The sequence below is a fragment of the Brevundimonas sp. FV1ye4L genome, assembly GCF_058681255.1.
Genome location: NZ_CM178734.1, coordinates 2,136,057 through 2,191,574 on the forward strand (window position 1 = coordinate 2,136,057; position 55,518 = coordinate 2,191,574).

General features: G+C 67.8%; 56 protein-coding genes (2 of these 56 running past the window's edge). 35 read left to right on the top strand and 21 right to left on the bottom strand.

All coding sequences use genetic code 11. From position 1 onward, the window contains the following. The 3 genes from ACW17X_RS10335 to ACW17X_RS10345 all read right to left on the bottom strand — a co-directional run. On the bottom strand, positions 1-270 hold the 5' end (the start) of the coding sequence (locus ACW17X_RS10335; protein ID WP_492097129.1) for a HesA/MoeB/ThiF family protein. Its footprint begins 468 nt before the window's first position; the window shows 270 of its 738 coding nt (coding positions 1-270); the start codon lies at positions 268-270; the stop codon falls past the left edge of the window. Between the two features lie 54 nt (positions 271-324). Next, a complete protein-coding gene (locus ACW17X_RS10340) occupies positions 325-735 on the bottom strand; it encodes a BLUF domain-containing protein (protein WP_492097131.1) in 411 nt (136 codons plus the stop codon). Between the two features lie 81 nt (positions 736-816). Continuing rightward, positions 817-1,227, bottom strand: a complete 411-nt coding sequence (locus ACW17X_RS10345) for a BLUF domain-containing protein (protein ID WP_492097133.1) — start codon at positions 1,225-1,227, stop codon at positions 817-819. Between the two features lie 134 nt (positions 1,228-1,361). Between ACW17X_RS10345 and hslV the strand changes: the two genes are divergently transcribed. From hslV to hisS, 3 genes are all read left to right on the top strand, one after another. Continuing rightward, on the top strand, positions 1,362-1,916 hold the full coding sequence (gene hslV / locus ACW17X_RS10350) for an ATP-dependent protease subunit HslV (RefSeq protein ID WP_492097134.1): 555 nt from the start codon (positions 1,362-1,364) through the stop codon (positions 1,914-1,916). A gap of 126 nt (positions 1,917-2,042) precedes the next feature. Then, positions 2,043-2,387 carry a hypothetical protein gene (locus tag ACW17X_RS10355; RefSeq protein WP_492097136.1) on the top strand — a complete coding sequence of 115 codons (345 nt, stop codon included), beginning with the start codon at positions 2,043-2,045 and terminating at the stop codon, positions 2,385-2,387. A 73-nt stretch (positions 2,388-2,460) separates the two neighbouring features. Then, positions 2,461-3,951 carry a histidine--tRNA ligase gene (hisS, locus tag ACW17X_RS10360; protein ID WP_492097138.1) on the top strand — a complete coding sequence of 497 codons (1,491 nt, stop codon included), beginning with the start codon at positions 2,461-2,463 and terminating at the stop codon, positions 3,949-3,951. 373 nt (positions 3,952-4,324) lie between these two features. Here hisS and ACW17X_RS10365 read toward each other — a convergent pair whose 3' ends face one another. Continuing rightward, positions 4,325-6,448 carry a M13 family metallopeptidase gene (locus tag ACW17X_RS10365; RefSeq protein ID WP_492097139.1) on the bottom strand — a complete coding sequence of 708 codons (2,124 nt, stop codon included), beginning with the start codon at positions 6,446-6,448 and terminating at the stop codon, positions 4,325-4,327. A gap of 153 nt (positions 6,449-6,601) precedes the next feature. Here ACW17X_RS10365 and ACW17X_RS10370 point away from each other — a divergent pair, with 153 nt between their 5' ends. Continuing rightward, complete coding sequence (locus ACW17X_RS10370; RefSeq protein ID WP_492097141.1) at positions 6,602-8,437, top strand: cation:proton antiporter domain-containing protein; 1,836 nt, start codon at positions 6,602-6,604, stop codon at positions 8,435-8,437. 202 nt (positions 8,438-8,639) lie between these two features. Further along, complete coding sequence (locus ACW17X_RS10375) at positions 8,640-9,281, top strand: TetR/AcrR family transcriptional regulator (RefSeq protein ID WP_492088678.1); 642 nt, start codon at positions 8,640-8,642, stop codon at positions 9,279-9,281. An 88-nt stretch (positions 9,282-9,369) separates the two neighbouring features. Here ACW17X_RS10375 and ACW17X_RS10380 read toward each other — a convergent pair whose 3' ends face one another. The 3 genes from ACW17X_RS10380 to ACW17X_RS10390 are packed head-to-tail and all read right to left on the bottom strand — an operon-like array spanning position 9,370 to position 10,858. Further along, complete coding sequence (locus ACW17X_RS10380) at positions 9,370-9,954, bottom strand: Smr/MutS family protein (protein WP_492097143.1); 585 nt, start codon at positions 9,952-9,954, stop codon at positions 9,370-9,372. Next, positions 9,951-10,190, bottom strand: coding sequence for a helix-turn-helix domain-containing protein (locus ACW17X_RS10385; RefSeq protein ID WP_492088676.1), 240 nt, complete (start codon positions 10,188-10,190; stop codon positions 9,951-9,953). The genes ACW17X_RS10380 and ACW17X_RS10385 overlap by 4 nt, the downstream gene beginning before the upstream one ends. 23 nt (positions 10,191-10,213) lie before the next feature. Further along, positions 10,214-10,858, bottom strand: a complete 645-nt coding sequence (locus ACW17X_RS10390) for a DUF2975 domain-containing protein (RefSeq protein ID WP_492088675.1) — start codon at positions 10,856-10,858, stop codon at positions 10,214-10,216. Positions 10,859-11,323: 465 nt separating this feature from the next. Here ACW17X_RS10390 and rdgB point away from each other — a divergent pair, with 465 nt between their 5' ends. Both rdgB and hemW read left to right on the top strand, forming a co-directional pair. Beyond that, complete coding sequence (gene rdgB / locus ACW17X_RS10395; RefSeq protein WP_492088674.1) at positions 11,324-11,926, top strand: RdgB/HAM1 family non-canonical purine NTP pyrophosphatase; 603 nt, start codon at positions 11,324-11,326, stop codon at positions 11,924-11,926. Next, positions 11,919-13,079 carry a radical SAM family heme chaperone HemW gene (gene hemW / locus ACW17X_RS10400; RefSeq protein WP_492097145.1) on the top strand — a complete coding sequence of 387 codons (1,161 nt, stop codon included), beginning with the start codon at positions 11,919-11,921 and terminating at the stop codon, positions 13,077-13,079. The genes rdgB and hemW overlap by 8 nt, the downstream gene beginning before the upstream one ends. Before the next feature lie 93 nt (positions 13,080-13,172). Here hemW and secA read toward each other — a convergent pair whose 3' ends face one another. Then, complete coding sequence (gene secA / locus ACW17X_RS10405) at positions 13,173-16,022, bottom strand: preprotein translocase subunit SecA (protein WP_492097146.1); 2,850 nt, start codon at positions 16,020-16,022, stop codon at positions 13,173-13,175. Positions 16,023-16,303: 281 nt separating this feature from the next. On the opposite strand from secA, the gene ACW17X_RS10410 reads away from it, so the two are divergent. Genes ACW17X_RS10410 through ACW17X_RS10425 form a run of 4 tightly spaced genes read left to right on the top strand, consistent with a single transcriptional unit; the run spans position 16,304 to position 19,223 of the window. Further along, the gene (locus tag ACW17X_RS10410) at positions 16,304-17,212 is read left to right on the top strand and encodes a foldase protein PrsA (protein WP_492100462.1); all 909 of its coding nucleotides are present in this window, start codon (positions 16,304-16,306) and stop codon (positions 17,210-17,212) included. Position 17,213: 1 nt separating this feature from the next. Next, a complete protein-coding gene (gene argJ / locus ACW17X_RS10415; protein WP_492097148.1) occupies positions 17,214-18,608 on the top strand; it encodes a bifunctional glutamate N-acetyltransferase/amino-acid acetyltransferase ArgJ in 1,395 nt (464 codons plus the stop codon). After that, complete coding sequence (locus ACW17X_RS10420; RefSeq protein WP_492097150.1) at positions 18,605-19,018, top strand: (deoxy)nucleoside triphosphate pyrophosphohydrolase; 414 nt, start codon at positions 18,605-18,607, stop codon at positions 19,016-19,018. Before argJ ends, ACW17X_RS10420 begins: the two co-directional genes overlap by 4 nt. Before the next feature lie 25 nt (positions 19,019-19,043). Further along, positions 19,044-19,223, top strand: coding sequence for a Flp family type IVb pilin (locus ACW17X_RS10425; RefSeq protein WP_492088667.1), 180 nt, complete (start codon positions 19,044-19,046; stop codon positions 19,221-19,223). Positions 19,224-19,817: 594 nt separating this feature from the next. Here ACW17X_RS10425 and ACW17X_RS10430 read toward each other — a convergent pair. Beyond that, entirely contained in the window at positions 19,818-20,711 is an 894-nt protein-coding gene (locus tag ACW17X_RS10430) for a methyltransferase domain-containing protein (protein WP_492097152.1), read from the bottom strand. Between ACW17X_RS10430 and ACW17X_RS10435 the strand changes: the two genes are divergently transcribed. Genes ACW17X_RS10435 through ACW17X_RS10465 form a run of 7 tightly spaced genes read left to right on the top strand, consistent with a single transcriptional unit; the run spans position 20,710 to position 24,915 of the window. Next, on the top strand, positions 20,710-21,504 hold the full coding sequence (locus tag ACW17X_RS10435) for a ComFC family protein (RefSeq protein WP_492097153.1): 795 nt from the start codon (positions 20,710-20,712) through the stop codon (positions 21,502-21,504). The two genes, ACW17X_RS10430 and ACW17X_RS10435, sit on opposite strands and share 2 nt — an antisense overlap. 50 nt (positions 21,505-21,554) lie before the next feature. After that, complete coding sequence (grxC, locus tag ACW17X_RS10440) at positions 21,555-21,812, top strand: glutaredoxin 3 (RefSeq protein ID WP_492097155.1); 258 nt, start codon at positions 21,555-21,557, stop codon at positions 21,810-21,812. 3 nt (positions 21,813-21,815) lie between these two features. Next, complete coding sequence (locus ACW17X_RS10445) at positions 21,816-22,655, top strand: carbon-nitrogen hydrolase family protein (protein WP_492097157.1); 840 nt, start codon at positions 21,816-21,818, stop codon at positions 22,653-22,655. A gap of 7 nt (positions 22,656-22,662) precedes the next feature. Beyond that, positions 22,663-23,097: a DUF1178 family protein gene (locus ACW17X_RS10450; protein WP_492097158.1), complete on the top strand. Its 435-nt coding sequence runs from the start codon at positions 22,663-22,665 to the stop codon at positions 23,095-23,097. 1 nt (position 23,098) lies between these two features. After that, entirely contained in the window at positions 23,099-23,923 is an 825-nt protein-coding gene (locus ACW17X_RS10455) for an AraC family transcriptional regulator (protein ID WP_492097160.1), read from the top strand. Positions 23,924-23,956: 33 nt separating this feature from the next. Next, positions 23,957-24,427 carry a DUF6265 family protein gene (locus ACW17X_RS10460; protein WP_492097162.1) on the top strand — a complete coding sequence of 157 codons (471 nt, stop codon included), beginning with the start codon at positions 23,957-23,959 and terminating at the stop codon, positions 24,425-24,427. Positions 24,428-24,438: 11 nt separating this feature from the next. After that, a complete protein-coding gene (locus ACW17X_RS10465) occupies positions 24,439-24,915 on the top strand; it encodes a GNAT family N-acetyltransferase (protein WP_492097164.1) in 477 nt (158 codons plus the stop codon). On the opposite strand, the gene ACW17X_RS10470 is transcribed toward ACW17X_RS10465, so the two are convergent. Beyond that, positions 24,912-25,217: a UrcA family protein gene (locus ACW17X_RS10470; RefSeq protein WP_492097166.1), complete on the bottom strand. Its 306-nt coding sequence runs from the start codon at positions 25,215-25,217 to the stop codon at positions 24,912-24,914. The two genes, ACW17X_RS10465 and ACW17X_RS10470, sit on opposite strands and share 4 nt — an antisense overlap. 225 nt (positions 25,218-25,442) lie before the next feature. On the opposite strand from ACW17X_RS10470, the gene typA reads away from it, so the two are divergent. The 6 genes from typA to ACW17X_RS10500 all read left to right on the top strand — a co-directional run bounded on the left by typA (position 25,443) and on the right by ACW17X_RS10500 (position 34,091). After that, positions 25,443-27,275, top strand: a complete 1,833-nt coding sequence (gene typA, locus ACW17X_RS10475; protein WP_271165616.1) for a translational GTPase TypA — start codon at positions 25,443-25,445, stop codon at positions 27,273-27,275. 52 nt (positions 27,276-27,327) lie between these two features. Continuing rightward, positions 27,328-30,030, top strand: coding sequence for a [protein-PII] uridylyltransferase (gene glnD, locus ACW17X_RS10480; protein ID WP_492097168.1), 2,703 nt, complete (start codon positions 27,328-27,330; stop codon positions 30,028-30,030). 37 nt (positions 30,031-30,067) lie between these two features. Continuing rightward, positions 30,068-31,663 carry a murein biosynthesis integral membrane protein MurJ gene (gene murJ, locus ACW17X_RS10485; RefSeq protein WP_492097170.1) on the top strand — a complete coding sequence of 532 codons (1,596 nt, stop codon included), beginning with the start codon at positions 30,068-30,070 and terminating at the stop codon, positions 31,661-31,663. Positions 31,664-31,788: 125 nt separating this feature from the next. Then, positions 31,789-32,829, top strand: coding sequence for a tryptophan--tRNA ligase (gene trpS / locus ACW17X_RS10490; protein WP_492097172.1), 1,041 nt, complete (start codon positions 31,789-31,791; stop codon positions 32,827-32,829). Positions 32,830-32,904: 75 nt separating this feature from the next. Continuing rightward, positions 32,905-33,612 (top strand): GNAT family N-acetyltransferase, encoded by a 708-nt coding sequence (locus ACW17X_RS10495; RefSeq protein ID WP_492097174.1) that lies wholly within the window; start codon positions 32,905-32,907, stop codon positions 33,610-33,612. A gap of 14 nt (positions 33,613-33,626) precedes the next feature. Beyond that, entirely contained in the window at positions 33,627-34,091 is a 465-nt protein-coding gene (locus ACW17X_RS10500; RefSeq protein WP_492097176.1) for an OsmC family protein, read from the top strand. Between the two features lie 6 nt (positions 34,092-34,097). Here ACW17X_RS10500 and ACW17X_RS10505 read toward each other — a convergent pair whose 3' ends face one another. Then, positions 34,098-34,901, bottom strand: a complete 804-nt coding sequence (locus ACW17X_RS10505; RefSeq protein WP_492097178.1) for a dienelactone hydrolase family protein — start codon at positions 34,899-34,901, stop codon at positions 34,098-34,100. Positions 34,902-34,954: 53 nt separating this feature from the next. Here ACW17X_RS10505 and ACW17X_RS10510 point away from each other — a divergent pair, with 53 nt between their 5' ends. Then, a complete protein-coding gene (locus ACW17X_RS10510; RefSeq protein ID WP_492097180.1) occupies positions 34,955-35,587 on the top strand; it encodes a PadR family transcriptional regulator in 633 nt (210 codons plus the stop codon). Further along, entirely contained in the window at positions 35,584-36,393 is an 810-nt protein-coding gene (locus ACW17X_RS10515; RefSeq protein ID WP_492097182.1) for a siderophore-interacting protein, read from the top strand. Before ACW17X_RS10510 ends, ACW17X_RS10515 begins: the two co-directional genes overlap by 4 nt. A 183-nt stretch (positions 36,394-36,576) precedes the next feature. Here ACW17X_RS10515 and ACW17X_RS10520 read toward each other — a convergent pair whose 3' ends face one another. Continuing rightward, a complete protein-coding gene (locus ACW17X_RS10520; protein ID WP_492097184.1) occupies positions 36,577-37,194 on the bottom strand; it encodes an alpha-ketoglutarate-dependent dioxygenase AlkB in 618 nt (205 codons plus the stop codon). A gap of 219 nt (positions 37,195-37,413) precedes the next feature. Between ACW17X_RS10520 and dnaK the strand changes: the two genes are divergently transcribed. From dnaK to dapB, 3 genes are all read left to right on the top strand, one after another. Further along, complete coding sequence (dnaK, locus tag ACW17X_RS10525) at positions 37,414-39,321, top strand: molecular chaperone DnaK (protein ID WP_492097186.1); 1,908 nt, start codon at positions 37,414-37,416, stop codon at positions 39,319-39,321. Between the two features lie 173 nt (positions 39,322-39,494). Further along, positions 39,495-40,697 (top strand): molecular chaperone DnaJ, encoded by a 1,203-nt coding sequence (gene dnaJ, locus ACW17X_RS10530; RefSeq protein WP_492097188.1) that lies wholly within the window; start codon positions 39,495-39,497, stop codon positions 40,695-40,697. After that, positions 40,694-41,443 carry a 4-hydroxy-tetrahydrodipicolinate reductase gene (gene dapB, locus ACW17X_RS10535; protein ID WP_492097190.1) on the top strand — a complete coding sequence of 250 codons (750 nt, stop codon included), beginning with the start codon at positions 40,694-40,696 and terminating at the stop codon, positions 41,441-41,443. The genes dnaJ and dapB overlap by 4 nt, the downstream gene beginning before the upstream one ends. Positions 41,444-41,670: 227 nt before the next feature. Here the strand turns inward: dapB and ACW17X_RS10540 are convergent, their stop codons facing one another. Beyond that, positions 41,671-42,036: a hypothetical protein gene (locus ACW17X_RS10540; protein WP_492041829.1), complete on the bottom strand. Its 366-nt coding sequence runs from the start codon at positions 42,034-42,036 to the stop codon at positions 41,671-41,673. Between the two features lie 143 nt (positions 42,037-42,179). Here ACW17X_RS10540 and ACW17X_RS10545 point away from each other — a divergent pair, with 143 nt between their 5' ends. Beyond that, positions 42,180-43,118: a DMT family transporter gene (locus tag ACW17X_RS10545; protein WP_492097192.1), complete on the top strand. Its 939-nt coding sequence runs from the start codon at positions 42,180-42,182 to the stop codon at positions 43,116-43,118. A gap of 41 nt (positions 43,119-43,159) precedes the next feature. On the opposite strand, the gene ACW17X_RS10550 is transcribed toward ACW17X_RS10545, so the two are convergent. From ACW17X_RS10550 to coaBC, 3 genes are read right to left on the bottom strand one after another with little or no spacing between them, the layout of a single operon-like run. Then, positions 43,160-43,330 (bottom strand): hypothetical protein, encoded by a 171-nt coding sequence (locus ACW17X_RS10550; RefSeq protein ID WP_492097194.1) that lies wholly within the window; start codon positions 43,328-43,330, stop codon positions 43,160-43,162. Between the two features lie 18 nt (positions 43,331-43,348). Continuing rightward, on the bottom strand, positions 43,349-43,807 hold the full coding sequence (gene dut, locus ACW17X_RS10555) for a dUTP diphosphatase (protein WP_492097196.1): 459 nt from the start codon (positions 43,805-43,807) through the stop codon (positions 43,349-43,351). After that, positions 43,804-45,033, bottom strand: a complete 1,230-nt coding sequence (coaBC, locus tag ACW17X_RS10560; RefSeq protein ID WP_492097198.1) for a bifunctional phosphopantothenoylcysteine decarboxylase/phosphopantothenate--cysteine ligase CoaBC — start codon at positions 45,031-45,033, stop codon at positions 43,804-43,806. The genes dut and coaBC overlap by 4 nt, the downstream gene beginning before the upstream one ends. A gap of 114 nt (positions 45,034-45,147) precedes the next feature. Here coaBC and ACW17X_RS10565 point away from each other — a divergent pair, with 114 nt between their 5' ends. Together ACW17X_RS10565 and ACW17X_RS10570 are read left to right on the top strand one after the other, a co-directional pair. Next, positions 45,148-45,675 (top strand): S-type pyocin family protein, encoded by a 528-nt coding sequence (locus ACW17X_RS10565; RefSeq protein ID WP_492097200.1) that lies wholly within the window; start codon positions 45,148-45,150, stop codon positions 45,673-45,675. A gap of 40 nt (positions 45,676-45,715) precedes the next feature. Further along, entirely contained in the window at positions 45,716-46,579 is an 864-nt protein-coding gene (locus tag ACW17X_RS10570) for a haloacid dehalogenase-like hydrolase (protein WP_492097202.1), read from the top strand. Positions 46,580-46,581: 2 nt separating this feature from the next. Here ACW17X_RS10570 and ACW17X_RS10575 read toward each other — a convergent pair whose 3' ends face one another. The 3 genes from ACW17X_RS10575 to ACW17X_RS10585 form a co-directional block, all read right to left on the bottom strand. Then, the gene (locus ACW17X_RS10575) at positions 46,582-46,923 is read right to left on the bottom strand and encodes a PilZ domain-containing protein (protein ID WP_492088636.1); all 342 of its coding nucleotides are present in this window, start codon (positions 46,921-46,923) and stop codon (positions 46,582-46,584) included. Positions 46,924-47,092: 169 nt separating this feature from the next. Beyond that, positions 47,093-48,364 carry a hypothetical protein gene (locus ACW17X_RS10580; RefSeq protein WP_492097203.1) on the bottom strand — a complete coding sequence of 424 codons (1,272 nt, stop codon included), beginning with the start codon at positions 48,362-48,364 and terminating at the stop codon, positions 47,093-47,095. A gap of 62 nt (positions 48,365-48,426) precedes the next feature. Then, complete coding sequence (locus ACW17X_RS10585) at positions 48,427-48,783, bottom strand: hypothetical protein (RefSeq protein ID WP_492097205.1); 357 nt, start codon at positions 48,781-48,783, stop codon at positions 48,427-48,429. Positions 48,784-48,967: 184 nt separating this feature from the next. Here ACW17X_RS10585 and ACW17X_RS10590 point away from each other — a divergent pair, with 184 nt between their 5' ends. Together ACW17X_RS10590 and ACW17X_RS10595 are read left to right on the top strand one after the other, a co-directional pair. Continuing rightward, complete coding sequence (locus ACW17X_RS10590) at positions 48,968-50,248, top strand: polyhydroxyalkanoate depolymerase (RefSeq protein ID WP_492097206.1); 1,281 nt, start codon at positions 48,968-48,970, stop codon at positions 50,246-50,248. Between the two features lie 73 nt (positions 50,249-50,321). Further along, positions 50,322-50,942: a M48 family metallopeptidase gene (locus tag ACW17X_RS10595; RefSeq protein ID WP_492097208.1), complete on the top strand. Its 621-nt coding sequence runs from the start codon at positions 50,322-50,324 to the stop codon at positions 50,940-50,942. Between the two features lie 188 nt (positions 50,943-51,130). On the opposite strand, the gene ACW17X_RS10600 is transcribed toward ACW17X_RS10595, so the two are convergent. Both ACW17X_RS10600 and ACW17X_RS10605 read right to left on the bottom strand, forming a co-directional pair. Next, on the bottom strand, positions 51,131-53,215 hold the full coding sequence (locus tag ACW17X_RS10600) for a transglycosylase domain-containing protein (protein ID WP_492097210.1): 2,085 nt from the start codon (positions 53,213-53,215) through the stop codon (positions 51,131-51,133). A 106-nt stretch (positions 53,216-53,321) separates the two neighbouring features. After that, positions 53,322-54,296 (bottom strand): alpha/beta fold hydrolase, encoded by a 975-nt coding sequence (locus tag ACW17X_RS10605; RefSeq protein WP_492097212.1) that lies wholly within the window; start codon positions 54,294-54,296, stop codon positions 53,322-53,324. Between the two features lie 109 nt (positions 54,297-54,405). Between ACW17X_RS10605 and ACW17X_RS10610 the strand changes: the two genes are divergently transcribed. After that, positions 54,406-55,518, top strand: the 5' portion of a protein-coding gene (locus ACW17X_RS10610; RefSeq protein WP_492097214.1) for an aromatic ring-hydroxylating oxygenase subunit alpha. It continues 18 nt past the right edge of the window; the window shows 1,113 of its 1,131 coding nt (coding positions 1-1,113); it begins with the start codon at positions 54,406-54,408; its stop codon lies off the right edge, out of view.

A 55,518-nucleotide genomic window follows, 5' to 3' on the forward strand; every position in this document is an offset into this window, starting at 1 on the left:
GGCGGCGGCCTCGACCTTCGGCCGGCCGGTCTCCGGCGTGGAAAAGAGAATCTGGCGCTGAAGGTTCGACAGGCCCACGACGTCGTCGTCGATCAGACCCAGGGTCCCCACCCCCGCCGCCGCCAGATACAGGGCGGCCGGCGCCCCCACGCCCCCGACGCCGACGATCAGGACCCGCGCGCGTTTCAGCGCCTGCTGCCCCGGTCCGCCAATCTCGGACAGGACCAGATGCCGCGCATAGCGTTCGACTTCGTCTTCGGAGAAAACCATGGCTCCATCTAGCGACGCGGAGCCCTTCACGCGAGGCCTACGGATCGATGAAGCCTAGGCGTTGGCGGCCATCGCGCGGCTGGTGTCGACCAGGATGCGCTTGGCCTGATCCGGAACCGACGGATCGACCAGCGATCCCTTCAGCAACCGGCCCAGCGCCGGCGGCGCGTCGGCCTGAGCCATGGCACGGTCGGGGAAGAGGCGTTCCGTAATCGGGATGTCAGCCAGGATCTGGATATTGGCGTGCCGCCGATCGGCCCGCAGCCGGCCCATCAATCGGTCCAGATCGACGCGGGCGCCCTCGATGGCCTGAAAAAACCGGCCTTCGTGACGCATCAGCACGCCGGTCAGATGGTCCCTGCGGTTGTTCCGGTCGGAGGCGCCGATGATGTCGATCAAGGGCAACAAACCTACGCCGGCGTCGCCGACGGCGTCGCTGACATAGACGATACGGAACAAACTCATTGATTACTCATACGCTTTACGACCGAAGATCGATCCTTACCCGTAAAGCGAGCAGGTTAACGAAACACGCAGAACAGGCGGTCACGCGGCGCAGGCCGACACCCTCAGCCGGTCGCACGACAGCAGGCGTTCCAGCCCCTCGACGGCGACGTCCTCGAGCCGCCGTCCGCGCAGATACTCCGCCGCCTGTTCGGGCGACAGGGCGCACAGGCGAACCGGCTCGTTGATACGGCGCTGAACGATCGGCCGATCCGACAGGATCCGCATCGCCCGATGCCGGGGATCGGCGAGAAGCCGCTTCACCAGCCGATCGAGGTCGGCGCGCATGCCCTCGAGCAGGACCGCCGCCTGACCCTCGTAAAACATCATGGCGCTGCCGATGGCGTCGCGCCGGTTGTTGTGCTCGGACGCGCCGAGAATATCGACCACGCTCCCGGCCGAACGACCGATGGCGCCGACCGTTTCGCTCACAATAAGAACCCGATAGAGCAAATCTCTATCCCCGATTTCGCGTGTTATTGGTGAATTTTCTTACTTTACGCTGATAACTTAGGTCAAAATATGACACCGGTATCCGACATTGCGCCTGACTTGATCCCGGCGCGCCGTCACGCCATCTGGCCATCATGACCCAATCCAACTTCCCCGACTGGCACGGCACCACAATCCTGGCGGTCCGCAGGAACGGCCGCACCGTCATCGCCGGCGACGGCCAGGTCTCGATGGGACCGACCATCGTCAAGGGCGCGGCGCGCAAGGTGCGCACCCTGGCCGGCGGCAAGGTGCTGGCCGGTTTCGCCGGCGCCACCGCCGACGCCTTCACCCTGATCGAACGGCTGGAGGCCAAGCTGGAACAATATCCGGACCAGCTGGCGCGCGCCTGCGTCGACCTGGCCAAGGACTGGCGCACCGACCGCTATCTGCGTCGGCTGGAGGCCATGCTTCTGGTGGCGGACAAGTCGTCGATCTTCACCGTCACCGGGGTCGGCGACGTGCTGGAGCCGGAACACGGCGTCGCCGCCGTCGGCTCAGGCGGCAACTACGCCCTTTCGGCCGCCCGCGCCCTGATCGAGGAAACCGACCTGGACGCCGAGGCCGTCGCCCGCAAGGCCATGAAGATCGCCGCCGAGATCTGCGTCTATACGAACGGCAATCTGACGGTGGAGACGCTGGAGGGGTGAAATCGGATGGTTAGCGGAAGGCTCTACGCTTGATACCTCGCCTCCCAAAATGATCGGGCTGCGTGTACGCTTCTTCAGAATGATGCGGCTGGGATCGCGTTATGAAGGGGCGGCCAGGGAGGGGGTATGGCGACGCGTTTTGGATATGACATGGTCACGCCGATCAACGTGGTCAGCGTTTTGATCGTGATTGCTGCATTCGGATACATGTCCTCGCAGAAAGAGATTTCGCGCTATGCGTATGAGTCTCTTAGGGAGTTCGTACTGTTGGTCGTAGGGTTTGCGATGGCGGCTTTCGCAATAGCCCAGATCACCCTGGCCTTGCCCAATCGTCGCCACGCGTTTCAAGGACTCCGTGATGAGACTTTGCCGATATTTGCGATCGGCGTAGCCTTGGCGGCCTTGAGCTTGTTTTTGGAAGCGCTGCGAAAGCGGCGGACCATAAGTCGGGAAGTAGAGGACAGGCAGTAACCGTCTGCCATGCGCGTCCGCTGAATCCGATCGGCGAGTTGCGGCGGTCCGTCGGTTGGCTTAAGCGCGCGCCATGACCGAAGACGCCCCCATTCGACCCCTCGCCCGCAATCCGCGCGGTTTCGCCGACAAGCGCGGCCGCGACCTGACCGCCGAGCGCCGCATCGTGGCGCGCGTGTCGGAGGTCTATGAGCGCTGGGGCTTCGAGCCGCTGGAGACGCCGGCCTTCGAATACGCCGACGCCCTGGGCAAATTCCTGCCCGACGCCGACCGGCCCAACGAGGGGGTCTTCGCGCTTCAGGACGATGCGGGCTCGGACGAGCCGGGCGAATGGATGGCCCTGCGTTACGACCACACCGCGCCCCTGGCCCGTTTCGCGGCCCAGACCTGGGAGACCCTGCCCAAGCCCTTCCGCCGCTACGCCTATGGTCCGGTGTGGCGTAACGAGAAGCCGGGCCCCGGCCGGTTCCGCGAGTTCTGGCAGTGCGACGCCGACACCGTGGGTTCCGACCGGCCCGAGGCCGACGCCGAGATCATCGCCATGGCCTGCGAAGGCCTGGGCGCCGCCGGTCTGGACGCGGGCCAGGCCCAGATCCGCGTCTCGAACCGCAAACTGTTCGACGGCCTGTTTGACGCCGGCGGCGTGACCGAGGCGGGCCAGCGGCTGACGGCGCTGCGGGCCATCGACAAGTTCGACCGGCTGGGCTGGGAGGGCGTGGTCCAACTGCTGGGCGAAGGACGGCTGGACGAGTCCGGCGACTATACCAAGGGGGCGAACCTGCCGGCCAAGGTGACCGGCGCCATCGAGGCCTTCCTAGCCTCGGCCAATACGCCGGGCCTGTCGCGGGCCGAGACCCTGGACGCGGTCGCGCGCTCGGGCGACCTGGGCGCGGCGGGCGAGGCGGCGCTGAACGAGCTGGCGGCCATCGACCGGGCCTTGGGCGCCATGAAGGTCGGCCAGGAGGCCGTTAAGTTCGATCCCACCATCGTGCGCGGCCTGGAATACTATACCGGCGCCGTGTTCGAGGCCGAGCTGCTGCTGGACACGATGGACGACAAGGGGCGGCCGGTGCGGTTCGGCTCCATCGGCGGCGGCGGCCGCTATGACGACCTGGTGGCGCGCTTCACCGGACAGAGCGTGCCGGCGACCGGCTTCTCCTTCGGCGTCTCGCGCCTGGCCTCGGCCCTGCGCGCGGCGGGACGCGGCGGCGACTACGCGGTGCGTGGCCCGGTCGTCGTCATCGTCTTTTCTGAGGACGACATGGGTCACTATCTGGCCGCAGTCGCCGAGCTGCGGGCCGCTGGAATTGCGGCGGAACTGTATCTGGGCCGGGCGGGCATGAAGGCGCAGATGAAATACGCCGACCGGCGCGGATCGCCCGCCGTCGTCATCCTGGGCGGGGACGAGATCGCCGCCGGCGAGGTCACCATCAAGGATCTGGACGCCGGTCGGGCCGCCGCTGCGGCCATTGCCGACAATGACGCCTGGAAGGCCGAGCGGCCGGGCCAGATGAAGATCGGCCGCGCCGACATGGTTTCCGCCATTCGAGCCATTATCGAATAAGCTTCGATAAATAAGTCTGTCTGGTAACAGTTATCGGCGATAAGTCGAAGAAAGTTCGATTCACCGCCACAAGCCCGTTGACGACCCCGGCCCGGTTGCGTCAAATGAACTCACTCGAGGGCAAGCGTTGCTCAAGCGCGCAGCACTCGAAGGCGTTTCGGGGAGGAAACGTCCGCTCTTCAAAGAGCGCGAAAGCCCGCTGCGATGTATCCCCCGCAGCGGGCTTTTTCGCGCCTGGAGCCCCGCGAAAAATGCACGACCTGTAGATTTTTTCGATGCGATCTACAGATTCCGGGCCCGATTTTTCACCCTGTCTCCATATGAAAAAGGCCGGGGCGAACCCCGGCCTTTTCCGTTTTCGAAGACGCGCCGCCTACCAGATGCGGACGCGTTGTTCCGGCGTCAGATAGTATTTGGTCCCCGGCTCGACGTCGAAGGCGTCGTACCAGGCGTCGACGTTGCGCAGCGGGCCGATGACCCGGAACTGGGCCGCCGAGTGCGGGTCGGTGGCGACCTGCTGCTTCAGGGCTTCGTCGCGGTACTTCGACTGCCAGACCTGGGCCCAGCCGTAGAAGAAGCGCTGGTCGCCGGTCGTGCCGTCCAGGATCGGCGCGGGCTTGCCGGCCAGCGACAGGCGGTAGGCCTCCAGCCCCACAGCCACGCCTGAGGCGTCGCCGATGTTCTCGCCCATCGTCAGGCCGGGGTTGATGGTGTAGCCGGCGATCGGCTCATAAGTGGCGTATTGCGCGCCCAGGCGGGCGGTCAGGGCCTCGAAATTGGCCTTGTCGGTCGGGGTCCACCAGTTGCGCAGCACGCCGTCGCCGTCGGACTTGGAGCCCTGGTCGTCGAAGCCGTGGCCGATCTCGTGACCGATCACGCCGCCGATGCCGCCGTAGTTGACCGCCGGATCGCCGTTCGGATCGAAGAAGGGCGGCTGCAGGATGGCGGCCGGGAAGACGATCTCGTTATTGGCCGAGTTATAATAGGCGTTAACCGTCTGAGGCGTCATGCCCCACTCGGACTTGTCGACCGGCTCGTCCAGGCGGGCGAGGTCATAGTTCCATTCGAACAGGCCGCGACGCACGGCGTTGCCGACCAGGTCGTCGGCGCGAACCTCAAGGCCCGAATAATCGCGCCACTTGTCCGGATAGCCGATCTTGACGGTGAATTTGCGCAGCTTCTCCTGCGCCGCCGCCTTGGTCTCGTCGCCCATCCAGGTCAGATTATCGATCCGGTGCGACAGGGCGGTGCGCAGATTGGCGACCAGTTCTTCCATCTTGGCCTTGGATTCGGCCGGGAAATACTGGGCGACATAGAGCCGGCCCGTCGCCTCGCCCAGCGAACCCTCGGCGAAGGAGATGGCGCGTTTCTCGCGGGTGCGCTGTTCGGGCTGGCCCGACAGATCCCGCGAACGGAAGCCCCACTGGGCGTCCGAGAACCGCTGGGACAGCAGGGGGGCCATGTCGTCGACGGTATGGAAGGCTTCCCACGCCTGGAGCAGCGCGACCGGGGTCTCGGCGTAGATGGCCGCGATCTTGGGCATGGCCGTGTCCTGACGCACGATCAGGCGCGGCACGCCGCCCAGCTTGGCCGCGTCGAAATAGGACTGCCAGGCGAAGCCCGGCGCGTCCTGGGCCAGTTTGGCGATCGTGTATTCGTTATAGGTGCGGTCGCGGTTGCGGTTCTCCACCGGGCTCCAGTGGGCCTCGGCGATCTGGGTCTCCAGGGCCACGATCTGGGCGGCGGTCTCGGCCGGATTGGCCCAGCCGATCATGCCCAGCATGTCGGCGACATAGGCCTGGTACTTCTCTTTCTTATCGGCGTAGCGGGCGTCCAGATAATAGTCGCGGTTCGGCAGGCCGATGCCCGACTGGCCGGTGGAGACGACGTAGCGAGTCGGCTGTTTCGCATCGATGGTGATGCCGCTGCCGAAGAAGGAGCCGCCGAAGCGGCCGACGGTCTGGCCCATATAGACGGCCATCTTCTCATGGCTGTCAGCGGCGCGGATCGCGGCCAGATAGGGCTGCAGCGGCTGGGCGTCCAGCTGATCGACGCGGGCCTGGTCGATGTAGGACCGATAGGCGTCGGCCACCTTGGCCTCGTCCGAACCGGGGGCCAGGTCGGTGCGGCCGGCCAGGCCCAGGACCAGTTCCTTCATCCGGTTGTCGGACAGTTCGCGCAGCAGGGCGAAGGAGCCGTAGCTGGTGCGGTCGGACGGGATGACCAGCTTGTCGAACGCCGCGCCGTTGGCGTAGCGGAAGAAGTCGTCGCCGGGCTTCACCGAGGTGTCGCGACCGGCCATGTCGAAGCCCCAGGTTCCGTAGCGGGGGGCGTCCACGCCCTTCCATCCGCCGGCGCTCTCTTCACCCGAGAACAGCGAGACGATGGAACAGGTCTCGTCGATACAGGCGTGGTCGTGATCGACGTCCTGGGCGAAAGCGGCGCTGGCAGGCAGCAGAAGGGCGCCGACGGCCGCGCCGATAAGCAGTCTTTTCATCACTTTATCCTAGGCTCCACCCCCGAAACGGGCGGGTCGGGGCGGACCCTAGACCTGAGGCCGGGGCTGTCGCCTTAAAAAAAGTTCATGAAAGGGGCCCGGCCTCTCGCCACGGGTGGTGGTTCGGGGTCAGATGCCGAATACGGAGGGCGGATGCAGGGTCACGGCGGGGACTATAAGGATCTGGTGGTCTTCCTGGCGGCCGCCGGGGTGATCGTACCCCTGGTCAACCGACTGAAGATCAGCCCGGTGCTGGGCTTTCTGGCGGCCGGGGTGGTGCTGGGGCCAAGCGGGCTGGCGCGGTTCTCGGACACGGTCCCCTGGCTGTCCTATTTCACCATCAGCGACCCCGGCCAGCTGGCCCAGCTGTCGGAGCTGGGCGTCGCCTTCCTGCTGTTCATGATCGGGCTGGAGCTGTCGTGGGAGCGGCTGCGCGCCATGCGGCGGTTGGTCTTCGGCCTGGGCCTGATGCAGGTCGTCGCCTGCACCCTGGTGCTGGCGGGCCTGTTTGTCCTGATGGGCCAGACGCCGGTCAGCGCGGCGGTGCTGGGCATGGGCCTGGCCCTGTCGTCGACGGCGATTGTCATGCCGGTTCTGGCCGAGAGTGGGCGGCTGAAGGGAACCGTGGGCCGCTCGACCTTCGCCATACTGTTGGCCCAGGACCTGTCGGTCGCGCCGATCCTGATCACCGTCAGCGTCCTGGCCGCGGTCGCCCAGGCGGGCGGGTCGCTGGATCCGGCGGTGCTGGGGCGATCGCTGTTCACCCTGGTGCCGGCCGCCATTGGCCTGGGCCTGCTGGTCCTGTTGGGCCGGGTCGTGCTGCGGCCCATGTTCCGGTCGGTGGCGCGGGCGCGCAAGTCGGCGCAAGGGGGCGAGCTGTTCGTCGCCGCCAGCCTGCTGGTGGTGGTCGCCGCCGGTCTGGCGGCACAGGCCAGCGGTCTGTCCATGAGTATCGGCGCCCTGGTCGCCGGCGTCCTGCTGGCCGAGACCGAGTTCCGGCGCGAGGTCGAAGTCTCGATCGAACCGTTCAAGGGCCTGTTGCTGGGGGTCTTCTTCGTCGGCGTCGGCCTGGGGCTGGACCTCGGCGCGGTCGCCGCCAATCCGGTCCTGCTGTTCGGCCTGGCCCTGGCCATCACCGTGGTCAAGACCGGGGTCATCTTCGGTCTGGCGCGGCTGTGGGGGCTGGGCGTGCGGCCGGCGATCGAGACCGCCCTGGTCCTGGCGCCTGCGGGCGAGTTCGCCTTCGTGGTCTTCGCCACCGGCCTGGTCGAGGGGATCGCGCCCCCTGCCCTGACCAGCACCGTGGCCCTGTCGGCGACCCTGAGCATCTTCTCCATTCCATTCCTGGCCATGCTGGGCCAGCGGCTGTCGCGCGAAAAAGCCCCGGATTTGCCGACCACGCCGGAAGGCGCCGCGCCGCCCGAACAGGATGACGGCGCCGTCATCATCGTCGGTTTCGGACGGGTCGGGCGACTGATCGGGGAACTGCTGAAGGCGCACGATCAGAGGTTCATCGCCCTGGACACCGACGCCGCCGCCGTCGCCGCCGGGCGCCGCGACGGGTTCGACGTCTTCTATGGCGACGCGGGGCGCGCCGAGATGCTGGCCCATTGCGGCGTCCTGTCCACCCGCGCCCTGATCGTCACCATGGACGCCCCGACCAAGGTGGACGAGGTGGTGACCACGGCCCGCGCCTTGCGAGAGGACCTGATCATCATCGCCCGCGCCCGCGACGACCAGCATGCGGCGCGCCTCTATGCCTTGGGCGTCACAGACGCTGTGCCCGAAACGACCGAAGCCAGCCTGCAGCTGGCGGAGAACACCCTGGTCGATCTGGGCGTGCCCATGGGGCTGGTGCTCGCCTCGATCCATGAGAAGCGGGATCAGTTTCGCACGACATTTCAGGCCGCCATACCCGCCGGGGGACGTAGTAGAACCACCCGCGCGTTGAGAATGCCCCAGAATGGGACAGGTAACCAGAACAGTTAAGCTTAGAATTCACGCCCTTAGCTCACACATCCGCGTTCGCGACCCATTTTCGTCATGGTTCCGTGATGCAAGCCCTGCTTCGATATCGCGCGTTTGGCGGGTGAAGAGTCAGAACGTCTCGCCCCACAGTTCAAGCGACGACCCAATCCACTTCGGGCTCCGTCAGGGCTTCCGAAAATGCGTAGAGTAAAAGCCTGATTTCATGACCGATTCCGTTCTCTCGACCGAAGCCGCTCCCCGTCTGAACCGCCGCCAGGCCGCCAAGATCAGGACTCGCCAGAAGGTTCTGGACGCCGCACGCTCGCTGTTCGCCGAGCGGGGCTATGAGCCGGCGACGATCCGCGACATCGCCAAGGGCGCCGGCATGTCGACCGGCGCCGTCTTCGCCAACTTCCAGGACAAGGCCGAACTGTTCGAGGCTGTCCTGACCGAAGACATGTCGCGTCTCGCCGAAGTGGTCGAGGCCGGCGCCCCCGAAGGCGAACCGGTGCGCCAGCGCCTGCTGGGCGCCCTGAGCGCCGGCTATCATTCCTCGCTGGACCAACTCCCCCTGTTCCAGGCCATCGTCGCCCGGTCCTGGTTCCAGCCCCTGGCCGCCGAAATGCGCGCCCGCGCCGCGACCAAGAACCTGCTGCTGGCCATCGGCGGCATCCTGCAGGAAGCCGTCGCCAAGGGCGAACTGAGCAAGGACGCCGACATCCGCCTGTTGGTCGAGCTGATCTGGGACGCCTATCTGTCGAACTATCGCCGCGCCGCCTATGATGAGTGGGACGCCAAGGCCCTGTCGGAACATATGGGCAAGCAGATCGACGTCATCCTGGCCGGCGCCCTGTCGAAGAAATAAGCCAAGGGCGGACCCAGCTCGCCCCATCCGAAGGCCCGCTCGCGCCCGTCGCGGGCGGGCCTTTGTCTATCTGCGACGAGGGCCTGCTTCAGCTCCGGCGCTTCAGCGTGACGTAGAAGGCGCCGTTTCCGCCGTGCCTCTGGTGGGCGACGGTGAAGCCGGAGACCACGCCACGCAGGCCGGGCGCCTGCATCCACTCCCCGAACGAGGCGCGGATCACACCGCCGCCCAACCGTCCCTGGCCGGTGATGACCAGAACCGCCCGCATCCCCCGCGCCTGGCAGGCTGTCAGGAAACCCCGCAGTTGATCCTCGGCATCGAACCGGCCGAAGCCGTGCAGGTCGATGCGCGCCTCGATCGGGTCGCGTTCGCGCGACAGCCGCTGTTTGCGGCGGGGTTCCAGATCCTCCGGCGCGGCTTTGGGGCGGCTGCCGATGGGGCGCGGCTCGGTCGGTTTGGCGACGGCCGTGGTCCGGGCGTGCGAAGGCTTGGCCAGGGGACGCGGACGCTCGGTCGGAGCCACGACCAGATGAGCCGGGGCCTCGGCCCCCGGGGTGACGCGGGCGGGCTTGCGGCTGCGGGGGGCGGCGACCGTTCCGGTGATACGGCTCCAGATGCGACGGTCCTCGGGCGTCAGCCCGTTCTCGTCACGGCCGGGGCCCTTGCGCTTCATGCCGCGTCGTCGTCCTCGAAGGCCTCGCCCGGGCCGGGTTCGTGGACCAAGAGGTCGCCCGGCTGGCATTCCAGCTCGCGGCACAGGGCGTCCAGGGTCGAGAAACGCACCGCGCGCGCCTTGCCCGTCTTCAGGATCGACAGATTGGCCACCGTCACCCCCACCCGGTCGGCGAGTTCGGTCAGCGACATGCGGCGTTCGACGAGGACGCGATCAAGCTGGACGCGGATGGCCATGGAGAGGTCCTACTGGAAACGGGTCAGATCGTCAGTTCGGATTCGCGGCGCAGGCGCGCGCCCTCGCGGAACACCTCCGCCAGGACGAAGACGATCAAGACCGAGAATATGGGGGTCAGCAGCTCGCCCAGCCCCTGGGGGTCCATCACCCCCGGCGCCAGTCGGGCGGCGACGACGCCCTGGGCCAGCCAGACCCCGCCGGTCACGACCGCCAGGATCAGACCGATCTGGCGCAGCCGGCGGACATTGGCGGGATGAAAGGGGTCGCCCATGGTCAGGGTGCGGAAGATATGGCGCAGACTGCGCAGGATCAGCATGAAGCCGCCGAAATAGGCGGTCGCCGCGCCCAGACCGAACAGCAGCAGGGTGCGCGTCAGCGGCAGTTGCCGTCCGCCTTCGTCGCCGCTGACGGTGATGTTCACATTGTCCAGGGGGATGAAGACGGCGGCGATCAGCAGCAGCAGCAGCAGGCCGGTGATCAGCCAGAGCAGAATATAGGCCACGTCCAGCGCCACCTTCAGCACGCTGGAAACGGAGCCGGGCCCCATGGCCCTGAGGGGAGCGGTCAGAACGCCCAGGGATTTCAGCAGGGTCGGGATCGTGCGCGCCCCCGTCGGAACCGAGGCCGCGTCTCGCTTCAGCGGATTTCGCGGCGGGAGCAGGCGCATGATCAGGGGGTCTCAGATCGGAAGGAGGGGCGAGGCGGCCGCGCGGGGTCCGGCGAACCCACGCGCAGCTCTATACATCGCGATCTTCTTCAAGGTCGTCAAAGCTCTCATGATCGAAACAAGGGTGGACTTGGGCTCGATCAGAAGGCTTGAACCAGGATGGCGACCAGGGCGGTCGGCAGGGCGGCGATCAGGACCGTGTTGACGAAAGCGGCGCCGACCTTGTCCAGGAAGAGCGAGAGGTTCATCGTATGCATTGTGGTTCTCCGTCGTTTTGTTCTGGGCGATTATCGCCCGTTGGTTTTGTTTTCCGCACGATCATTCCGGGTTTTCCGGAAGGTCAGAACGTTGCAGCCCCCGTTTCTGACGATCAATAGATAGGCCGTGCGGTACGAAAAAGCACGTTACATATCGTTTAACGATATTAAACTTTGGCAATAGACTGTTTCAGGGGCGTGATCGTCGATGAATCTCAAACTTATCAAGGGGATGCGGATCGTCGCCGCGACCCACAACCCCGGCAAGGTCCCCGAAATCGCCGCCCTTCTTGGTGAAGATTACGAGATCCTCACCGCCGGACAGTTGAATCTGCCCGAACCGGACGAGACCGAGACCACCTTTACCGGCAACGCCATGCTGAAGGCGCGCCACGCCGCCGAACGGTCGGGCGAGGTCGCCCTGGCCGACGACTCGGGGATGTCGGTCGCGGCGCTGGACGGGGCGCCGGGGATCTTCTCCGCCCGCTGGGCCGGACCGGGCAAGGATTTCGCCGTGGCGATGAAGAAGGTCGAGGAGCGGCTGGAGGAGATCGGGGCGACGGACCGCGCCGCCTGGTTCACCTCGGCCCTGGCCGTGGCCTGGCCGGGCGGTCCCTGCGTGGTGGTCGAGGGGGTGGTCCATGGCCGGCTGACCTTCCCGCCACGCGGCGATCGGGGCTTCGGCTATGACCCCATCTTCATTCCTGAGGGTGGCGACCTGACCTTCGGCGAGATGGAGCCGGCGGCCAAGGAGGCGATCAGCCACCGCACCCGCGCCTTCGCCAAGCTGCGGGCCGCCTTGATTGACTGATTCCCTCGACCCCGGGACGGACGTCGGCCTGTATGTCCACTGGCCCTATTGTGCGCGCATCTGTCCCTATTGCGACTTCAACGTCGTGCGCGACCGGGGGCGGGTCGAGGAACAGGCGGGACTGGTCGAGGCGATCCTGGCCGACATGCGGGCGCAGCGCGCGCTGACCGGACCGCGCCGGCTGGCGTCGATCTTCTTCGGCGGGGGCACGCCGTCGTTGATGGCGCCCGAGGCCGTGGCGCGGATCATCGCCCAGGCGCGCGATCTGTTCCCCCCGGCGGGGGCGATCGAGATTTCGCTGGAGGCCAATCCGACCGACGCCGAGGCGGCCCGGTTCGCCGCACTGGCGGGGGCTGGCGTGAACCGGCTTTCCATGGGGGTGCAGGCGCTGGACGACGCCTCGCTGCGGTTCCTGGGGCGTGACCATTCGGCGGCCGAGGCGCGACGCGCGGTCGCTCTAGCCGGGCGGGCGTTTTCGCGCCTGTCCATCGACCTGATCTACGCCCGGCCGGGCCAGACCCCGACCGACTGGGCGGCTGAGCTGGGCGCGGCCCTAAACATGGGGTTCGAGCATGTCTCGCCCTATCAGCTGACCCTGGAGCCCACGACCGCCTTCGGCCGGGCCCTGGCGCGCGGAACCCTGATCCCGCCGGACGAGGATCAGGCCGCAGCCCTGTACGAGACCACCCAGACCGTGCTCGAGGCCGCCGGCTTCGACGCCTATGAGGTGTCCAACCATGCACGCGGCGTCGCCGCCCGGTCGGCGCACAATCTGCATGTCTGGCGCGGCGGTGACTATCTGGGTCTGGGGCCCGGCGCCCACGGGCGGCTGACGCTGGACGGGACGCGCACCGCCACCGTCGCCCACCGCCGGATCGCCGACTATGTGGCCGGAGTCGGCGCGGAAACGCCCTGGGCGGAGACGGAGCGGCTGGATGCGCCGGGCGCGGCCGAGGAACGGCTGCTGCTGGGCCTGCGCACGGTCGAGGGCGCGCCGGTCGGGCTACTGGCGGACCTGGGGCTGTCGGTCGGCGCCGCGCCGACGACGGCATTGGTCGCTGACGGTTTCCTGACGGTTGTCGATGGCCGGCTGGTCGCCACGCCGCGCGGGCGGCCGGTGCTGGACGGGGTGCTGAAGGCGCTGCTGACCTAAACAAAACGGCCCCGGATCGAAATCCGGGGCCGCTCTGGCGCCACATCGGGACGGGGCGTTTAGACCAGCGCCCCATTGTTTCGTCCGCGGCGCTTAGACCAGCGCCCCGTGGCAGTGTTTGAACTTGCGGCCCGAGCCACAGGGGCAGGGCGAGTTGCGGCCGGTCATTTCCCAGCCGGGCGGCAGGGCCTCGACCGGCAGTTTGGCGCGATCGTCGCCGATCAACTGGCCTTCCGGATTTTGCGCGGCCGGATTGGCCATCTCGTTCTCGCCAGTGCCGGGGTTCAGGTGGATTTCCTGGAACTCGGGCATTTCCGGCGGCGGCTGGAAGCGGAACTCGACCGTCATCAGCCAGCGGGTGACATTGTGGCGCAGATCGTACAGCAGGTTCTCGAACAGCGAGAAGGCCTCGGTCTTGTACTCGTTCAGCGGATCGCGCTGGCCGTAGCCGCGCAGGCCGATGACGCCGCGCAGATGGTCCAGATGGACCAGGTGTTCGCGCCATTGCATGTCGATCATCTGAAGCATGAACTGCTTTTCCAGACCGCGGGTCTGGGCGGCGCCGATCTGTTCCAGACGTTCGGCGGCGCGGGCGTCGGCGGCGGCCAGAAGGCGCTCTTCGATCTCCTCGTTCGACACGCCTTCCTCGGCGGCCCAGTCGTGCAGCGGCAGTTCCAGACCCAGGGTCGTGCGGACCTTTTCGTCCAGGCCGTCGATGTCCCATTGTTCGGCATAGGCCTTGGGCGGCATGTAGCGTTCGACCAGGTCGGACACCACGTCGCGGCGGAAGTCGCCGACCAGTTCCGACAGGTCCTCGGAGTCCATGAACTCTTGGCGCTGCTCGAACACGGCCTTGCGCTGGTCGTTCACGACGTCGTCGTACTTCAGCAGGTTCTTGCGGATGTCGTAGTTGCGGGTCTCGACCCGCTTTTGGGCGGTCTCGATGGCGCGGTTCAGCCAGGGGTGGGTGATGGCCTCGCCCTCGGCCACGCCAAAGGTCTTCATGATCGAGTCGAGACGGTCGCCGGCGAAGATGCGCAGCAGGTCGTCCTCGCAGGACAGATAGAATTTCGAGGTGCCGGGGTCGCCCTGGCGGCCGGTGCGGCCGCGCAGCTGGTTATCGATCCGGCGGCTCTCGTGGCGTTCGGTGCCCAGGACGAACAGGCCGCCGGCGTCCAGGGCGATCTTCTTCTGAACGGCGATGTCGGCCTTGTACTGGATCTCCTGCGCCTGCTCCATCTCGTGGGTGACCTCGACGGCCATGTTGCGCTGTTCCAGCAGCCATTTCTGCATCTTCATCTCGAGGTTGCCCCCGAGCTGGATGTCGGTGCCGCGGCCGGCCATGTTGGTGGCGATGGTCACCACGCCCGGCAGACCGGCGTCGGCGACGATATAGGCCTCCTGCTCGTGCTGGCGCGCGTTCAGGACGGAGTGCGGGATGCCGCGCAGCTTGGTTTCGTAGGTGATGTCATAGGCGGCGTCGCCGATCTTCTCGGCTTCCTTGGCCTTGCCTTCGTACTGCGGCTTCAGCTTGCGCGAGACCTCGACCTTGTATTCGTACTTGTTCAGCAGGTCCGACAGCTGTTCCGAACGCTCGATCGAGACGGTGCCGACCAGGATGGGCTGGCCCGCCAGGTGGCATTCGGCGATCTGTTTGGCGATGGCCTGGTTCTTTTCGGCGTGGGTCCGATAGACCTCGTCGTCATAGTCCTTGCGCTGGATCGGCCGGTTGGTCGGCACCTCCAGCACGTCCATCTTGTAGATGTCGCCGAACTCCTGGGCCTCGGTCGCGGCCGTGCCGGTCATGCCCGACAGCTTCTCGTACAGGCGGAAATAGTTCTGGATCGTCACCGAGGCCAGGGTCTGGTTCTCGGGCTGGATCTTGACGTCTTCCTTGGCCTCGATGGCCTGGTGCAGGCCTTCGGACAGGCGGCGGCCGGTCATCATGCGGCCGGTGAATTCGTCGATCAGGACGATCTCGCCGCCCTTGATGATATAGTCCTTGTCGCGCTGATACAGGGTGTTGGCGCGCAGGGCCTGGTTGGCGTGGTGGACCAGGCTGATGTTGGCGGCGTCGTACAGGCCGGTGGTGTCGGCGGCGAAATGCCCGCCGCTTTCCAGCGCTTCTTCCATACGTTCCGAGCCCAGTTCGGTCAGCAGGACCTGTTTCTGCTTCTCGTCGAGCTCATAGGCGTCCTTGTCCTTGATCAGCTCTTTGATCAGGCCGTCCAGGATCTTGTACAGGTCCGAACGGTCCTCGGTCGGGCCCGAGATGATCAGAGGCGTGCGCGCCTCGTCGATCAGGATGGAGTCGACTTCATCGACGATGGCGAAATTGTGCGGGCGCTGCACCATCTCGCGCCGGTCATAGACCAGGTTGTCGCGCAGATAGTCGAAGCCGAACTCATTGTTGGTGCCGTAGGTCACGTCGGCGGCGTAGGCGGCCTGACGCTGGCCTTGGCTCAGGCCGTTGACGATGACGCCCACTTCCAGGCCCAGGAAACGATAGACCTTGCCCATGGTCTCGGCGTCGCGGCGGGCCAGATAGTCGTTGACGGTGATGACGTGCACGCCCTTGCCGGGCAGGGCGTTCAGATAGACGGGAGCCACGGCGACCAGGGTCTTGCCCTCGCCGGTCCGCATTTCGGCGATGCCGCCTTCGTGCAGGATCATGCCGCCGGCCAGCTGAACATCATACTGACGCTGGCCCAGCACCCGCTTGGACGCCTCGCGCACGACGGCGAAGGCCTCGGGCAGGATCTTGTCCAGGGTCTCGCCATTGGCCAGACGATCCCGGAAGGCGTCGGTCATCATCCGCAGCTCGTCGTCCGACAGGGCGGCGAACTTGGGCTCCAGCGCATTGATGCGCTGGGCGTGGTCCTGGAAAGCCTTGACCTTGCGGTCGTTGGAAGAGCCGAAAAGTTTCTTGGCGAAGCCGAGCATATTGGATCCGGTAAGCGGTCGAGCGTCTGCGAGCTGAGCGGCTCTGGAAATCCCGAGAAGGGCGGCGGTACGGACGCCGCGAGAGGGGCCCGAACCGATGGCGGCCCCGATGCGCCGGAACTGGCGCGCGCGAAGGGCCGCGCAGACGATCAAAACCCCTCGACTTGGGCGCAGGCGGGACTTAAGCACCGGCCTAACCCCTGTCAACGCGAGGGGCTTTCGGCCGCCTTCGACGGAGCGCCCTCTTGACCCCTTTTCCGCGAGTTTCAGGCTTGTTTTCCATCGTGGTTCTGGCCGCGGTGCTGACGATGTCCGCCTGTTCGAGCGGCGGCGGCGGCGATCAGGCGCCGCAACCGGGCGACCGCGCGGTGGCCAAGGTCCAGGACGAGACCGTCTGGGCCTCCGACGTGAAGCGCGAGGCTGTGGCTCAAGGCCTGGTCGGCGAAGGCGAACCGCTGGACGTGACCTCAGACCTGTTCCGCCGGGTTCTGGACGAGGTGATCGACCAGAAACTGCTGGCGCGGGAGGCCGAACGCCGTCGCCTGGACGCCTCGCCGCTGGCTCAACGGCGGCTGGAGGCCACACGCGAAAGAATTCTGGGCGACATGCTGGTGGAGAGCGTCGTCAACGGCGCCATTTCCGACGCGGCCGTCCAGACCCTGTATAATGAGCAGCTGCGCCTGGCGAAGACGTCGGAGGAAATCCGCGTCCGCCTGATCCTGTCGCGCACCAAGGCCGAGGCCGAGGCCGTGGTCGGCATCCTGGGCCAGGGCGCCAGTTTCGAGGCCGTGGCCATGGAACGGTCCGTGGACGAGGCGACGCGGTTTTCCGGCGGGGACCTGGGCTATTCAACCCTGGACGTCATGCCACAGGCCTATGCCGGGGCGCTGCGTGATCGACCGGCGGGCTCGACGGTCGGCCCGTTCCAGACCGAGGGCGGCTGGGCCGTGCTGCGGGTCGAGGACCGGCGCAAGGAAAGCCCGCCGACGCTGGAACAGGCGCGGCCCCAGATCGTCCGCTATCTGACCTATGAAGGCGTTCGGCAACTGTTGGAGCAGTTGCGCGGCAAGGCCAAGGTCGATGTCCTGCTGTCGGGCGAGAGCGCCGGACAGGATCAGGAACCGGCTTCGGCCCAGCCCCTCGCACCCGCCGCCCCTTCACCGACCTCCGCTCCTGCTCCGGCCGCATGACATGACCAAGCCCCCCTCGACCACCGGCCAGAAGATCGAACAGGCGTTCGAAAAGGCGCTGGACCCCTTCGCCACCGCCCTGAAGCGCGCCACCCGCCCGGCCGAACCCGCCGCCGCGCCCGCCCCGGCCGCCGGCAAGCCGGGCCTGGCCATCTCGCCCCTGGCCGTGCCCTTCCCGACCATTCCGCCCATCGGCGGGGTCGAGATCGCCACCGCCCGCGCCGGCTTCTACAAGCATGAGCGCGACGACCTGGTGGTCTTCCGGTTCGCGCGCGGCACCAGCTGCGCCGGGGTCTTCACCCGCCACAAGATCGGCTCGGCGCCGGTCGACTGGTGCAAGAAACATCTGGGCGGCGCCGAGGGCGGCAAGGACGTGCGGGCCCTGGTGGTCAACGCCGGTTGCGCCAACGCCTTCACCGGCAAGGCCGGCGCCGACGCCGCCCGGCGCGCCGCCTCAGAGGTCGCCAAACGGTTCGGCTGTCGCCAGCGCGACGTCATGCTGGCTTCGACCGGCGTCATCGGCGTGGTGCTGGACGAAAAGAAGATCGTATCCAAACTGCCCGAGATCGAACACGGCCTGGACGCCGACGTCCATCCGTCCGAGCAGTGGGCCCGGGCCGGACGCGGCATCATGACCACCGACACCTTCCCCAAGGGCTCCTACGCCGAGGCCGAGATCGAGGGCTACAAGGTCCGGATCGCCGGGATCGCCAAGGGGTCGGGCATGATCGCGCCGGACATGGCGACCATGCTGGCCTTCATCGTCACCGACGCCGACATCCATCCGAACGTGCTGAAGGCCCTGCTGGGCCTGCACGTCCGCACCACCTTCAACAGCGTGACGGTGGACGGCGACACCTCGACCAATGACACCGCCCTGCTGTTCGCCACCGGCGCCTCGGGCGCGCCGCGCATCGGCCGGGTCGGCGACCGGCGCCTGAAGAGTTTCTCGGCCGCCCTGGACAGGGTGATGCTGGATCTAGCGCACCAGCTGGTGCGCGACGGCGAGGGGGCGACCAAATTCGTCAAGGTGACGGTGGACGGCGCCGCCAGCCCCGCCTCGGCCCGCAAACTGGCCAAGTCCATCGCCGACAGCCCCCTGGTCAAGACCGCCATCGCCGGCCAGGACGCCAACTGGGGCCGGGTCGTCATGGCTGTGGGCAAGACCGAGGAGCCCGTGGATCGCGACCGTCTGGCGATCAAATTCGGGCCGCACCAGGCCGCCATCGACGGCGCCCCGTCCCCGACCTACGACGAGGCCAAGATGACCGCCTATATGAAGAACCCCGAGATCGACATCACCGTCGATGTCGGCGCGGGCCGCGCCTCGGCCACGGTTTGGACCTGCGACCTGACCAAGGGCTATATCGAGATCAACGGCGATTATCGGTCGTGACCGAGACGCCGCTTCCCACCGTCCTCGTGGTCGCCGTCGCCCTGATCGATGTCGACGGGCGGGTGCTGATCGCCAAACGTCCCGAGGGCAAGAAGCTGGCCGGCCTGTGGGAGTTTCCGGGCGGCAAGGTCGAGCCCGGCGAACGGCCCGAGGCGGCCCTGATCCGCGAACTGCGCGAGGAACTGGGCGTCACCGTCAGCGAATCCTGCCTGGCGCCCTTCGTCTTCGCCAGCCACGCTTACGATTCCTTTCACCTGTTGATGCCATTGTATCTGTGCCGACGGTGGGACGGCGTGGTCACGGCGCGTGAACACGACGGCCTGGCCTGGGTGAAACCGGACAAGCTTTCGGACTATCCCATGCCGCCGGCGGACGAACCCCTGGTCGCCTGGTTGCGCGACCTGCTCTGATCAACGCCGACCAGGGAGGCCGGCCATGAGACGTTTCATCGCCCGCTTCATCTCCGACGACGACGGCGCCACCGCCATCGAATACGGCCTGATCTGCGCCCTGATCGTGCTGGTCATCATCAGCGGTCTGGCCGCCATCGGTGGATCGAACGAGGGCAGCTACAGCCGGACGATGCAGAAGATTTCGGACGCCATAAAGGGCTGAGTCGGCCTCCTCGACGCGGTGGGCCGAGCCTAATGATTCTGTCCGTCAAATAAATCGCGCCCAATTTTCTCGGTCTTCCACATATCGTAGAAGCCTAAGAAAATTAGCGGAGCGAACGCCACCAATACAAACATAATCGGCTTATAAGGCGAGAGACTAAATACTGTTGATATCGCCAACCCTACAAAAAGAGACCAAACTCGGAATGGTGCAATTATATTGAATAAGGCGCTTATGTCGTTAGAGTGCAATTTGTTTCTCATGGCGGAATACACAGCCATGGAGCTCCCATTACAGAAAAACATCACGAGATATAGCGCGACTAGCAGCAGGAATGGCCTGATATCCACCTGAAGCCCTCCTGAACGTTCCCATTGATACCCACGCTTCGCCAGTACCAGAAATTTTGTTGGCGTCCTGATAACTCGTCTTGGGCACACGCCCCATCACCCAATGACACATTTCATAAGGCCGCGCTTGTCTGCCGTTGGGATGGCGATTTTTGGATTGAGATCAGCGGTCCGGCGTTCGCCGGCGGCTGGAACGATAGACACATGTAGAAAATTTGCGCCGCTCTTACGGCCTGACGGGCGCTCAGTCGATCTCGTCGCCGGTCATTTCCTTCACGCCCAGCGCGTCCGCCAACCGGACCTTGGCCGAGCCCCGCGCCAGCGGCTTCTGCTGGCTTTCGTGTGGTTTCCAGCCGGCCAAATGGATGATCTCGAAGGTGGCGGGGATGCGGCCGTCGGCGTCGCCGTGGCGGTCGGCGTACAGGCGCGCGGCCCGAGCGACGACGGCGCGGCTGAGGGGACGGATCGGGCCGTGCAGCACATTGGTCTCGCCCATGGCGCGCAGGTCGCGGACCAGGGCGAACAGATCAGGATAGCGGACGGTGAACCGGTCCACGTCCGACACCGGCAGGGCGAAGCCGGCCCGTTGCAACAGGGCCGCGCCGTCATAGCCGTCGGCGAAAGGCGAGACCCGCGCCTGCGCGCCGCCGCGCTCGGCCAATTCCGCCTCGGTCAGGACAGAACGCAGCTCCTTCAGCGTGCCGGCGCCGAACAGGGTGCCGATGAACAGACCGTCCGGCTTCAGGGCGCGCCGGATCTGGGCCAGGGCGCCGGGCAAGTCGTTGGCCCAGTGCAGGCTGAGCAGGGAGACGATCAGATCGGTGGACTCATCCGCCAGCGGCAGGGCGGCGGCGCCCGGCGCGGCGCGTTCGGCCAGACCGGTCGGGGTCGCAACCGACCCCACACGCCCGGCGGCGTCGCTGCCCGCCAGGGCCTGGGCGAACGGGCCGGAATGGGCCGAAAGGTCGACCGCGACCGGAAACTCGCGCAGGATGGCCTCCAGGCTGCCCGCAGCATTCTCGGCCGCCCGGACGTGCAGGAAGTCGGCCTGGCTCAGCCGGTCGGCGGCGCGGGCCAGACGGGCCTCACGTCGGCGGGCGTCGAAAATGCGGGGCGGAGCTTCGGGGGAGGCGGTCATGGATGTGCAGGATGGGGGTTGGCGGCGCGCCTGGGAAGGGGCCGGGCGCCAGTTACGCGATGTGGGGCGCGGCTTGGCCGATCTGGTCCTGCCGCCCCTGGCCCATGACAGCCGCGAGGCGACGGCGGCGGCGGGTCTGACCCCCGACGCCTGGAGCCGGATCAAATTCCTGGAGGCGCCGGTCTGCGACGGCTGCGGCGCGGCCTTCGAATTCGACGGCGGCGCCTTCGCCGAGACCCGCTGCGCCGCCTGTATCGCCCAGCCCTACAGGTTCCAGAGGGCGCGCGCCGCCTGCCTGTACGACGACCATTCGCGCGGTCTGATCCTGCGGTTCAAGCACGGCGACCAGCAGCAGTTCGCCCCCCTGTTCGCCCGCTGGATCGGCCGGGCCGCAGCCGATCTGACCGAGGAGGCCGACGCCGTGGTTCCCGTGCCCCTGCACCCGTTTCGCCTGTTGTCGCGGCGCTTCAATCAGGCGGCCGAGGTCGCCCGTCCCCTGGCTCGCCAGGCCCGGCTGGACTATCTGCCGGACGCCCTGGTCCGCACCACCCACACCGACAGCCAGGGCGGCAAGAGCCGGCGGGGACGGCGGCTGAACGTCAAGAAGGCCTTCGCCGCGACCGAGGCCGGACGTCGCAGGATCAAGGGACGGCGCATCCTTCTGATCGACGACGTATTGACCACGGGCGCGACCGGCGAGGCCTGCGCCCGCGCGCTGCTCGAAGCCGGCGCCCGGGCCGTCGACCTGGCCGTGATCGCACGGGTGCGAAACGCCCGTGAACTGACTATGTAGATCCAAACCGCCCCACGCCGTGCCGTGGGCCCCTTATCTGGAGTTCTGATTTGGCCGACGTCGTCATCTACACCAAGCCCGGCTGCCCCTATTGCTACAGCGCCATGGCGCTGCTGAAGAAGAAGGGCGTCGACTATACCGAGATCGTCGCCTCCAACGACCCCGAGAAGAAGGCCGAGATGGTCGAGAAGTCGGGCGGGCGCATGACCTTCCCGCAGATCTTCATCGGCGGAGCCCACGTCGGCGGCTCGGACGACATCCACGCCCTGGACCGTGACGGCAAGCTCGACCCGCTTCTGGCGGCCTGATCCATGAGCGGCGGGCTCGACATCGCCCTGATCCAGACCCGCACGCCGGCGACGGCGGAGGCGGCCCTGGCCCATGTCGAGCCCCTGATCCGCGAGGCGGCGGCCGGAGGGGCGAAATTCGTTCTGACGCCCGAAGGGACCAATGTCCTGGAACAGCGCCGCGACCGCCGCGACGCCGTGATCACCGACGAGACGGCCGATGTCGCCGTTCTGGGCTTGCGACGGCTGGCGGCGGAACTGGGCATCTGGCTGCTCATCGGCTCGGCCATCGTCAAGTCGGGCCACGCCGGCGACGGACGGGCGGCCAACCGGTCGCTGCTGGTCGATGCGTCCGGCGGCATCGTCGCCCGATACGATAAGCTGCACGTCTTCGACGTCGATCTGCCCAATGGCGAGCGATACCGCGAGAGCGCGACGGTGCGGCCCGGCGACGGGGCGGCGGTCGCCGACACCCCCTGGGGCCGGCTGGGCCTGACCATCTGCTACGACATCCGTTTTCCCCATCTGCACCGCCAACTGGCCAAGGCCGGAGCGGCGATGATCGCCGTTCCGGCCGCCTTCACGGCGCCGACCGGCGAGGCCCACTGGGAGACCCTGTTGCGCGCTCGCGCCATCGAGACCGGCACCTTCGTCCTCGCCCCGGCCCAGGGCGGACTGCACGAGGACGGCCGCCGCACCTGGGGCCGTTCGACCGTGGTCGGCCCCTGGGGCGAGATTCTGGCCAAGGCGGATCACGACGAGCCTTGCATCTTAACGGCGAAGCTGGACATGGAGGCGGTGGCCAGGGCGCGGGCGGCGGTGCCGGCCCTGACCCACGACCGCGACTTCCTGCCTGTTCCTTGATGCGCTCATGATCCGATACGCCCTGAACTGCGACCAAGCCCACGGTTTCGAGGCCTGGTTCGGCTCGTCCTCCGACTATGACGACCAGGCGGCGCGGGGCCTGGTCGAATGCCCGTTCTGCGGCTCGCGAGCGGTGCAGAAGGCGGTCATGGCCCCGGCGGTCAGCGGGACGCGGAAAACGGCGACCACGCCCGATGTGGCCGCCCGGATGCAGACCATGATGATGGCGGCGGCGCAGCAGGTCCGCGCCCATGTGGAGGCGAACTTCGACTATGTGGGCGATGCGTTCGCCCGCGAGGCCCGCGACATCCACGAGGGCAAGTCTGAAAAGCGCGAAATCTATGGCGAGGCCACGCCCGCCGAGGTGAAGAAGCTGAAGGAGGACGGGGTGCCGGTCGCCGCCCTGCCCGCCCCGCCGCCGGACCCGTCCAAGGTCAACTGAGGTGGCCTCGGGGGAGGACCGGTATCAAGAGTTCGCGCCGCCGCCGGCGCTGCGGCCCTTCGTCCGCGTCATCTGGACCTACGCCGCCCCCGATCCCACCTCCACGATCCAGCGCATCGCCCCTGACGGCTGTCCCGAACTGGTGTTCGACCTCGGCGCTCCCTACGCCGAGCAGGATCACGACGGCGTGTTCCGCCTGCAGCCCTCGGCCCTGTTCGCCGGCCAGATGACCCGGCCCCTGGCCATGAAACCGACAGGCCCGACCGAACTGGTCTCCGTCCGGTTCGAGCCCGACGGGGCGCGGGATTTTCTGGGGCGGCCGCTGAGCGAGGCGACCGACCGACGGCTGGATATGGTCGAGCGCCTGGCCGGGTTCGATCCGCCAAAGGGCGATCCGGCGGGGCAGGCGGCGGCCTTCGTCACCTGGCTGACCCACCAGAAGCAGCACGCGAATTGGATGATCGATCCGATGGTCCGCGCCGAGGTCGATGCCGCCGCCGCCGAGCGGCCTGCACTGCCTCGGTCGTCGGGGGAGCGACGGACGCTTCAGCGGCGCTTCGCCGACCGCGTCGGCGTCTCGCCCCGCCTGCTGCGGTCCATATTTCGCTTTCGTCGCGTGTTCGACCACGCGGCCCAGCCGGATGGCGAGACCGAGGGCTGGCTCGAAGCGGGGCTGGAGGCCGGCTATTTCGATCAGCCGCAGATGGCGCGCGACTTCCGGCGTTTCCTGGGCTGCACGGCCACTGACTGGGCGCGAGAGCAGCAGGCCCTGGCCCGGGCCATCGCGTCGCAAACCTACAAGCCGGCGGGACCGCAAGCGGCCTAGCCTGCCGCTATCGACCGGAGAGGGAAACCGACCATGCTGACCCCGCTGCTTCTCGCCGCCGCCCTTCAGGAGGCCCCCGACCTGCGCCCCGACCTAGGCTGGATGGCCGGCTATTGGCTGTCCTGCGAATCTGGGCGCGAAGTGTCCGAGACTTGGACCGATCCGCGTCTGAACCTGATGCTGGGGACATCCCTGACCGTGCGCGGCGGCCGGGCGGGGTGGGAGCTGTCGCGCATCGCTCCGGTCGATCCGACCCCGGCGGCGCCCCTGGCCTATTTCGCCCATCCCGAGGGACAGGCCCCGACGATGTTTCCGGTCGTCGCCTCCGGCCCGAGCCGTGTGGTGTTCGAACAGGCGGCGGACGACGACTTTCCCAAGCGCGTCGTCTATGAACGGGAAGGCGATGTCCTGAACGCCCGGATCGAAGGCGTGTTGGACGGTCAGGAGAGGATCATCCGATGGCGCTTCCAGAAAGCGGAGCTGAACACGCGCTGCCCGGCTTAGACTGGCGCCCCATGCGGCCGGCCGACATCGACGCCGTGGTCGAGGTCGCCCGCCTGTCCTTTCCCGATCATTTCGAGGACCGGGCCTGTTTCCAGAACCGGCTGGCGCTTTATCCGCGCGGCTGTTTCGTGCTGGCGTATGGCGAGGCCCCGGCCAGGGGCTATCTGATAGCCTATCCGTGGCGGGCCGACAGCGCGCCGCCGCTGAACACGGTGATCGAGGGCCTGCCGGCCGATCCGGACCTGATCTATCTTCACGACCTGGCCCTGCACCCCCAGGCGCGGGGCGGCGGAGCCACGAGCGCTGTCGTAGAGCAACTGGCGCAACAGGCAGCCGAGGACGGCTGGCCCGCCATCGCTCTGGTCGCGGTCAACGACGCTGTGGATTTCTGGCGTCGGCACGGGTTTGCAGAACACGCGGCGTCGGGCATGGCGGCCAAGCTGGCCAGCTATGGCGCCGACGCCCGCTATATGATCCGCCGCCTCTAGGCCCCGTCCAACGCCCGCCGTCCCCCCGCCAGCACGAAGAGGCGACGCTGTTCCCGGGGCAGTTGATAAAAGGCGCGACGCTTCATCTCACGCTCGCAGACGCTGGGCATGCCCATGTCGTTCGGCGTCAGAACGCCGCGATAGCGGGCGCACCAGGTTCGGCTCGCCGCCTGAATACGCTGGGCCAGGACCGCTGCGTCGCCCGGGCGAGCCATTGCGAGATCGCGGGCGTCCACCCGCATTTCCGGCGCAGTCCCTGTCGCCAGAAGACCCGCAATCATTATTCCCAACAAGGCCGACATTGTCTTCTCCATTCCTGAACGGTCATGCCGTCACGGGAATAGAGGGGGCCGCCATCCTTCGCAGATGCGACCTGGGGAATGAAATATCGGTAAGGCGACGTCAGGCGTCTGAACGCCTGCTCTGGTCTTTCCGTCCACATGCCTGTAAGAGGCGCGCGCTCCCTGCATGCCTTTTCATGACCAGCGGCCGCCTGCATCCCGGCCGCGCCTTTTCGCGATTATCAAATGAACCTGCGCAACGTCGCCATCATCGCCCACGTCGACCACGGGAAGACGACCCTGGTGGACCAACTTCTGGCCCAGTCCGGCGTCTTCCGAGCCAATGAGGCGACGACCGAGCGCGCCATGGACTCGAACGACCAGGAAAAGGAACGCGGCATCACCATCCTGGCCAAGTGCACCTCGGTGCTCTGGAACGGCAAGGCCGGCGAAACCCGCATCAACATCATCGACACCCCCGGCCACGCCGACTTCGGCGGCGAAGTCGAGCGGATCCTGGGCATGGTGGACGGCTGCGTCATCCTGGTTGACGCCGAAGAGGGCGTCATGCCCCAGACCAAGTTCGTCCTGACCAAGGCCCTGAAGATGGGCCTGCGCCCGATCCTGTGCATCAACAAGGTCGACCGCGCCCACGCCGATCCGGACCGCGTGCACAACGAGACCTTCGACCTGTTCGCCGCCATCGGCGCGACGGACGAGCAACTGGACTTCCCGCACATCTACGCCTCGGGCCGCAACGGCTGGGCGACGATGGATCTGAACCAGCCCAACGACAACCTGGCCCCGCTGTTCGACCTGATCGTCGATCACGTCCCGCCGCCGAAGGTTCAAGAAAACAAAGACAAGCCGTTCCAAATGCTGAACGTGCTGATCGAAAGCGACCCGTTCCTGGGTCGCATCCTGACCGGCCGTATCGAGAGCGGCAAGGCCGTGCCCGGCATGGCGATCCACGCCCTGGACCGTGAAGGCAAGGAAATCGAGCGCGGCCGCATCACCAAGGTGCTGGCCTTCCGCGGCCTGAAGCGTCAGGCCTTGGACGAGGGTTCGGAAGCGGGCGACATCGTCGCCATCGCCGGTATGTCCAAGGCCACCGTGGCCGACACCCTGTGCGCCATGGAAGTCGTCGACGCGCTTCCCGCTCAACCCATCGATCCGCCGACCATCTCCATGACCGTCTCGGTCAATGACAGCCCGCTGGCCGGTCGCGAAGGCGACAAGGTTCAGTCGCGCGTCATCCGCGACCGTCTGCTGAAGGAAGCCGAAGCCAACGTCGCCATCCGCGTCACCACCACCGAAGGCGGCGACGCCTATGAGGTTGCGGGTCGTGGCGAACTGCAGCTGGGCGTTCTGATCGAAAACATGCGTCGCGAAGGCTTCGAGGTCTCGATCTCGCGTCCGCGCGTGGTCTTCCAGGAAGGCCCCAACGGCGAGAAGATGGAGCCCATCGAAGACGTCATGATCGACGTGGACGACGAGTTCTCGGGCATCGTCATCGAGAAGCTGTCGGCCCGTAAGGCCGAAATGACCGACATGGGGCCGTCGGGCGCCGGCAAGACCCGCATCAGCCTGAAATGCCCGTCGCGCTCGCTGATCGGCTATCAGGGCGAGTTCCTGACCGACACGCGCGGTTCGGGCGTGCTGAACCGGGTCTTCAGCCACTACGAAGAATACAAGGGCGCGATCGCCGGTCGTCTGAAGGGCGTGCTGATCTCGAACTCCGACGGCGACACGGCGGCCTTCGCCCTGTGGAACCTGGAAGATCGCGGCGTCATGTTCGTCGGCGCCGGCGAGAAGACCTACCAGGGCATGATCATCGGCGAGAACGCGCGCTGGGACGACCTGGACGTCAACCCGATCAAGGGCAAGCAACTGACCAACGTCCGCGCCTCCGGCAAGGACGAGGCCGTGCGCCTGACCCCGCCGCGCCAGATGTCGCTGGAACAGGCCATCGCCTATATCGACGACGACGAGCTGGTCGAGGTGACGCCGAAGTCCATCCGCCTGCGCAAGCAGACGCTGAACCCGTCGTTCCGCAAGAAGCGCGTTCGTCCGGAGTAAATCCCGGATCATTCACGGACGCGAAGCATGATGCGGCCTATAGAAGGCTGACATGACCGTTTCGCTCAGTCTGGATGACCGCCTTGACGAGGCCGCCCGCGCGGGAGATCCGCGCGCGGCGGTCGCGTTCGTTTTACGCGACAGTTACGACGCCGCTCGCGCCCGCGCCGAGCGCAAGTTGGACGGGGGCATGAAGGGGCGCGAGGTCGCCCGCCTATACGCCACGGCCGCCGACGACATGCTCGCGGCCCTGTGGCGGGTCGCGACCCAGGTGCTGTTCCCCGTCTCCGCCGTCGAGAGCGAACGCCTGTCGCTGGTGGCGGTCGGCGGCTATGGCCGGGGCGTTCTGGCCCCCTATTCCGACCTGGACCTGCTGTTCCTGCGGCCTGCCAAGGACACCTTGCGCGGCGGGACGGTGATCGAGTTCGTCCTCTATGTGCTGTGGGACCTGGGCATCAAGGTCGGACCGGCCGTGCGGTCGATCGAGGAATGCCTGACCCTTGGGCGCTCCGACATGACGGTGCGGACCACCCTGCTGGAGGCCCGGCACCTGGCCGGGGACGAGCGGCTTTCGGACCTGATGATCGGCCGGTTCCGCGACATGGTGGCCAAGGCCGACCCCCGCCCCTTCATCACCGCCAAGCTGGAAGAACGCGCCGCCCGCCACCAGAAGGCGGGCGTGACCCGCTACAAGGTCGAGCCCAACGTCAAGGACGGCAAGGGCGGCCTGCGCGACCTCAACACCCTGTACTGGATCGCCCGGTCGCTGGCGCCCGACAGCCGGCTGGGCGCGACGGTGATGGACGAGCTCTTCACCCCGCGCGAGCGACGCGCCTCCGACGACGCCTTCGACTTCCTGTGGCGGGTGCGGATCCATCTGCACCTGGTCGCCGGGCGTGCGGAGGAGAAGCTGACCTTCGACATGCAGCCCGAGGTGGCCCGGCGGATGGGCTGGCAGGGGCGCGGCGACGAACCGGCCGTGGAGCGGTTCATGCGCCGCTATTTCCTGATCGCGCGCGACGTCGGCGCCCTGACGCGGGCCATGTCGGCCAAGCTGGAGGCCCGGCACCAGAAGACGGCCCAGGGCCTGTCGCGCCTGATGATCCCGTTCCGGACCAACCGCCGCAAGCTGGAGATCGAGGGCTTCTGGGTCGATCAGGGCCGGCTGTCGGTAGAGGACGCGACGGTGTTCGAGCGCGATCCGGTCAAGCTTCTGCGCCTGTTCGTCTATGCCGACCGGCACGACCTGGATCTGCACCCCGACGCCTTTTCGGCCGTGACCCGGTCCCTGTCGCTGGTGACGCCAAAGCTGCGGCGAGACCCGGAGGCGACGCGGGCCTTCCTCAGCGTGCTGGCCCATGGCCAGCGGCCGTACCGCACCCTGACCCTGATGAACGAGACCGGGCTTCTGGGGCGGTTCCTGCCCGAGTGGGGGCGGATCGTCGGCCAGACCCAGTTCAACATGTACCACGCCTATACGGTGGACGAGCACACGCTCCAGGCCATCGGCGTGATCAACGACATCGCGCGGGGCAAGCTGAAGTCCGACCACCCGATGGCGTCGGAGATCGTCCACCTGATCTCCGACATGGAAGCCCTGATGCTGGGCATGCTGCTGCACGACGTCGGCAAGGGCGGCGAGCGGGGACAGCTGGAGGACGGCGCCATCGCCGCGCGCCGGGCCTGCGAACGGCTGGGCGTCGATCCGCGCCGCATCGAACTGGTGGTCTGGCTGGTGCGCAGCCACCTGGCCCTGTCCGACTACGCTCAGAAGCGCGACCTGTCCGATCCGGCCACCATCCGCGCCTTCGCCGAGCTGGTCGGCGATCCCGAACGGCTGCGCATGCTGCTGGTCCTGACCGTCGCCGATATCCGCGCCGTGGGGCCGGGGGTCTGGAACGGCTGGAAGGGGCAGTTGATGCGCACCCTCTATGACCAGGTCGCCGCCCTGTTCCGGGGCGAGGACGTGGCGCGCGAGGATCAGCTGGCGGCCCATCCGGCCCTGGTCGAGCGGGCGCGTCAGACCGGGGCCGCCGCCCAGGCCGCGCCCCTGACCCCGGTCGACGGCCTGCCCGTCCAGGCCACCGAAATCTCCATCGCCGCCCTCGACCGGCCCGGCCTGTTCGCCGACCTGGCCCAGACCATGGCCGCCCTGGGCGCCGACGTCACCGACGCCCGCGTGGCGACGACCAGCGAGGGTGTTGTCCTGGACGTCTTCCGGGTGCAGGACGGCGCTGGCCTGCCCTACGGCCAGGCCGAGCCGCGCCGGCTCAAGGCCCTGGTCGAGGCGCTGGAGAAGGCCGCGCGTGGCGACGGCCGCATCGGCAAGGCGCCCGCCCCCGCCGGCAACGCCAGAAAGGCCGCCTTCGAGGTCCGGCCCGTGGTCATGGTCGATCACCACGCCAGCGAGGCGGCCACGGTGGTCGAGGTCTCGGGCGCCGACCGGCCCGGCCTGCTGGCGGCCCTGTCGCGGGCCTTCAACGACGAAGGACTGAACATCCGTTCGGCCCATGTCGCCTCCTATGGCGAACGAGCGGTGGACAGCTTCTATGTGGTGGACGGCAAGGGCCGGAAGATCACCTCAGAACAGCGGATCGCCGACCTGCGCGCCGCCCTGGAAGCCGTGCTGGACAGCCGCGCACCCGCCCCCGAGGGTCGCAAGGTCGCCTCGGCCCGCGCCAGCGCGCGCGACGTCTCGGACCTGGGTCGCCGGACCCGCGCCAAGCCCGTATCGCCGCCGCCGGAAGCGCGCTAAGCCTCGGTCTTCTCCAGCCTTCCTCCTCCCGGTCCGCATGAGCCTCGCCCGCAACACCCTGGTTCAGTCGAGCCTGACCCTGGGCAGCCGCCTGCTCGGTTTCGGACGCGACCTGGCCCTGTCGGCCAACTTCGGCCAGGGGGCGCTGATGGACGTCTGGTCCACGGCCCTGATGCTGCCCAACATGTTCCGCCGCCTGTTCGCCGAGGGCGCCTTCGCCCAGGCCTTCGTGCCGGTCTACGGCGGGGTCAAGACGCGCGAGGGCGACGCGGCGGCGGCGGTGACGGCGTCGGAGGCCATGTCCTTCATGTTCGCCGTGGTCGCGGCCTTCTGCATCCTGTTGCAGGTCGCCATGCCCTGGATCATCCCCCTGCTGCTGTCGGCCTGGAAGAACGACGCCGAGGTGATGCGGGTCGCGGTGATCGCGACCCAGCTGGCCATGCCCTATCTGGCCTGTATGACCATCGCCTCCCTGTTGTCGGGGGTGCTGAACACCGGCGGGCGGTTCGCCCTGTCGGCGGCGGTGCCGGTGTTCCTGAACCTGTGCACCCTGGCGCCCCTGATCGGCGGCTTCGTCCTGCCGGTGTCGCCGGAGACCGTGCTGTTGGCCACCAGCGCCGCCGTCACCGTCTCCGGCGTCATCCAGGCCGGTCTGTTGTGGTGGGGCGTGCGCCGCCTGGGCGTGAAGCTGAAGCTGGGCCTGCCGCGCCTGACCCCGAACGTGAAACGCGCCCTGGCCCTGGCCGTGCCCGGCGCAATGGCCGGGGGCGCAATGCAGGTCAACTCCGTCGTGTCCCAGGTCCTGGCCGGGTCGGACGCCGGCGCCCGTTCGGTCCTGTACAACGCCGACCGCCTGTATCAGCTGCCGCTGGGCCTGGTCGGGGTGGCCATCGGCCTGGCCCTGGTGCCGCGCCTGACGCGGGCCTTCGTCTCGGGCGACCATGAGGGCGGGCAGAAGACGCTGGACGACGGGATCAACCTGGCCATGGCCTTCACCCTGCCCGCCGCCGTGGCCCTGTTCGTCGTTCCCTTCTTCATCATCGACGCCACCGTGACGCGCGGCGCCTTCACCAGCGCCGACGCCGCCCGCACCGCCGATGTGCTGCGACAGTTCGCCTGGGGCGTGCCGGCCTTCGTCCTGGCCAAGGTCCTGACCCCGCCCTTCTTCGCCCGCGAGGACACCCGGCGGCCAATGTATTTCGCCGTCGCCGCCGTGATCATCACCGTGATCCTGGGCTCAGGCCTGTTCTTCTGGTTCCGCGCCCTGGGTTGGGACGGCGTGCTGGGCCTGGCCATCGCCACCAGCGTCTCGGCCTGGATCAATGTCGGCCTGCTGGCCGGGGTTCTGATCCGCGAGAACAGCTGGCGGCCGTCGCCCGCCTTCGTCTCGCGCATCGCCCGCGTCCTGGCCGCCAGCGCGGTCATGGCCGGCCTGCTGTTGCTGGCGGGGATCAACTATGGACTGCTCAGTCGGGTGTTGCTGGCGAAGGAGATCGCCGTCCTGGCGGTCTGCGGCCTGGGCGCGGGCGTCTATGGCGCCTGTCTGCTGGCCTTCCGCGCCGTCACCCTGTCCGAGCTGAAGGCGACCCTGCGCCGCGAGCCGGGCGGTTCGGCCGTGTCCGGTCTGGACTGAACCCCATCGAGGCGATAAGCGCGAGCCATGATCCTTTCGGGCCCGATCTCCGACCGGCGATGGCGCAGCTGAACCGCCGCACCCATCGCCACGCCTGACAACGACTTTCCGAGACCCGACCGACCATGACTGATCAAACTCCCCCGGCCCTCTACACCGGCCCGCGCCGCATCCTGTCCGGCATCCAGGCCTCCGGCGCCTTGCACCTGGGCAACTATCTCGGCGCCCTGAAGCGGTTCGTCGAACTGCAGGACCAGGGCGCGCCGGTGTTCGTGTTCGTCGCCGACCTGCACGCCATCACCGTCTGGCAGGAGCCCGAGAAGCTGGCCGCCCAGACGCGCGAGATCGCCGCCGCCTATCTGGCCTCGGGTCTGGATCCGGCCAAGTCGATCATCTTCCCGCAGTCCGCCGTCCGCGCCCATGCCGAACTGGCCTGGATCTTCAACTGCGTCGCCCGCCTCGGCTGGCTGGACCGGATGACCCAGTTCAAGGAGAAGTCGGGCAAGCACAAGGAGCGGGCCTCGGTCGGCCTCTACACCTATCCCGTGCTCCAGGCCGCCGACATCCTGTTGTACAAGGCGACCGAGGTGCCGGTCGGCGAGGACCAGAAACAACATCTGGAACTGACCCGCGACATCGCCGCCAAGTTCAACAACGACTTCGGCGTTCCCGGCTATTTCCCCGTGCCCGAGCCCATCATCCAGGGGCCGGCGACGCGCGTCATGTCCCTGCGCGACGGGGCGGCCAAGATGTCCAAGTCGGATCCGTCCGATAACAGCCGCATCAACCTGACCGACGACGCCGACACGATCGCGTCCAAGATCCGCAAGGCCAAGACCGATCCCGAGCCCCTGCCGGAAACCCTGGACGGCCTGAACGACCGGCCCGAGGCCAAGAACCTGGTCGCCATCTACGCCGCCCTGGCCGGCCTGACCCGCGAACAGGTGATCGAACAGTTCGGCGGCCAGGGCTTCGGCGCCTTCAAGCCGGCCCTCGCGGACCTGGCGGTGGCCTCCCTGGCCCCGGTCACGGCCGAGATGCGCCGCCTGATGGACGACCCAGCCGAGATCGACCGAGTGCTGAAGGACGGCGCCGAACGCGCCGCCGAAGTCGCCGACCCCGTGGTGGACGAGGTCAAGAAAATCGTCGGCTTCTGGCGGGGGTAGGCCGCTGGCGGTTTCCGGACGCGGCGTCACAGCGACCGGTTCCGCCGCCGCGACGCCGGGGTTAGAAGCCCGACCATGAGCCATCCCCTCGATCGCGCCGTCTGGAACGGCCTGACGACGCGGCTGTCGTCGTTCACGACGCCGGATTCCGACGCACGCGCCGTGCGCATCGATCCCGAGGTGGGGGTTTTCCTGTCGGCCGCTGACGACTCTCGCGAAAGCCGCGCCCGCCTGACAGAACTCGCCCGCCTGCATCCGGGCGCGGGCTTGGTCGAGCACGCCGACGGACCCATGGTCGACGTCCTGCCGGACGGAATCGCCTTGGATCGCCGCATCGGCCTGGTGCAGATGACCTCTGTCGCGCTGACGCCGGGCAAGGCGCCGGCCAGGGTGCCGAGCCTCGCCTTCGAGACCCTGACCCCAGCAGACGCCCCGGCCATGCTGGCCCTGGCCACCCTGACCCGGCCCGGCCCCTTCCGCTCGAGAACCCGCGAACTCGGTCCCTTCATCGGGGTGAAACAGGACGGCCAACTGGTCGCCATGGCCGGCCGCCGTCTGCGTGTGGACGGCTTCACCGAGCTGAGCGGGGTCTGCACCCACCCCGACCACCGGGGGAAGGGCTATGCGGCCGCCCTGTCGCGCGCGGTGGTCGGCGAAATCCACGCCTCGGGCGAGGCCGCCTTCCTGCACGCCTTCGCCGATCATGAGACGACCATCGCCTTTTACCGTTCGCTGGGCTTCGAGGTTCGGGCGCCGATGGTCTATACGATCCTGGCCGACTGACAGGGAGACGGGCCATGAGCGCGCACGGGGCGACCATCGAATGGATGCGGGGCGAGCAGCCCTTCACGGACAAGCGCTACAGCCGCGCCCACAGCTGGAGCTTCGACGGCGGGGCGGTGGTCTCCGGATCGTCGTCGCCCTCCGGCGTGCCCGTGCCCCTGTCGGACGCCTCGGCGGTCGATCCGGAGGAGGCGATGGTCGCCTCCCTGTCCAGCTGCCACATGCTGTGGTTCCTGGCCTTCGCCGCCAACGCGGGTCTGGTGGTCGATTCCTATCGCGACGCGGCCTCCGGCGAACTGGACAAGAACGCGGCGGGCGCCCGGTATCTCGCCCGCGTCGCCCTCCGCCCGGTGACCGCCTTCTCCGGCCGCCAGCCTGACCAGGCCGAGCTGGACGCCCTGCACCATTCCGCCCACGAACATTGCGAAATGGCCCATTCGGTGCGCGCGGACATCACCATCGAGGCGACCATAGGCTGACCCCCTTCAGACGTTCGGGACAACGTCCGTCAGGAAGGCGCGGAAGCGGCGCAGGGAGTCTTCGGTCAGGTCCGGGTCGTGGCGCATCGGGCCGTTGTTGGTCGGTTCGTCGAAGGCGTGGGTGCCGGCGGCGACCCAGCTTTCGACCTCGGCGCCGCAGTTGCGGATCATGGCGTTGACCATTTCAGCGTTGCGCACCGTGGTCAGGTGATCGCGCTTGCAGGTCACGGCCAGCACCTTGGGGCAATGCCGCCAGGGCTTCATCCGGTTGAAGGCGAACGGACCGATATAGGGATAGGCCAGCCAGACGGCCCGGACGCCCGACAGGTCGGCCGCGCCGGGATCGGCCACGCCCATCGTATTCGGCGCGGGGTCGGCGCTCATCATCTCCATGATCGACCAGCCGCCGTGGCTCCAGCCGGCCAGGGTCAGCCGGGTCGCGTCAACATCCGGTCGGGCCGAAATCCCCTGGATGGCCGCCAGCACGTCGCCGCCCCGTTCGTATCCCCGGAAGGCCAGGCCGGTGCAGACCGCCGACAGGGTGAAGGCCCGGCCCCAGCCGCGCGGGCCGTAGGAGTCGACGATAAAGGCCCGCCAGCCGGCCGCCTTGGCCGCCTCGGCGTAGCGGGGCAGGTGATCGCGCAAACCGCCGCAGCCGTGGAACAGCAGCACCGCCGGCCGGGGCCGGTCGTCGTCGGGTCCAACAACGGTCAGATGGGGTTCGAGGCGGGCCCAGCGGCGCTTCAGATCGTCCATTCCCGATTTACGCCGCACCGCGCCGAAGAAGACCACCCCCCTTGCGCATTTCATTATTCAGATATATCTAATCTCTCAAGAATAGATATATCGAAAAGGAATCGATCATGAGGTCCAAGGGGATCTTTCAAGGCCGCCGCGACGGATGCGGCGAAAAACACGGCCGCCACGGCGGTTTCGGTCATGGCTTCGGGCGCGGGATGCGCGGCGGACGCGGCGCAGGCTTCGGGCCGGGCTGGGAAGGCGGCGAGGGGCGCGGTCCCGGCCACGGCCGACGCGGCGGCGGCGCGCGCCTGTTCGACCACGGAACCCTGCGCTGGGTCCTGCTGTCGCTGATCGCGGACAAGCCCAGCCACGGCTACGAACTGATCAAGGCGGTCGAGACCCGGCTGGGCGGCGCCTATTCGCCCAGCCCCGGCGTCATCTACCCCAGCCTGACCCTGCTGGAGGAGATGGGCGCGCTGGAGTCCGAGGCCCAGGGCGGCAAGAAACTGTATTCGATCACCGAGGCCGGCCGCGCCCTGCTGGCCGAAAACGCGGCGATCCTGCGCGCCGCCGAGGCGACGATGGACAAGTTCGCCGCCCGCGCCCTGCGTCCGACCGCCATCCAGGACGCCATCGGCCGCCTGCGCCACACGATCCACGGCCGTCTGACGGGCGAGACCGCCCTGACCGAGGCCCAGGTCCAGGCCATCGCCGCCATCCTGGCCGAGGCCGCCGACAAGGTGGACCAGGCATGACCGACGCCCTGCGCATCCCCCGGCGCGTACGGCACGAACTGAAGTTCCGCACCCTGACCGTGGCGTCGGTCCAGGATCTGACCCCGGCCTATCGCCGTATCGTGCTGGAGGGGGCGGATCTGGACGGCTTCGTCTCCCTGGGCTTCGACGACCATGTGAAGATCTTCCCGATCGCCGAGGGCCAGGCGCCGGTCCTGCCGACGGTGGGGCCCGACGGTCCGGTCTTTCCCGAGCCCCGTCCCGTGGCGCGCGACTACACCCCCCGCGCCTATGACGCCGCCGCCCGCCGCCTGACGCTGGACTTTGTCGTCGGCCACGGCGGTCCGGCGACCGAATGGGCCATGGCGGCCGGGGTCGGCTCGGTCCTGGGCGTCGGAGGGCCGCGCGGGTCGTTCATCGTCCCCACCGCCTTCGCCGACCATGTGTTGATCGGCGACGAGACGGCCCTGCCCGCCATCGCCCGTCGTCTGGAGGAACTGCCCGCCGGCGTCCGCGCCCATGTGGTGGTCGAGGTCGCGAACGCAGACTCGACCCTGGCCTTCGACAGCGCCGCGGAACTCGCCGTGACCTGGGCCGTCCGCGACGGCGCCCCGCGCGGCCGGGCCGAGACCCTGCTTGCCGCGCTCGACACGGCCCTGACCGGGGTTAGCCCGCAGGACGCCTATGTCTGGATCGCCGCCGAATCCGCCGTGGCCAAGGCCCTGCGGACGCGCGTGCTGGCTCTCGGCTTTTCGGCCAAGTCCATGAAGGCGGCCGGATACTGGCGGCTGGGCGGCGCGGGCGCCCACGAAGTCATCGAGGACTAATATCTTCCGTCATTCCGGGCGTAGCGTAGCGGAGACCCGAACCCAGCGGCGCCAAAGGCAAAATCTGTCCGCTTCGCCGCTGTTGGAGACCGAGTCCGCGACAGTGTCGCGCTCTCACGCGCCGCTGGGTTCCGGGTCTTCGGGCCAAGCGGCCCTTCGCCCGGAATGACGAAAGAAGAGGGGCTAACCCGCCACCCGCAGCGTGAGGTTCAGCCGCCCGCCGCCAGGGATCAGGCGCGACGAGCCCTCCAGCACACGGTCGATCCCGTGCCGGGCCAGTCGCGCCGGTCCCGTCAGGGCGCAGACGTCGCCGCTGTCCAGTCGCAGCGTCGTGGTGCGACCGCCCTCGACCGGCCCGATGCGGAACATCGCCGCGTCGCCCAGCGAGACGGACAGGACCGGCGCGCCCAGATCGGCCTCGTCCTTGTCCTGGTGCAGGCCCATCTTCGCCCCCTCGCGGTACAGATTGACCAGACAGGCGTCCGGCCGCCGGGGGCCGCCGACCGTCGCGTCCCAAAGGTCCAGCAACACCGGCGGAATATCCGGCCACGCCCGCCCCGTCTCCGGATGCGTCGCCTGATAGCGATAGCCGCCCCGGTCCGAGACCCAGCCCAGCGGCCCGAAATTGCTCATCCGCACCGAAAACGGCCGCCCGCCCGGCGTCTGTGGCTGGTAAAAGGGGCCCTCTTCCAGCCGCACGAACACCGCCTCGACCAGTTCGACCTGGGCCTGGGCGTCCAGAGCGCCGGGCCACAGGCGAAAGCCCTCGACGGTGGTTTTGACCTCTAAAATCGCGGACATCGCCTCATCCTGCGCGAAAACCGGTTCCGCCGCATCGCTGAATCGCAGAACGCCCTTGCAGGCCTATGGGACTTTCCCATATCGGGGCCAGCTTCGGAGAAACCCCGAGAAGTTTGGGGCTATCCGGCATCCATCACGCCAACCCACAGGGGGCGGTCACGCGCGGCGCTTCGTCGAAGGCCGCCGCATCGCCCGCCATACGGAGAGAATAGTACGCCCATGGCCAAGATTATCGGCATCGACCTCGGCACCACCAACTCGTGCGTGGCCGTCATGGACGGCAAGGCCCCCAAGGTTATCGAAAACGCCGAAGGCGCCCGCACCACCCCGTCTGTGGTCGCCCTTCAGGACGGCGGCGAGACCCTGGTGGGTCAGCCCGCCAAGCGTCAGGCCGTCACCAACCCCGCCAACACCTTCTTCGCCATCAAGCGCCTGATCGGCCGCAACTTCGACGACCCCGTCGTGGCGAAGGACAAGGGCATGGTGCCCTATGAGATCGTCAAGGGCCCGAACGGCGACGCCTGGGTCCGCGCCCACGGCAAGGACTATTCGCCGCAACAGATTTCGGCCTTCACCCTGATCAAGATGAAGGAGGCCGCCGAGGCCTATCTGGGCGAGAAGGTCACCCAGGCCGTCATCACCGTCCCGGCCTATTTCAACGACAGCCAGCGCCAGGCCACCAAGGACGCCGGCAAGATCGCCGGGCTTGAAGTCCTGCGCATCATCAACGAGCCGACTGCGGCCGCGCTCGCCTATGGCCTCGAGAAGAACGAAGGCCAGAAGATCGCCGTCTACGATCTGGGCGGCGGCACCTTCGACGTCTCGATCTTGGAGATCGGCGACGGCGTCTTCGAGGTGAAGTCGACCAACGGCGACACCTTCCTGGGCGGCGAGGACTTCGACGTGCGCCTGGCCGACTATCTGGCCGACGAGTTCAAGAAGGAACAGGGCGTCGACCTGCGCCAGGACAAGCTGGCCCTCCAGCGCCTGCGCGAAGAGGCGGAAAAGGCCAAGAAGGAGCTCAGCTCCACGACCCAGTACGAGGTCAATCTGCCGTTCATCACCATGAACGCCTCTGGCCCGCTGCACCTGAACATCAAACTGTCGCGCGCCAAGCTGGAAGCCCTGGTCGACGACCTGGTCGCCCGCACCATCGAGCCGTGCAAGAAGGCCCTGGCCGACGCGGGCCTGAAGGCCTCGGATATCGACGAAGTCGTCCTGGTCGGCGGCATGACCCGCATGCCCAAGGTGCAGGAGGCCGTGAAGGCCTTCTTCGGCAAGGAGCCGCACAAGGGCGTCAACCCTGACGAAGTCGTGGCCCTGGGCGCCGCCGTTCAGGCCGGGGTTCTGCAAGGCGACGTCAAGGATGTGCTGCTGCTGGACGTGACGCCCCTGACCCTGGGCATCGAGACCCTGGGCGGCGTCTTCACGCCCCTGATCGAGCGCAACACCACCATCCCGACCAAGAAGAGCCAGACCTTCTCGACCGCCGACGACAACCAGTCGGCCGTGACGATCCGGGTCTTCCAGGGCGAGCGTCCGATGGCTTCCGACAACAAGATGCTGGGTCAGTTCGACCTGATGGGCATCCCGCCGGCGCCGCGCGGCATGCCGCAGATCGAGGTCGCCTTCGACATCGACGCCAACGGCATCGTCAACGTCTCGGCCAAGGACAAGGCGACCAACAAGGAACAGTCGATCCGCATCCAGGCCAACGGCGGCCTGTCGGACGCCGACATCGACAAGATGGTCAAGGAAGCCGAGGCCAACGCCGCCGCCGACAAGGTCCGCAAGGACCTGGTCGAGGCCCAGAACGCCGCCGACAGCCTGATCAACTCGACCGAAAAGGCCCTGGCCGAACACGGCGACAAGGTCGAGGCCGACGTCAAGACGGCGATCGAGACCGGTCTGACCGAGCTGAAGACCGCCCGCGAGGGCACGGACGCCGAAGACATCCGCGCCAAGACCAACACCCTGGTCCAGGCCTCGATGAAGCTGGGTGAAGCCATGTACGCCCAGCAACAGGGCGCCGGCGAAGGCGACGCCGCCCCGGCTGACGACGGCGTGGTCGACGCCGAGTTCGAGGACGTCTCGGACGCCGACGGCGACGAAAAGAAGAGCGCCTGATCCGCAACAGGTCGGCGAAATGATACGGCCCCGCTTGTCTTGCGATAGGCGGGGTCTTTTCATGAAACTTGCATCATTCGTTCCGGCCCCCATGTCAGCCGGGACACCGTCTTGCCCAGAACCCGCAGAGGTTCAGGGCGGGCGGCAGGGGAAGTAATGAGGACTGACGCCCGATGGCGCGTGATTATTACGAGATACTGGGCGTCGAACGCACGATCGACGCGCCCGGTCTGAAATCGGCCTACCGCAAACTGGCCATGATCCATCACCCGGACCGCAACGGCGGCTCGGAAGAGTCGATGGCCCAGTTCAAGGAAATCTCCGAGGCCTATACGGTCCTGTCGGACGATCAGAAGCGCGCGGCCTATGACCGGTTCGGCCACGCAGGGGTCAACGGCGGCGCAGGCGGCGGCTTCGGTCAGGGCCAGCAAGGCTTCTCGGACATCAACGACATCTTCTCCCAGGTGTTCGGCGACGCCTTCGGGGACGCCTTCGGCGGGCGCCAGGCCGGCCGGGGCCAGCAGGGCGGACCGCGTCGCGGCTCGGACCTGCGCTATGACCTCGAGATCAGCCTCGAACAGGCCTACAAGGGCGCCGAGGTCGAGATCGATATTCCCGCCACCCTGACCTGCGAGACCTGCGAAGGCTCGGGCGCCAAGCCGGGCACCAAACCGGTCACCTGCACCACCTGCAACGGCGCCGGCCGCGTGCGCCAGGCCAACGGCTTCTTCCAGGTCGAGCGGACCTGCCCCCGCTGCCACGGCGCGGGCCAGATGATCGCCGATCCCTGCACCACCTGTCACGGCCACGGCCAGGTCCGCAAGACCCGCACCCTGAACCTGAAGATCCCGGCCGGCGTCGACGACGGCTCGCGCATCCGCCTGTCGGGCGAGGGCGACGCCGGTCAGCGCGGCGGCCCGCGCGGCGATCTTTATGTCTTCCTGTCGGTGACGCCGCACGACCTGTTCGAACGCGACAACCTGGATCTGCTGGTCACCGTGCCGGTTCCCATGACCGTCGCGGCCCTGGGCGGCGAGATCGACGCCCCCTGCCTGGTGTCCGAGGCCTGCGACGGCAAATGCAAGGCGTCCGTCGCCGTGCCCGCCGGGGCCCAGACCGGCAAGACCGTCCGGATCAAGGGCAAGGGCATGCCCCATCTGAACGGCCGCGCGCGCGGCGATCTGGTTGTCGAACTGTTCGTCGAGACTCCCGCCGACCTGACGCCTCGTCAGAAGGAATTGCTGCAAGAGCTTGCCCTGTCGTTCGGCGAGGGGCAGAACCCACGCAACTCCAGCTTCGCCGGAAAGGCGAAGCGCTTCTGGGCCGACATTCTGGGCAATCAGGATGCGGACGGGTCGAAAGAGAACGCGGCTTGAGCGCAATCTTCCACGCCGGCATTTCCGGCTATCGCGGCCGGATGGGTCGTGCGGTGTCTCAGGTGTTGGACGCCCGTGAAGACGTGGTCGTCGCCGCCCGCTTCGACTGGGGCGAGACGGCCGACATCTCGCTGTGCGACGTGATCATCGATTTTTCGACGCCCGACGCCTCCCTGGCCCTGGCCCAGGGTGCGGCCGCGCGCGGCGGCCCGGCCCTGGTCATCGGCTCCACCGGCTTCACACCGGAGCAGGAGGCCGAGCTGATGAAGGCCGCTGAGAAGATCGCCATCGTCAAGAGCGGCAACTTCTCGCTAGGCGTGAACATCCTGATCGGCCTGGTCCAGCACGCGGCCCAACGTCTGGACGCCCAGGACTGGGACATCGAGATCACCGAGGCCCACCACCGCCGCAAGGTCGATTCCCCATCCGGCACCGCCCTGATGCTGGGCGAGGCCGCCGCCGAGGGCCGGTTCACCGACCTGGCCGAGATCCGCTCCGCTCCCTATGACGGCGTTCAGGGCGAACGCGAGAGCGGCAAGATCGGCTTCTCCTCGATCCGCGCTGGCGGCATCGTCGGCGAACACACGGTCCTGTTCGCCTCCGAGGACGAAGTCCTGACCCTCAGCCATTCCGCGATCGACAGGGCGTTGTTCGCCAAGGGCGCCGTCGCCGCCGCCGCCTGGGTCCGCACGCGCCGACCCGGCCTGTACGACATGCAAGACGTGCTGGGCTTCCGTCAGGCTTGATTTTTGGGGCGCTTCGCTCGCGGCGCGGTCGCTCACTGCTTGAGCGCATCTCACCATCCTCACCCTTGGGCTTGACCCGAGGGCCAGACCGTCAGCGCGATCATACGATGGGGAACAGCCCCCGCCGTATGTGCGGCTGAGCAGCAGATCCTCCGGTCAAGTCCGAGGATGACGGAGATGGGGGCCCTTCCGGCCTCAAGTCGGGCGAAGCGCGGTAGGCCCAAGTATCAATGCACGACCCGACGTCGCCCGAACGCAGTCCCCGTCAACAGCGTCTTGATGAAGAAGAAGATGGCGATGACGATGGCATAGCCCAGGAACAGCGCCAGGGCCGTCATCCAGAAACCGACCGTCAGGATCGCCGGCAGGGCGAACTCGCCCCCGTTCAGCACCGGCAGGATCGCCAGCACGATCAGATGCACCAGGGTCGCGCCCAGCGCCGTCGAGGCCAGCGACCGCCAATCCACCATCAGCAGAGCGGCGATGATGGCGATGATCAGCCCCATCACCTGGTTGACGCCGTCGAAGCCGGCGCTGGCCAGACCCGCGATTCCGCTCAGGAAGTCGCCGATCTGATCGATCAGATTTTCCACGTCGTCACTCCTGCAAAAAGAAATTGGAAAAACGTTCCGGCCAAGCTTGGACGGTTCGTAACGGTTAACGCCGTTCGTGCTTAAAGGCTCCCTTGCATGACACCCCCGGCCCCGCAGCCCGGTCGCAGGATCTACAGGACGATATGAAGGCCCGTACCAGCGTCGAAGACATCGCCGGCGGCATCGCGCTCAGGATCGCGGCGGCGGGCGCCTTTTCGATCATGACGGCGACGCTGAAACTGGCCTCGTTCGACGGGGTCGTGGCGGCCGAAATGCTGTTCTACCGCGCCTTCTTCGGTTTGCCGGTCGTGGTGATCTGGGTGCTGACCCAGCCCGGCGGCCTGGCCGGTCTGACGACCCGCCGCCCCTGGGCTCTGGCGGGGCGCAGCGCCCTGGGCATCGTCTCCATTCTCTGCCTGTTCCAGACCCTGACCCTGTTGCCGCTGGCCGACGCCACGACGCTCAGCTTCACCTCGCCCATCTTCGCCACCCTGCTGTCCTTCCTGATCCTGAAGGAGGCGGTGGGGCCGCGCCGCTGGGCCGCCGTGGCGGTCGGCTTTATCGGGGTGGTCGTCGTCATGCGGCCCGTGGCCCTGATCTCCGGAGACGGGGGCCACGCCGTGCCCCTGGTCGGGATCGGTTTCGCCCTGGCCGGCGCCCTGCTGACGGCGGGCGTGACCATCACCCTGCGCCAGCTGCGCGACACCGAACATGTCGCCGCCATCGTCTTCTGGTTCTTCGCCGCGTCGTCCGTAGTGGGGGCGATCCTACTGGTCTTCGTCGGCCGGATGCACGCCCCGGCCACCTTCGGCCTGCTGATCGGCTCGGGTATCGCCGGGGGGCTGGCCCAGCTGTTCATGACGGCCTCGCTGCGCGCCGCCCCGGTCGCGGTCGTGGCCCCCTTCGACTATCTCCAGATCGTCGGCGCGATCGTCTTCGGCTGGTGGCTGATGCACGCCACGCCCAGCGCCAACACCTTGGCCGGCGCCGCCCTCATCGCCGCCAGCGGCCTCTACACCGCCTGGCGCGAACACGTCCGCCGCAAGGACGCCCTGATACAGACGACCGCCCCGCCGGTTTAGGGGGCGAGGAAACGCCAATACCTCCACGCCGTTCTGGCCGATCAGGTCAGCGCAGCCATGCCAAGCGTAAGGAAGAGGGCCGCGATAGGCAGGATCACCCACGGCGCGCCTGATCCGGTGATCAGATGGGCCGCAATGTTCAGCGGCGTCATTATGGCCAGCCAGAAGACGGTGCGTCTGGCGATCAGCGACCAGAGTCCTGACTTCCCCATCGCAGCGCTTTCCTCTCCCTACCGCCCCGTCGATCCAAACCCGCCCGCGCCGCGAGCCGTCTCGTCCAGTTCCTCGACCTCGACCCAGTCGGCGCGTTCGTGCTTGGCGATCACCAGCTGGGCGATGCGCTCGCCGCGACGGATGACGAAGGGCTCGGCGCCGATATTGGCCAGGATCACGCCGCATTCGCCGCGATAGTCGCTGTCGATGGTGCCCGGCGCATTTGGGCAGATAATGCCGTGCTTCAGCGCCAGGCCCGAGCGCGCCCGCACCTGGGCCTCGAACCCCAGCGGCAGGGCGATCTTCAGGCCCGTGGGCACCAGGGCGCGGGCGCCCGGCGCCAGGGTCATCGGCTGGTCTTCCGGCACGGCCGCGCGCAGGTCCATCCCGGCCGATCCCGCCGTCTCGTAGGCCGGCAGGGGCAGGCCCTCGGCATGGGGCAGGCGCAGGATCTGGATGGCGGTCTCGGTGGTCATTGGACGCTCTTGAAATGGTCGGCGACACGGGCCGCGACGGCCTGGGCGATCGCGGTCTTGGATTGGCGGGGCCAGCTTTCGGTCTGGTCGGCGGTGACCAGCAGCACGGCGTTGCCGTCCGAGCCGAAGACGTCGTCGGACACGTCGTTGCCGATGATCCAGTCGCAGCCCTTGCGCGACAGCTTGGCGCGGGCATTGGCCTCCAGGTCCGTGGTCTCGGCGGCGAAGCCGATCACCAGGGTCGGCCGGTTCGGGCCCGGCGCGGCGATCCCGGCCAGGATGTCGGGGTTCTCGATCAAGGCCAGGGTCGGCGGGCCGCCCGGCCCCTTCTTGATCTTGCCGCCGGCGATGGTGTCCACGCGCCAGTCGGCGACGGCGGCGGACAGCACGGCGATGTCGGCCGGCAAGGCGGCCTGGGTCGCCGCCTGCATCTCCAGCGCGCTCTCCACGTCGATCCGCGTCACCCCGACCGGCGCGCCCAGGGCCGTCGGCCCCGACACGAGGGTCACCTCCGCCCCCAGTTCGGCCAGTGCGGCGGCGATGGCGTAGCCCTGTTTGCCGCTGGAGCGATTGGTCAGGCCCCGCACCGGGTCGATCGGCTCGAAGGTCGGCCCCGCCGTGACCACCGCTTTTCGGCCTGCGAGAGGCCGTCCGGCCGCGCCCGTCAGCAAGCCCTGAATGGCCTCCAGGATCGCCGCCGGTTCCGCCATCCGGCCCGGCCCATATTCGCCGCAGGCCATCTCGCCGTCGTCCGGGCCCGCCACAACCACGCCGTGGAAGCCTGGGAAGGCCTTCAGCCGTTCCATATTGGCCTGGACCGCCGGATGCTCCCACATCCGCACATTCATCGCCGGCGCCAGCAACACCCGCTTGTCGGTCGCGATCAATGTGGTCGAGGCCAGGTCGTCGGCTAAACCGTTCGCCGCCTTGGCGATCAGACCGGCCGTCGCCGGCGCCACGACCACCAGATCAGCCCAGCGCGACAGCTCGATATGACCCATGCTGGTCTCGTCGTCGGGGTGGAACAGGCCCGACCGCACCGGATGGCCGCTCAGCGCCGCCAGCGACAGCGGCGTCACGAACTCAGCCCCGGATTCGGTCAGGATCACCCGCGTCTGTCCGCCCGCCTTGGCGATCAGCCGCACCAGCTCCAACGCCTTATAGGCCGCGATGCCGCCGCCGACGATCAGCAGGATTTTGCGGTTCGAGAGGGGGCGACTGTCCATGACCTCGGTCTAGCGGCCCCACGCGACGCCGTCGAGACGGTGGAAAAGAACATTGCAGGAACATAAAGGTTGTGCTTGTATCGCGTCAGACGGGTATTTGATGGAGGGGCGGGGATGATTGCGAACCAGCGACAGCGCGCGGCGATGGCTCTGGCGGCGGCGGGGCTGATGATGATGGGGCTGGCGGCCTGCGACAACGCCTCGGCGGTGCAGACGCGGGACCGGACGGCCGAGGCCGCGCCCATCGGCCTGGCCATGACCGCGACGGAAACTGCGGACGGCTCGTCGGCGGCCCAGCCCAAGCCGGTCTTGACCACCGGCCGGCGCGAGACCGTCGACGCCAAGATCGCCCGCCTCTACGACCGCAACGGCGCTGATTTCGGCGCGACCTCGGCCGGGGACTATCTCGACAAGGTCACGGCCTTCACCACCAAGCCGCCGCGCGACGCCGAGACGGTGAAACGGCCCAATGGCGACACCCTGATCTATCAGGCCTCGACCAACACCTTCGCCGTGGCGGCGCGCGACGGCACGCCCCGCACCATGTTCAAGCCGACCACGGGCGCCGACTACTGGGCCGAACAGAAGAGCGCGGCCCCGACCTTCGGCCAGAGGCGGCAATCGACGCAGGACGCCGGCTGATATAGAGGGCGGGGTCCGACCCCGCTCTGGAGCCCGCCCGATGTCCGACGCCCCCTCTGGCCAAAAGCCGCTGCTGAAGACGGCGCTGATCTATGATTTCGACGGCACCCTGGCGCGCGGCAATATGCAGGAGGTCAGCTTCATCCCCTCCGTGGGCATGGACATCGGCGCCTTCTGGGGCGAGGCCGAGCGCCTGACCAAGGACGCCGACGGCGACGGCATCCTGATGTATATGCAACTGATGCTCCACCACGCGCGCCAGAACGGGGCGCCGGTGACGCGCGAGACCCTGCGGCGGCACGGCGAGGCCGTGGCCCTGTTCGAAGGCCTCAAGGACCTCAGCTGGTTCGACCGGATGAACGCCTTTGGGGCGCGCTACGGGCTGGAGATCGAACACTATATCGTCTCAGCCGGGCTGGAGGAGATGATCGACGGCACGCCGATCCGCCCCGCCCTGAACCACGTCTTCGCCTCCCACTACGTCTATGACGAAAAGGGCGAGGCTGCCTGGCCCGCCGTGGGCGTCAACTACACCACCAAGACCCAGTATTTGTTCCGCATCAACAAGGGGGTGAAGAACCACTGGGAGCACGAGCGGATCAACCACTTCATCCCCGACGACCAGCGGCCGGTGCCGTTCGAGCGGATGATCTTCATCGGCGACGGCGACACCGACGTGCCGACCATGAAGATGATGCACACCAAGGGCGGCTTCTCGATCGCCGTCTATGATCCCCGCTCGAACGAGAAGGATCAGAAGAAGGTCTATTCCCTGATCTCGGAAGACCGGGTCAATTTTGTCGCCGCCGCCGACTATCGCGAAGGCTCGGCCCTGGACCTGATCGTCAAGGGCTTGGTCGGCCGCATCGCCATCAACGCCGGCGCCATGCCGGCGGGGATGTAAGTCTAACGCCCCCCGGCGCGCAGCCAGGCGTCGCGGGCGCCGATCAACCTGGCGGGCGCGAGGCCGCGCAGGGATCTGGCGCCCGTCTGTTTCAGGCCCGCCTCCTGCCCCTTCTGCCAGACCACGGTCGCCGGATAGGCCACGGCTTCGGCGACATCGACGACCACCACATCGGACGGCAAGGCCGCGCCCCGGTCGAGCCTCAGCCGCATGCCCGAGCTCGACAGATCTACGATCAGACAGGCGGTCTCGAGCCCCGTCGCGCACACCACGCCTCGCGCATTGACCGATCTGCGTGGTTCGCCGCGTCGATCAGCGGCGGAAGCGGGCTTGGATCCAAACATGCTCAGGCCTCGCAACACGCATCGGCGATACAGGGTACGCCGTCGAACTTCGCCGCTCGAAACGGCTGTCCATGCCGGTAGCCGAGTTTGAGCGCCTCAGGAAGAGAGGGGGCTGGAGCCGGATTGTTTCGGACAGACCGCGCCGCGACACCTCATCAGCCGATCAGGCTTAAAGGCTCGACTTCCACAGCAGCACGCCGGCCCGCTCGGCCAGGACCGGCACGCCCATTTCGTTGGCCGTGGCTGCGGCCTCGTTCAGGATCAGGTTCAGGTGGCGGGGCGCGGGGCCGCCCAGACGATGGCGGGCCAGGGCCAGGTCGGCCAGCCCGATCTGGTCGGCGGCCCAGTCCAGCGGCGCGGCGCCGACCAGGCGGCGGCGCAGGCGGTCTTCCAGCAGATCCAGTCCGGCGAGGTCGCGCACAGCCTCGGCCAGAGCGATTTCACGGGACATGCGGCGCTCGCGCACCAGGGCGCCGACGATCAGGCCGCGCCCCTGGGTCAGGGCCTCGGCCTGGTTCAGCAGCATCAGCGGCGTGGCGTCGTCCCCCGCCCGCAGCACCTGGATCACGGCCCAGTCCAGCGGGCTGTGGTCCGGCGTGAACTGGTCGGCGGCGGCGTCGAACATCATCCGGCCCTGGTCCTGGGCCTCGGCGTGGCCGGCCACGGCCGCCAGGGCCGACAGGCCCGCCCCGCACAGGGCAAGGGCCCGGGCGCGGGTCAGGGGGCGATAATCGGGGGAGGCGGCCTCGACCAGAACGCCGAGATCGCGTCCGGCCTGGTCCAGCAGGCGGGCGTCACGCTTGATGACCCCGGTCTCCAAAGCAAGGCCTGCACGGTCCAGCCGCAGGTCCACATCCCCCGCGCCGGCCTCGTGCTGGGCCATGTCCATCAGGGCGGCGGCGTCCATCAGGGCGGCGGGGTCGCCGGACAGCCGCGCCTGACGGGCCTTGACGCGTGAATGAACAGCGGACAGTTCGCCGGAAACGGCGGACCGGCGCGTCGGAGCAACCCCCGCCAAGACGGCGAGAGCGCGGTCCAGATGGGCGGGGTCGCCGCACAGGTCGAATCTCAGCATCAGGACCTGGGCCTTCTCGACGGCGGCGCCGGCGCTCTGGGCCTCACCCACGGCGGCGCGCGTCAGGCTGTCGGCGCAGCGTTCGGCCCGGTCCAGACTGTCGGCGGCGCCGCTACGCCGGGCGTGTTCGCGCCACAGGGCGGCGGCGCGACGTTCGGTCTCGAACGGGCGGTTGCAGGAGACCCGGCCGGCGTCGGTGGCTTCCCGACGCGCCTCGGCCGCCAGCAGATCGACGCCGATCAGCTCGACCCAGCCCAGATCCTCGCTCTCGCGGGCCTGAGAGAAGAGTTTGCGAAGGTCACGGCCGAACTCGAACATACGCTGGGCGCCTTTAAATCCCGGTTCGGGACGGCTGGTGCGTCCCATGAGGGTTCCATTGCAAACGCGACGCCGTCATCGGGGTTCAGCCTGGCCTTAAGGATGATTGTTCAGTTGAGATCGGGTGTCTTCTGGAGGCAGCGTTGCAGGGCCGCGCGCGCAGCGGGGGCGTCGGCGTTCAGGCGGCGCACGGCGTCGATCCGGGCGCGGGTCTGGTCGGCCTCGGCCGCCGGCGCGGGCTTGCCTGCGGCGGTGCCGGCCTGCATGGCCGCCAGCGTCCAGAACAGGGCGGCGTCATAGAGGCGCTGTCCCTCCGTGCTTTCGCCGCCTTCCAGTTCGGACGCGGCCTGGGTCAGGCCGGCGCAACGCACCGCCTCCTCGTAGGAGACGAGGCCGACTGCCGGATTTGGGCCCGCATTTGGGACGGTCTGCGTCAGCAGGCTGGCGAGGGTCAGGGCGACCAACATCTAAGGCTCCATCGACGTCCCCCCGGACATCGCGCTTATCTGACCACGTTCGCGCGGCCGCGAGAAGGTCGAACCCGAGCGGCAATTGGTCGGGATTGCGAATAACTGCCGATTTACCGGAAACCCTGTATGCTGCTGTGCAGCAAAAGGTCGCCGGGCGCGCCCGGCGCAGTAATGGATCGCCATGCTCTACGCGTTTCACGAACTCGCCTACCAGTCGGCCCTGCCGTTCCGGGTCGGGGCCCAGATGGCCCGGCGATTCTGGTCTTCGCCCTTCAACCCGGCGTCCGATACCGCGGTGGGCCGCACCGCCTACGCCTCGGCCGAACTGTTCGAGAGCGTCACCCGCCGCTACGGCAAGCCGGACTGGCGGCTGGAGACGATCGACATCGGCGGCAAGTCCGTCCGCACCGTCGAACAGGTGATCTGGCAGAGCCCCTGGTGCCGCCTGGTCCGCTTCGCCCGCAACATCGGCGACCTGAAGCGGGCCGGAAAGCCGGCCTCCGGTCCGGCCGTCCTGATCGTCGCCCCCCTGTCGGGCCACTACGCCACCCTGTTGCGCGGCACGGTCGAGGCGTTTCTTCAGGACCACGACGTCTACGTCACCGACTGGATCAACGCCCGTCAGGTGCCGGTGCTGGAAGGCCGGTTCGACTTCTTCGACTATATCAACCACGTCCGCCGGATGCTGGCCGAGATCGGCGGCCGGGCCCATGTGGTCGGGGTCTGCCAACCGGGACCGCCGGTGCTGGCGGCCGGGGCGGTGATGGCCGAGGACGGCGACGAGAACCGCCCCGCCTCCATGACCTTCATGGGCTCGCCCATCGACGCCCGCCTGTCGCCAACCGTGACCAACCAGCTGGCGGAGGAGAAGCCCTTCACCTGGTTCCGGTCGAACATGATCCACACCGTGCCCCTGCCGTATGCGGGCTTCGGGCGGCGGGTCTATCCCGGCTTCGTCCAGCTCTACAGCTTCATGTCGATGAACGAGGCGCGCCACCGCGACGCCCACTGGGACTATTTCAACAGCCTGATCGACGGCGACGGCGACGGGGTCGACAAGCACGAAGAGTTCTATGACGAATATCTGTCGGTGCTGGATCTGACCGAGGAATTCTACCTCCAGACCATCGACATCGTCTTCCAGCAGCATCTGCTGGCGCGCGGCCTGTTGGAGCATCGCGGCCGCAAGGTCGATCTGACGAAAATCAGAGACATCGGCCTGATGACGGTCGAGGGCGAGAAGGACGACATCTCCGGCGTCGGCCAGACCCAGGCGGCGCACGGCCTGTGTTCCAGCATCCCCGACGACCAGAGGGTGCTGTACGTCCAGCCCGGCGTAGGCCATTACGGGGTCTTCAACGGTCGCCGTTTCCGCGAGGAGATCTATCCTCGCGTTCGCGACTTCATCGCCCAGAACGAGGCCCGCCTTGGCGTACCGCAACGGTCAGCGGCTGCCGCTTGACGAAGGGGGTTCGGAACCCGGTTCCGGCCCTACGCTGCGACTATCCGTCAATCCCCGCGCGCGGCGCCTGTCGGTGCGGATCGACGCGCGCGCCGGCGAGGCGGTGGTGATCGCCCCGACCGAGCGCGGCCTGGTCCAGGCCGTGGCCTTCGCCCGGTCAAAGTCCGTCTGGATCTCCGAACGTCTGGCGGTGCGGCCCAAGGGACGGCCGTTGCAGCCGGGCCAGGTCATCTCCCTGCGCGGCAGGCCCGTGCGGCTGGAGGCGACGCCCGGCGCCGGCGCGGCGCGTCTGGTCGAGGACGGGACCGTCATCCGCTCGGGCGGCGAGGGCGAGGCCTATGCCCGTCGGGTCGAGAACCTGTTGAAGCGCGAGGCGCGCGACACGCTTCTGGCCCGCACCGACCACCATCTGCGCGCCCTGGGCCAGACGCCGGTCACGGTCTCCATCGCCGACACCCGCTCGCGCTGGGGCTCGTGCAGCCCACATAACCGCACCATCCGCTATTCCTGGCGGGTGATCATGGCCCCGCCCCCGGTCATCGACTACCTAGCCGCCCACGAGGTCGCCCACCTGGTCCACGCCGACCACAGCCCGGCCTTCTGGTCGGTGGTCGAACGGCTGGTGGGGGATCATAAGCCCTGGCGCAAATGGCTGAAGGACTATGGCGCGGCGCTGCACGCCGTGGGGCGGTAGGCGCCTCATCCAGACCCTCTCCCGCTTGCGGGAGAGGTGGCCCGGCGTCCGCGCAGCGGACCAGGGTCGGAGAGGGGAGTCTTGCTTGAACAAGAAGACTTCCCCCATCGTCAGCCGTCTCGCTCCGCTCGACGAGCTGACACTTCCCCCGCAAGCGGGGGAAGGTCTGTGGGGGCTTCCCCGAAGGATCAGAAGAACAGCGGGTCGCTGCGTTTCTCGGCCGGTTGGCGGCCTTCCGGCTGCTGGTTCGGCGGATCGCGCGGCGCCGGCTGGGGGGTCGGGCGGACGGCGGGCTGCGTCGGCTGAACCGGTTGGCCCGGCTCCTCAGCATAGGGGTCGCCGCCCGTGGGATCCGCCGGTTCGATCGGCAGACCGTCCTCGCCGATGCCCGACATCAGGTCGCCGACCGGATCGGGCGCGACCCAACCCTCGGGCATGGCCGGACCGTCGGGGATGCGGGGCGCGTTCAGGCGCGGCAGAGCCGCCTCCATGAAGCCCTTCCAGATGGCGGCGGGCGAAGAGCCGCCGGTCACGCCGCGCATGGCGGTATTGTCGTCCTTGCCCACCCAGACGGCGGTGACGAAGCCGCCGGTGTAGCCGACGAACCAGGCGTCCTTATAGTCCGAGGTCGTGCCCGACTTGCCCGCCAGGTCGCGCCCGGCGATGGCCGCACTGCGCCCGGTGCCCGAGGTCATGACCCCGCGCAGCATCTCGTTCATGTAATACAGAGACGGATTATTGATCGCCTGGCCGTTCTGGCCGCTGGCCCGCTGATAGATGACCCGGCCCTGGGGGGTGCGGATGCGGCTGATGCCATAGGCCTCGACCCGGCGGCCGCCGTTCGAGAAGGCGTCATAGGCGGTGGCCATCTCCAGCGGCGAAACCTCGACGGCGCCCAGGGCCATGGCCGGCTCCAGACCGATCCGGCTTTCGATGCCCAGGCGGCGCGCGGCGCGGGCCACGCTGTCGCGCCCGATCTGGTCGGCGACATAGGCCGCCACCGTATTGGTCGACTGGGCCACGGCCTGGGCCAGGGTCATGTTTCCGCTGAAGGTGTTGGAATAGTTTTTCGGCGACCAGTTGCCGATGGTGATCGGCTGATCGACCACCGGGGTCTGGGGCGTATAGCCGGCCTCGACCGCCGCCAGATAGACGAAGGGCTTGAAGGCCGAGCCCGCCTGGCGACGCGCCTCGACGGCGCGGTTGAACTGGCTGTCGGCATAGGAGCCGCCGCCGATCATGGCCCGCACACGGCCGTCGCCGTCCAGGGCCACCAGGGCCGCCTGTTCCACGCCCTTGCCCTCGTCGCGGTTCAGGATGCGGCGCACCGAACGTTCGGCGGCGGTCTGTAGGGTCAGGTCCAGGGTGGTTTCGACCACCATGTCCTCGGTCGGTTCGCCGACCAGGCCGCGGATCGACTGGTCCAGCCAGTCGATGAAATACTGGGCGTGCTGGGTCGCCAGGGTGCGCGACACGATGATCGGCTGGGTCACGGCCTCCTCGCGCTGGGCGGCGGTGATGACCCCGGCCTCTTCCATCTCGTTCAGCACGACGGTGGCGCGGGTGGCGGCCCGCTCGCTCTCGGACACGGGCGAATAGCGCGACGGCGCCTTCAGCAGCCCGGCCAGAAGCGCGGCCTCGCCGACGGTCAGATCCTTGGCCGACTTGTCGAAATAGCGTTGCGACGCCGCCTCGATCCCATAGGCGCCGGCGCCGAAATAGACCCGGTTCAGATACAGGGCCAGGATCTCCTTCTTGGAGAATTTCATCTCCAGCCAGACCGCCAGCATCAGCTCCTGCACCTTGCGGCGCATATTCTGGTCGGGCGTCAGGAACAGGTTCTTGGCCAGCTGCTGCGTCAGGGTCGATCCGCCCTGCACCACCCGGCCGGCGCGCATATTGGTCGCCACCGCCCGCATCATGCCGATGGGGTCGAAACCGGGGTGGTGATAGAAGCGCCGGTCCTCGATGGCGATGAAGGCGGCCGGCACATAGTCGGGCAGGGCGTCCAGATCGGCGGGCGGCGCCATCTGGGTGCCCCGGGTGGCGATCAGAGCGCCGTTGCGGTCCAGATAGGTGATCGAGGGCTGACGATCGACATTATACAGGGTCGAGGTGTCCGGCAGGCCGCGCGCAAACACGGCGAAGAAGACGACCAGGAAGATCAGCCCCCAGACGGCCAGCACGGCGCCCCAGTAGAGCGCCTGTTGCAGCCGCGTGCGAGCCGGCTTTGCGCCGCCCTGTTGTCCGCCCCCGAACCCTGGACCCGCCATCGAATATCCTCAAGAACCGCGCATCGGCGGGATTAGCCCTACGGATGTGTACCCCGTATGAACCGCCGCCGAAACGGCTCCGCTCACTTCACGCCAGCGTGAGCGGCTATTTCGCCGAAAGAAAGGCGTCCAGTTCGCCGTAGAAGGCCTGGGGCTGGTCCAGCATGATGAAATGGGCGCTGTCGTCGATCCGTTTCAGGGTCACGCCGGGCAGGTTGGCGAAGCTGCTGCGGAAAATCTGATCGGTAATCTCGGGCGTCATGCGCGGATCGTTGAACTTGACGTACATCACCTCGGTCGGGGCGACGATACGGGACAATTCAGGCCTCAGATCTGTCACGATCAGTTCGCGAAAGGCGGCGGCCGAGACCTTCTGATCGCTCGTGCGGCTGTCTTCCAGAGGGCCGGCCCGCAAACCTTCGGTCGCGATCATGCCCGTGAGCGACACTGTCGCGCGCTGGTCGTACTCTGCGCGGGAAACATTGGCCATGCCGGCGTAGACCTGATCGGCCATCGTGGTGATCGCCTCGTTCGAAGCGCCGGGCGGCGCGAACATCGCGCCCATGAAGGGGATCATGTCCACCACCATCAGCTTGCCGACGCTGTCGGGATGACGCGCGGCCAGCATCAGGCCGATGGTCCCGCCCATCGAATGGCCAACCACCGCGGGCTTCTCCAGACCCTGTTCGGCGATATAGCGGGCGATCTCCTCGGCGACCGGGGCGGCCACCGGGGTCGGCGTCGCGCCCGTCTGGGCGTTGCCTTCAGCCGGAGCGCCGGCGAAGCCTTGGACGTGGATGCGATGGACGCGCCAGCCGACGCCGTCCTGGGCCGTCAGGTGATCCACCGTCCCCTGCCAGATCTCAGGCGACGAGCTGAGGCCGGGGATCAGGATGATGTCGCGCCCGTCCATATCCCCGTCCACCCGGACGTGGATGCGGTCGGAGGCGAACTGCGCGTGATGATGACCGTGGCCGGCCTCGGGATGGGTCCCATGCCCGTCCTGGGCTTGAGCCCGAGCCGGAATCTGGACGGCCGAGGCGATGAACAGCATGGCGGCGAGACCTAAGGCGCGAAACATGGCGAAACTCCCCTGTGAGACGGCTCTTATGCCGCCTGTACTTTGTTTTGTAAAGTTCTCTACGTGCTCCAGGAGGACAGACCCCGCCTCCCTCTGTTATGAGGCGCTCATGAAGCCTGTAGACGCTCCCCCCGTCCAGTCCCCTCAAGCCGAAGCCGCCCCGTCCAAAGCCGGCGCCCAGCCTTTCGGCAAGGGGTTCGTCGCCGACGCCTGGTATTTCGTCGCCCTGTCACGAGACGTCGCCCCGGCCGGCTTGAAACGCTACGAGGTCATGGGCGAGCCCGTCCTGATCGGCCGCACCCGCGCGGGCGCCGTCTATGCGATGCGCGACATCTGCCCCCACCGCGCCGCGCCCCTGTCGGCGGGGAAACTGGTCGAAAAGCCCGGCGAGGGCGAGACTATCGAATGCCCCTATCACGGCTGGCGCTTCCGCCCCGACGGGGTTTGCGCCGCCATTCCGTCCCTGGTCGAGGACCAGGCATTCGAGGCGAACCGCATCAAGGTGCGCGCCTTCCCGGTGCGCGAGAGCCAGGGGATGGTCTTCGTCTGGATGGCCTCGGACGCCCGCAATCCGATGGAGCCGGACCACGCGCCGCCGGTCTTCCCCGGCGTGGTCGGGGCGGGGCCGAAACTGGTCGAGACGATGGATTTCGACAGCCATATCGACCACGCCGTCGTCGGCCTGATGGACCCGGCCCACGGCCCCTATGTCCACCAGCAATGGTGGTGGCGGTCCGAACACTCGATGCACGAAAAGGCCAAGGCCTTCGTCCCGGCCGATTTCGGCTGGGCCATGGCGCGTCACGCCCCCTCGTCCAACAGCCGACTCTACAAGATCCTGGGCGGCGCCCCCGCGACCGAGATCACCTTCCGCCTGCCCGGCTACCGCTGGGAGCATATCCAGGTCGGTGAGAAACAGGTCCTGGCCCTGACCTGCCTGACCCCGATCAGCGAGACCAGGACCCGCATCACCCAGATCTTCTGGTCCGACCACTGGGTCTTCGCCCTGGCCAAGCCCTTCCTGCGCATGGGGGTGGTCGCCTTCCTGAAACAGGACGGCGGCATGGTGAACCTGCAGAACGAGGGCCTGCGCTACGACCCCGCCCTGATATGGATCGACGACGCCGACAAACAGGCCAAATGGTACCAGCAGCTGAAGCGCGAATGGGCGAAGAGCCGCGCCGAAGGACGGCCGTTCGTCAACCCGATCCAGCCCACGACG

Coding starts and splice junctions, on each gene's coding strand:
- ACW17X_RS10580 (WP_492097203.1), bottom strand. CDS start 48,364: ATGGGACGCACCAGCCGTCCCGAACCGGGATTTAAAGGCGCCCAGCGT.
- ACW17X_RS10545 (WP_492097192.1), top strand. CDS start 42,180: ATGAAGGCCCGTACCAGCGTCGAAGACATCGCCGGCGGCATCGCGCTC.
- ACW17X_RS10445 (WP_492097157.1), top strand. CDS start 21,816: ATGAGCGGCGGGCTCGACATCGCCCTGATCCAGACCCGCACGCCGGCG.
- argJ (WP_492097148.1), top strand. CDS start 17,214: ATGACCAAGCCCCCCTCGACCACCGGCCAGAAGATCGAACAGGCGTTC.
- ACW17X_RS10465 (WP_492097164.1), top strand. CDS start 24,439: ATGCGGCCGGCCGACATCGACGCCGTGGTCGAGGTCGCCCGCCTGTCC.
- rdgB (WP_492088674.1), top strand. CDS start 11,324: ATGAATCTCAAACTTATCAAGGGGATGCGGATCGTCGCCGCGACCCAC.
- ACW17X_RS10435 (WP_492097153.1), top strand. CDS start 20,710: ATGGATGTGCAGGATGGGGGTTGGCGGCGCGCCTGGGAAGGGGCCGGG.
- ACW17X_RS10500 (WP_492097176.1), top strand. CDS start 33,627: ATGAGCGCGCACGGGGCGACCATCGAATGGATGCGGGGCGAGCAGCCC.
- ACW17X_RS10385 (WP_492088676.1), bottom strand. CDS start 10,190: ATGGCCATCCGCGTCCAGCTTGATCGCGTCCTCGTCGAACGCCGCATG.
- glnD (WP_492097168.1), top strand. CDS start 27,328: ATGACCGTTTCGCTCAGTCTGGATGACCGCCTTGACGAGGCCGCCCGC.
- ACW17X_RS10510 (WP_492097180.1), top strand. CDS start 34,955: ATGAGGTCCAAGGGGATCTTTCAAGGCCGCCGCGACGGATGCGGCGAA.
- ACW17X_RS10575 (WP_492088636.1), bottom strand. CDS start 46,923: ATGTTTGGATCCAAGCCCGCTTCCGCCGCTGATCGACGCGGCGAACCA.
- ACW17X_RS10380 (WP_492097143.1), bottom strand. CDS start 9,954: ATGAAGCGCAAGGGCCCCGGCCGTGACGAGAACGGGCTGACGCCCGAG.
- ACW17X_RS10600 (WP_492097210.1), bottom strand. CDS start 53,215: ATGGCGGGTCCAGGGTTCGGGGGCGGACAACAGGGCGGCGCAAAGCCG.
- ACW17X_RS10340 (WP_492097131.1), bottom strand. CDS start 735: ATGAGTTTGTTCCGTATCGTCTATGTCAGCGACGCCGTCGGCGACGCC.
- ACW17X_RS10430 (WP_492097152.1), bottom strand. CDS start 20,711: ATGACCGCCTCCCCCGAAGCTCCGCCCCGCATTTTCGACGCCCGCCGA.
- murJ (WP_492097170.1), top strand. CDS start 30,068: ATGAGCCTCGCCCGCAACACCCTGGTTCAGTCGAGCCTGACCCTGGGC.
- coaBC (WP_492097198.1), bottom strand. CDS start 45,033: ATGGACAGTCGCCCCCTCTCGAACCGCAAAATCCTGCTGATCGTCGGC.
- ACW17X_RS10565 (WP_492097200.1), top strand. CDS start 45,148: ATGATTGCGAACCAGCGACAGCGCGCGGCGATGGCTCTGGCGGCGGCG.
- ACW17X_RS10470 (WP_492097166.1), bottom strand. CDS start 25,217: ATGTCGGCCTTGTTGGGAATAATGATTGCGGGTCTTCTGGCGACAGGG.
- ACW17X_RS10505 (WP_492097178.1), bottom strand. CDS start 34,901: ATGAAATGCGCAAGGGGGGTGGTCTTCTTCGGCGCGGTGCGGCGTAAA.
- trpS (WP_492097172.1), top strand. CDS start 31,789: ATGACTGATCAAACTCCCCCGGCCCTCTACACCGGCCCGCGCCGCATC.
- ACW17X_RS10515 (WP_492097182.1), top strand. CDS start 35,584: ATGACCGACGCCCTGCGCATCCCCCGGCGCGTACGGCACGAACTGAAG.
- ACW17X_RS10365 (WP_492097139.1), bottom strand. CDS start 6,448: ATGAAAAGACTGCTTATCGGCGCGGCCGTCGGCGCCCTTCTGCTGCCT.
- dnaK (WP_492097186.1), top strand. CDS start 37,414: ATGGCCAAGATTATCGGCATCGACCTCGGCACCACCAACTCGTGCGTG.
- ACW17X_RS10460 (WP_492097162.1), top strand. CDS start 23,957: ATGCTGACCCCGCTGCTTCTCGCCGCCGCCCTTCAGGAGGCCCCCGAC.
- ACW17X_RS10495 (WP_492097174.1), top strand. CDS start 32,905: ATGAGCCATCCCCTCGATCGCGCCGTCTGGAACGGCCTGACGACGCGG.
- ACW17X_RS10370 (WP_492097141.1), top strand. CDS start 6,602: ATGCAGGGTCACGGCGGGGACTATAAGGATCTGGTGGTCTTCCTGGCG.
- ACW17X_RS10425 (WP_492088667.1), top strand. CDS start 19,044: ATGAGACGTTTCATCGCCCGCTTCATCTCCGACGACGACGGCGCCACC.
- dnaJ (WP_492097188.1), top strand. CDS start 39,495: ATGGCGCGTGATTATTACGAGATACTGGGCGTCGAACGCACGATCGAC.
- ACW17X_RS10590 (WP_492097206.1), top strand. CDS start 48,968: ATGCTCTACGCGTTTCACGAACTCGCCTACCAGTCGGCCCTGCCGTTC.
- ACW17X_RS10585 (WP_492097205.1), bottom strand. CDS start 48,783: ATGTTGGTCGCCCTGACCCTCGCCAGCCTGCTGACGCAGACCGTCCCA.
- typA (WP_271165616.1), top strand. CDS start 25,443: ATGAACCTGCGCAACGTCGCCATCATCGCCCACGTCGACCACGGGAAG.
- ACW17X_RS10605 (WP_492097212.1), bottom strand. CDS start 54,296: ATGTTTCGCGCCTTAGGTCTCGCCGCCATGCTGTTCATCGCCTCGGCC.
- ACW17X_RS10570 (WP_492097202.1), top strand. CDS start 45,716: ATGTCCGACGCCCCCTCTGGCCAAAAGCCGCTGCTGAAGACGGCGCTG.
- ACW17X_RS10390 (WP_492088675.1), bottom strand. CDS start 10,858: ATGCGCCTGCTCCCGCCGCGAAATCCGCTGAAGCGAGACGCGGCCTCG.
- dut (WP_492097196.1), bottom strand. CDS start 43,807: ATGACCACCGAGACCGCCATCCAGATCCTGCGCCTGCCCCATGCCGAG.
- ACW17X_RS10520 (WP_492097184.1), bottom strand. CDS start 37,194: ATGTCCGCGATTTTAGAGGTCAAAACCACCGTCGAGGGCTTTCGCCTG.
- ACW17X_RS10355 (WP_492097136.1), top strand. CDS start 2,043: ATGGCGACGCGTTTTGGATATGACATGGTCACGCCGATCAACGTGGTC.
- hslV (WP_492097134.1), top strand. CDS start 1,362: ATGACCCAATCCAACTTCCCCGACTGGCACGGCACCACAATCCTGGCG.
- hisS (WP_492097138.1), top strand. CDS start 2,461: ATGACCGAAGACGCCCCCATTCGACCCCTCGCCCGCAATCCGCGCGGT.
- ACW17X_RS10375 (WP_492088678.1), top strand. CDS start 8,640: ATGACCGATTCCGTTCTCTCGACCGAAGCCGCTCCCCGTCTGAACCGC.
- ACW17X_RS10450 (WP_492097158.1), top strand. CDS start 22,663: ATGATCCGATACGCCCTGAACTGCGACCAAGCCCACGGTTTCGAGGCC.
- secA (WP_492097146.1), bottom strand. CDS start 16,022: ATGCTCGGCTTCGCCAAGAAACTTTTCGGCTCTTCCAACGACCGCAAG.
- ACW17X_RS10550 (WP_492097194.1), bottom strand. CDS start 43,330: ATGGGGAAGTCAGGACTCTGGTCGCTGATCGCCAGACGCACCGTCTTC.